Source organism: Bartonella sp. CM31XJBT (assembly GCF_028618555.1).
In the GTDB taxonomy this organism is placed as follows: domain Bacteria; phylum Pseudomonadota; class Alphaproteobacteria; order Rhizobiales; family Rhizobiaceae; genus Bartonella.
The window spans coordinates 1-47,261 of the sequence record NZ_JAQITD010000018.1; the positions used below are offsets into that span (position 1 = coordinate 1).

The 47,261-nt window shown below is 36.6% G+C and carries 40 protein-coding genes, 4 tRNA genes and 3 pseudogenes; 18 read left to right on the top strand and 29 right to left on the bottom strand.

The window, feature by feature from the left end; translation table 11 throughout:
* Nucleotides 1-1,118: 1,118 nt before the first annotated feature.
* A tRNA-Ser gene (locus PVV63_RS07690) sits at nucleotides 1,119-1,208 on the top strand.
* A 544-nt stretch (nucleotides 1,209-1,752) separates the two neighbouring features.
* Here the strand turns inward: PVV63_RS07690 and PVV63_RS07695 are convergent.
* The 10 genes and pseudogenes from PVV63_RS07695 to folE all read right to left on the bottom strand — a co-directional run bounded on the left by PVV63_RS07695 (nucleotide 1,753) and on the right by folE (nucleotide 8,170).
* A pseudogene (locus PVV63_RS07695) lies at nucleotides 1,753-2,743 on the bottom strand (phage late control D family protein).
* On the bottom strand, nucleotides 2,743-2,997 hold the full coding sequence (locus PVV63_RS07700; protein ID WP_273791366.1) for a tail protein X: 255 nt from the start codon (nucleotides 2,995-2,997) through the stop codon (nucleotides 2,743-2,745). Before PVV63_RS07700 ends, PVV63_RS07695 begins: the two are co-directional and overlap by 1 nt.
* Entirely contained in the window at nucleotides 2,994-3,470 is a 477-nt protein-coding gene (locus PVV63_RS07705) for a phage tail protein (protein WP_273791367.1), read from the bottom strand. The genes PVV63_RS07700 and PVV63_RS07705 overlap by 4 nt, the downstream gene beginning before the upstream one ends.
* 13 nt (nucleotides 3,471-3,483) lie before the next feature.
* The gene (locus PVV63_RS07710; RefSeq protein WP_273791368.1) at nucleotides 3,484-3,900 is read right to left on the bottom strand and encodes a hypothetical protein; all 417 of its coding nucleotides are present in this window, start codon (nucleotides 3,898-3,900) and stop codon (nucleotides 3,484-3,486) included.
* Between the two features lie 45 nt (nucleotides 3,901-3,945).
* Nucleotides 3,946-4,479 (bottom strand): annotated as a pseudogene (locus PVV63_RS10515) (hypothetical protein); the annotation flags it as partial.
* A pseudogene (locus PVV63_RS07720) lies at nucleotides 4,479-4,665 on the bottom strand (Arm DNA-binding domain-containing protein); the annotation flags it as partial. The pseudogenes PVV63_RS10515 and PVV63_RS07720, both read right to left, overlap by 1 nt.
* A gap of 659 nt (nucleotides 4,666-5,324) precedes the next feature.
* Nucleotides 5,325-5,831 carry a hypothetical protein gene (locus PVV63_RS07725; RefSeq protein ID WP_273791370.1) on the bottom strand — a complete coding sequence of 169 codons (507 nt, stop codon included), beginning with the start codon at nucleotides 5,829-5,831 and terminating at the stop codon, nucleotides 5,325-5,327.
* A 137-nt stretch (nucleotides 5,832-5,968) separates the two neighbouring features.
* On the bottom strand, nucleotides 5,969-7,141 hold the full coding sequence (locus PVV63_RS07730) for an alpha/beta hydrolase (RefSeq protein ID WP_273791371.1): 1,173 nt from the start codon (nucleotides 7,139-7,141) through the stop codon (nucleotides 5,969-5,971).
* Nucleotides 7,142-7,336: 195 nt separating this feature from the next.
* Nucleotides 7,337-7,421 (bottom strand) — tRNA-Leu (locus PVV63_RS07735).
* Between the two features lie 137 nt (nucleotides 7,422-7,558).
* Nucleotides 7,559-8,170: a GTP cyclohydrolase I FolE gene (folE, locus tag PVV63_RS07740; protein ID WP_273791372.1), complete on the bottom strand. Its 612-nt coding sequence runs from the start codon at nucleotides 8,168-8,170 to the stop codon at nucleotides 7,559-7,561.
* A 125-nt stretch (nucleotides 8,171-8,295) separates the two neighbouring features.
* Between folE and PVV63_RS07745 the strand changes: the two genes are divergently transcribed.
* From PVV63_RS07745 to thrS, 3 genes are all read left to right on the top strand, one after another.
* Nucleotides 8,296-8,724 (top strand): iron-sulfur cluster assembly scaffold protein, encoded by a 429-nt coding sequence (locus PVV63_RS07745; RefSeq protein WP_273791373.1) that lies wholly within the window; start codon nucleotides 8,296-8,298, stop codon nucleotides 8,722-8,724.
* Nucleotides 8,725-9,075: a membrane protein insertion efficiency factor YidD gene (gene yidD / locus PVV63_RS07750; RefSeq protein ID WP_273791374.1), complete on the top strand. Its 351-nt coding sequence runs from the start codon at nucleotides 8,725-8,727 to the stop codon at nucleotides 9,073-9,075.
* A 111-nt stretch (nucleotides 9,076-9,186) separates the two neighbouring features.
* The gene (gene thrS / locus PVV63_RS07755; protein WP_273791375.1) at nucleotides 9,187-11,163 is read left to right on the top strand and encodes a threonine--tRNA ligase; all 1,977 of its coding nucleotides are present in this window, start codon (nucleotides 9,187-9,189) and stop codon (nucleotides 11,161-11,163) included.
* Nucleotides 11,164-12,211: 1,048 nt separating this feature from the next.
* On the opposite strand, the gene PVV63_RS07760 is transcribed toward thrS, so the two are convergent.
* The 5 genes from PVV63_RS07760 to PVV63_RS07780 all read right to left on the bottom strand — a co-directional run bounded on the left by PVV63_RS07760 (nucleotide 12,212) and on the right by PVV63_RS07780 (nucleotide 16,101).
* Nucleotides 12,212-12,715 carry a MerR family transcriptional regulator gene (locus tag PVV63_RS07760; protein WP_273791376.1) on the bottom strand — a complete coding sequence of 168 codons (504 nt, stop codon included), beginning with the start codon at nucleotides 12,713-12,715 and terminating at the stop codon, nucleotides 12,212-12,214.
* Between the two features lie 196 nt (nucleotides 12,716-12,911).
* Entirely contained in the window at nucleotides 12,912-13,226 is a 315-nt protein-coding gene (locus PVV63_RS07765) for an integration host factor subunit alpha (protein ID WP_273791377.1), read from the bottom strand.
* Between the two features lie 77 nt (nucleotides 13,227-13,303).
* Nucleotides 13,304-14,278 carry a beta-ketoacyl-ACP synthase III gene (locus PVV63_RS07770; RefSeq protein ID WP_273791378.1) on the bottom strand — a complete coding sequence of 325 codons (975 nt, stop codon included), beginning with the start codon at nucleotides 14,276-14,278 and terminating at the stop codon, nucleotides 13,304-13,306.
* A gap of 49 nt (nucleotides 14,279-14,327) precedes the next feature.
* Nucleotides 14,328-15,398 carry a phosphate acyltransferase PlsX gene (plsX, locus tag PVV63_RS07775; protein ID WP_273791379.1) on the bottom strand — a complete coding sequence of 357 codons (1,071 nt, stop codon included), beginning with the start codon at nucleotides 15,396-15,398 and terminating at the stop codon, nucleotides 14,328-14,330.
* A gap of 145 nt (nucleotides 15,399-15,543) precedes the next feature.
* The gene (locus PVV63_RS07780) at nucleotides 15,544-16,101 is read right to left on the bottom strand and encodes a DUF177 domain-containing protein (protein ID WP_273791380.1); all 558 of its coding nucleotides are present in this window, start codon (nucleotides 16,099-16,101) and stop codon (nucleotides 15,544-15,546) included.
* Between the two features lie 221 nt (nucleotides 16,102-16,322).
* On the opposite strand from PVV63_RS07780, the gene PVV63_RS07785 reads away from it, so the two are divergent.
* Complete coding sequence (locus tag PVV63_RS07785) at nucleotides 16,323-16,802, top strand: outer membrane protein assembly factor BamE (protein WP_273791401.1); 480 nt, start codon at nucleotides 16,323-16,325, stop codon at nucleotides 16,800-16,802.
* A gap of 75 nt (nucleotides 16,803-16,877) precedes the next feature.
* Here the strand turns inward: PVV63_RS07785 and nusB are convergent, their stop codons facing one another.
* The 6 genes from nusB to glyA form a co-directional block, all read right to left on the bottom strand.
* On the bottom strand, nucleotides 16,878-17,348 hold the full coding sequence (nusB, locus tag PVV63_RS07790; RefSeq protein WP_273791381.1) for a transcription antitermination factor NusB: 471 nt from the start codon (nucleotides 17,346-17,348) through the stop codon (nucleotides 16,878-16,880).
* 2 nt (nucleotides 17,349-17,350) lie between these two features.
* Entirely contained in the window at nucleotides 17,351-17,806 is a 456-nt protein-coding gene (locus PVV63_RS07795) for a 6,7-dimethyl-8-ribityllumazine synthase (RefSeq protein WP_273791382.1), read from the bottom strand.
* Nucleotides 17,807-17,887: 81 nt separating this feature from the next.
* Complete coding sequence (locus PVV63_RS07800; protein WP_273791383.1) at nucleotides 17,888-18,505, bottom strand: riboflavin synthase; 618 nt, start codon at nucleotides 18,503-18,505, stop codon at nucleotides 17,888-17,890.
* Entirely contained in the window at nucleotides 18,487-19,614 is a 1,128-nt protein-coding gene (ribD, locus tag PVV63_RS07805; RefSeq protein ID WP_273791384.1) for a bifunctional diaminohydroxyphosphoribosylaminopyrimidine deaminase/5-amino-6-(5-phosphoribosylamino)uracil reductase RibD, read from the bottom strand. Before ribD ends, PVV63_RS07800 begins: the two co-directional genes overlap by 19 nt.
* On the bottom strand, nucleotides 19,607-20,089 hold the full coding sequence (gene nrdR, locus PVV63_RS07810; RefSeq protein ID WP_273791385.1) for a transcriptional regulator NrdR: 483 nt from the start codon (nucleotides 20,087-20,089) through the stop codon (nucleotides 19,607-19,609). The genes ribD and nrdR overlap by 8 nt, the downstream gene beginning before the upstream one ends.
* An 11-nt stretch (nucleotides 20,090-20,100) precedes the next feature.
* Nucleotides 20,101-21,414, bottom strand: coding sequence for a serine hydroxymethyltransferase (gene glyA / locus PVV63_RS07815; RefSeq protein ID WP_273791386.1), 1,314 nt, complete (start codon nucleotides 21,412-21,414; stop codon nucleotides 20,101-20,103).
* 324 nt (nucleotides 21,415-21,738) lie between these two features.
* Here glyA and argC point away from each other — a divergent pair, with 324 nt between their 5' ends.
* On the top strand, nucleotides 21,739-22,671 hold the full coding sequence (gene argC, locus PVV63_RS07820; protein WP_273791387.1) for an N-acetyl-gamma-glutamyl-phosphate reductase: 933 nt from the start codon (nucleotides 21,739-21,741) through the stop codon (nucleotides 22,669-22,671).
* 20 nt (nucleotides 22,672-22,691) lie between these two features.
* On the opposite strand, the gene PVV63_RS07825 is transcribed toward argC, so the two are convergent.
* The 4 genes from PVV63_RS07825 to hfq form a co-directional block, all read right to left on the bottom strand.
* Complete coding sequence (locus PVV63_RS07825; RefSeq protein ID WP_273791388.1) at nucleotides 22,692-23,783, bottom strand: COX15/CtaA family protein; 1,092 nt, start codon at nucleotides 23,781-23,783, stop codon at nucleotides 22,692-22,694.
* 132 nt (nucleotides 23,784-23,915) lie between these two features.
* Nucleotides 23,916-25,742: a hypothetical protein gene (locus PVV63_RS07830; RefSeq protein WP_273791389.1), complete on the bottom strand. Its 1,827-nt coding sequence runs from the start codon at nucleotides 25,740-25,742 to the stop codon at nucleotides 23,916-23,918.
* A gap of 144 nt (nucleotides 25,743-25,886) precedes the next feature.
* Nucleotides 25,887-27,230 carry a GTPase HflX gene (gene hflX, locus PVV63_RS07835; protein ID WP_273791390.1) on the bottom strand — a complete coding sequence of 448 codons (1,344 nt, stop codon included), beginning with the start codon at nucleotides 27,228-27,230 and terminating at the stop codon, nucleotides 25,887-25,889.
* A gap of 54 nt (nucleotides 27,231-27,284) precedes the next feature.
* Nucleotides 27,285-27,524, bottom strand: coding sequence for an RNA chaperone Hfq (gene hfq, locus PVV63_RS07840; protein ID WP_005773461.1), 240 nt, complete (start codon nucleotides 27,522-27,524; stop codon nucleotides 27,285-27,287).
* Between the two features lie 654 nt (nucleotides 27,525-28,178).
* On the opposite strand from hfq, the gene PVV63_RS07845 reads away from it, so the two are divergent.
* From PVV63_RS07845 to mazG, 8 genes are all read left to right on the top strand, one after another.
* A complete protein-coding gene (locus PVV63_RS07845) occupies nucleotides 28,179-32,738 on the top strand; it encodes a hypothetical protein (RefSeq protein WP_273791391.1) in 4,560 nt (1,519 codons plus the stop codon).
* Between the two features lie 1,119 nt (nucleotides 32,739-33,857).
* On the top strand, nucleotides 33,858-36,176 hold the full coding sequence (locus tag PVV63_RS07850) for an NADP-dependent malic enzyme (protein ID WP_273791392.1): 2,319 nt from the start codon (nucleotides 33,858-33,860) through the stop codon (nucleotides 36,174-36,176).
* Between the two features lie 189 nt (nucleotides 36,177-36,365).
* Entirely contained in the window at nucleotides 36,366-36,650 is a 285-nt protein-coding gene (locus tag PVV63_RS07855; protein WP_005773457.1) for an acyl carrier protein, read from the top strand.
* 10 nt (nucleotides 36,651-36,660) lie between these two features.
* Nucleotides 36,661-37,836 (top strand): beta-ketoacyl-ACP synthase, encoded by a 1,176-nt coding sequence (locus PVV63_RS07860; protein ID WP_273791393.1) that lies wholly within the window; start codon nucleotides 36,661-36,663, stop codon nucleotides 37,834-37,836.
* A gap of 15 nt (nucleotides 37,837-37,851) precedes the next feature.
* Nucleotides 37,852-39,126, top strand: a complete 1,275-nt coding sequence (locus PVV63_RS07865; protein WP_273791394.1) for a beta-ketoacyl-ACP synthase — start codon at nucleotides 37,852-37,854, stop codon at nucleotides 39,124-39,126.
* A 58-nt stretch (nucleotides 39,127-39,184) separates the two neighbouring features.
* Nucleotides 39,185-40,213, top strand: coding sequence for a zinc-binding dehydrogenase (locus tag PVV63_RS07870; protein ID WP_273791395.1), 1,029 nt, complete (start codon nucleotides 39,185-39,187; stop codon nucleotides 40,211-40,213).
* A gap of 6 nt (nucleotides 40,214-40,219) precedes the next feature.
* Nucleotides 40,220-41,149 (top strand): lipid A biosynthesis lauroyl acyltransferase, encoded by a 930-nt coding sequence (locus tag PVV63_RS07875; protein WP_273791402.1) that lies wholly within the window; start codon nucleotides 40,220-40,222, stop codon nucleotides 41,147-41,149.
* A gap of 33 nt (nucleotides 41,150-41,182) precedes the next feature.
* Nucleotides 41,183-41,998: a nucleoside triphosphate pyrophosphohydrolase gene (gene mazG, locus PVV63_RS07880; RefSeq protein ID WP_273791396.1), complete on the top strand. Its 816-nt coding sequence runs from the start codon at nucleotides 41,183-41,185 to the stop codon at nucleotides 41,996-41,998.
* Between the two features lie 70 nt (nucleotides 41,999-42,068).
* Here mazG and PVV63_RS07885 read toward each other — a convergent pair whose 3' ends face one another.
* Nucleotides 42,069-42,434, bottom strand: coding sequence for an iron-sulfur cluster assembly accessory protein (locus PVV63_RS07885; RefSeq protein ID WP_273791397.1), 366 nt, complete (start codon nucleotides 42,432-42,434; stop codon nucleotides 42,069-42,071).
* Between the two features lie 604 nt (nucleotides 42,435-43,038).
* Between PVV63_RS07885 and PVV63_RS07890 the strand changes: the two genes are divergently transcribed.
* Nucleotides 43,039-43,115: transfer RNA gene (locus tag PVV63_RS07890), tRNA-Pro, on the top strand.
* Between the two features lie 252 nt (nucleotides 43,116-43,367).
* Here the strand turns inward: PVV63_RS07890 and PVV63_RS07895 are convergent.
* On the bottom strand, nucleotides 43,368-43,835 hold the full coding sequence (locus PVV63_RS07895) for an Hsp20 family protein (protein ID WP_273791398.1): 468 nt from the start codon (nucleotides 43,833-43,835) through the stop codon (nucleotides 43,368-43,370).
* A gap of 258 nt (nucleotides 43,836-44,093) precedes the next feature.
* Here PVV63_RS07895 and PVV63_RS07900 point away from each other — a divergent pair, with 258 nt between their 5' ends.
* From PVV63_RS07900 to PVV63_RS07910, 3 genes are all read left to right on the top strand, one after another.
* Nucleotides 44,094-45,011: an alpha/beta hydrolase gene (locus PVV63_RS07900; protein WP_273791399.1), complete on the top strand. Its 918-nt coding sequence runs from the start codon at nucleotides 44,094-44,096 to the stop codon at nucleotides 45,009-45,011.
* A gap of 843 nt (nucleotides 45,012-45,854) precedes the next feature.
* On the top strand, nucleotides 45,855-46,217 hold the full coding sequence (gene cpdR / locus PVV63_RS07905) for a cell cycle two-component system response regulator CpdR (RefSeq protein WP_005773448.1): 363 nt from the start codon (nucleotides 45,855-45,857) through the stop codon (nucleotides 46,215-46,217).
* A gap of 96 nt (nucleotides 46,218-46,313) precedes the next feature.
* A tRNA-Val gene (locus PVV63_RS07910) sits at nucleotides 46,314-46,388 on the top strand.
* 89 nt (nucleotides 46,389-46,477) lie between these two features.
* Here the strand turns inward: PVV63_RS07910 and PVV63_RS07915 are convergent.
* Nucleotides 46,478-46,852 carry a helix-turn-helix transcriptional regulator gene (locus PVV63_RS07915; RefSeq protein WP_273791400.1) on the bottom strand — a complete coding sequence of 125 codons (375 nt, stop codon included), beginning with the start codon at nucleotides 46,850-46,852 and terminating at the stop codon, nucleotides 46,478-46,480.
* A 149-nt stretch (nucleotides 46,853-47,001) separates the two neighbouring features.
* Complete coding sequence (locus PVV63_RS07920; RefSeq protein WP_273791403.1) at nucleotides 47,002-47,232, bottom strand: hypothetical protein; 231 nt, start codon at nucleotides 47,230-47,232, stop codon at nucleotides 47,002-47,004.
* Nucleotides 47,233-47,261 lie beyond the last annotated feature (29 nt).

Sequence of the window (47,261 nt, forward strand, 5' to 3'; positions counted from 1 at the left end):
TTAACGTCCCCTCTCGTCCACCTTTTCAAGCATTGCTCGTCCACCTTTTTTGGTCCACCTTTTAGACCACCTTTAATTTCTGATTTGAGATTTTTTCTTTAATACTTACTTTTTTTATTGAATCATAGAAAGCTATAGACATCAATACGCCCTTACACATCTTTATATACTTTGAATCTTGTTGCTAAAGCCTGATTCGCTCTCTGGGGGCACCATTTTTTTGTAAATAAATTTTTTATTTTACACATGCTTGTAAATGAATCGGCTTTTAAAACCTTGTCTGTTAAAGTTTATGCTTTCTGATTCTGCATAATTTAGCGTTTTTAAGTTCTATTCTTGAAAAACTATGTAATACTTTAACAAATTATCTATTGATCTAAGTGTATTGCTCAATAATTTTTTCTTCCATTCAAATTAACTTTTTGCTTATCCCACAGAAAAAGCATTATAAATATACCTAATTTCCAGTCATATCTAGAAGAAATTTTAAACTATCGATGCAAATCTTACATAAAATTTTATTCAAATAGTGCAAATCAGCCATTCCCTCCAAGGTACTCTTTAGACGCACTAAATATCTGAATATTTTTGTTTAAAAAATTAAAATCTTTTAAAGAGATTTCTTATTGAATTATACTTAATTTAAACTCAATAAAAACTTTCCTTGAATATATATGTCATTCTTACAAATTTATCTCTCATAAACTGTTAGAGTAATAACATTTTCTTTTCGCCAATATGAACGATCTAAATAAAATAAATATCTGGAAAGGTAAAATAATTCAAAAATACACGACCGGAATTTAATATAATTTATCAAACATTTTCAACTAAACATTTCTTATTATTACGAAAACGATTGTTAGAACTTTAAAAAAATATTGCTTTATAAAAAACTTTTAAACAGGAAAAAAATGATAAATATCATAATGACCTTTCATTTTTTCAGAAAAAACTATCATGTTTAGAAATGAAACTCTTAGATAACACACTCAAAGAATTAACTTATGAAGAATTATTTTAATTGAAACTTAAATAGTTTTACAAAGAACGCTTTTAAATGCGTATTAAAATGATTGACCTTTTACAAGAAATTTGTCAGAAAGCATATCTAGTTTGGAGGGGTGGCCGAGCGGTTTAAGGCACCGGTCTTGAAAACCGGCGTGCAGGAGACTGTACCGTGGGTTCGAATCCCACCCCCTCCGCCACAGCACTTTTATGGTGCTATAACTTTTTGATTCTGTGTAATTGTATGTAGCTTGCCAGCGGGTTTTGTATATTTTGCCACTAGTTTTTGTACCAATTTATTTTTTCTCAAAGAGTTTTAAAGGTGTTCTCAAAGGGTCTTCAAATGCCTTTCAAAGGGTATTTAAAGCCCCTTTTTCTTTTCTACTCAAAATCGCAATTTGAGATGATCAATCAAATTGACTGATAATTTTTCTGTATCCTAAGCATACTATCAAAAAGAGAAAAAGCGTTTAAGCAATTCGGTCAACTTGACCGAATTCCTTTTCAGTATGCAATTGTGCAATGTTTTCATCATTACTCCTTTAAGGAATTGGGTAAACATTACCCTATTGCTGTACTCATGCAATTGGATCAACTTGATCCTATTGCTCTTTGAGCAATTGGTGCAAGTTGCACCTATTCCTTACCTCCACACCAAAGTGCGAACTTTTGATTTTGGTCTCAATACTCTTCAACACCGATCAAAGGTCAAGTTGACCCTTTGATTTTCTGTCTCTCCAAGGTTTATTTTTCCTCTGCCTCTTTTCCCTTGTCTGGTGCCTCAAAGGTGATTTCTGTGGTGTATCCACTTTGCTTCTCATAGCAGTGGGTGACGGTCGCGGCTTTCCATGGACCATTGATTTGCCCACGAAACCCTTGCAATAAAAGAGGTTGATCCGCCATGATTTCGGGACGTCCCTCAAGGGTCAAAGAACCACTGCCTACAGCACGACACAACCTGTCCGACTCGGAAGCAGCAGCAGCTCGTGCTTCCTCCTCACAAGTGTAACAAGTGCGAAGACGCCGCACGGGACCGCTAAACCCTGTCTGATGTTTGACTTGGCATTGCTGCCCTTTTGAGCGATCAAAATAAGAAGCTTCAATGGTGCCATATTGCGTACGTGGCTCTAACGTAAATTCCCAGTTGGAACAGTCGTACTTATGGATTGCTAATGCTGGTAAATTGTCACCGCTTAAAAATAAAAACTTATTGTCCTTGATCAAAAAACGTGCCCGCATGCGATCGGCAAGGCGGGTTAAAAAATCAACAGCCGATTGATCTGTACGAATCACATAAGGCAAAGTTTGTTGAGTGAACTGGGGACTGACCTTTGCTTGATAGCCATGGCGTTTGGCAAGTGTCTCAACAATCTCACCAATGGTTTGGTGGTCAAAATGTTCACTCACCTGTTCTTTGAGCTCTTTACGCATCGAGGCGCTTTTGCCACAAAGGCGCAAGATCTCTCCATCACTGCCCCCCACAACTTACAACCGATTCGACAACAAAACACCCCATAAATGCACTGATGCTGTTCTCATAGCCAAAGATCACCTGTAACGCACTATTGCTTGAGGGAACCTCTAAATCATTGCCACTATCGTCAAACTCTGCTTCAAATGTATCGGCTTCATTCCCGGCATGGTCCGTAATCGTTGCGGTTAAAAGACGCTGGTAAAAAACCTCATGAACAGGTTTGTCTCCCACCTTGACCACAATAAAAGGGTGTGTACGCATTAATCCCATAACCGCTTCACCATGCTGTTCTTTTCTTGGCTAACAAATTCAGGCAGAATGACCTTTAAGCCCCGTGGTAAAAACACACCATATTTGGCAATCTCTGGATTAGCTTCCAGTGTGGCTTCTAAATAGCCTTTGAGTAAACCAGCTTGCCTCCGGTCTCCTAACACAGCCATGACATGGTGAAAGCAAAGGAGATCGAGGCTCATATCCTCTAGCTCTACAATAACGCGCTTTTTGGGTATCTTCATGGGGTAGGTTCCTCTTGGTAATACCCCATTTGATATTGTCTCTCTTGGTATTGTCCTTGTGGTTTTCCGCCATTAAAAAAGGGCAAGAGCGTAATGGAATAGCGGATGCGTTGGGATTGACCAGAAAGACTGATATAGTCGTGGTCTTTATTGATCGTGGTGATTACTACGGGTCCATGGAGAAGGACACTATAGGTGGTATCATTAATCCAACGAAGCATCTGGACCGGCTTTGCTCTTCGAATAGTTGTAGTGATGGCATCAATGGCTACCCGGTCCCCAAATTCTTCTGGAAACCAAACCCCATGAATGTTTTTTGCATCATTGCCATAGCCGGTAAATTGCAAACTGGGTGCCTTGCCAAAACGCTCCATACAAACCCATGAGGCAGAAAACTCTTCTTCAAAAGATTGGAAATTCAGCCAATCCACATAAAATTGATGCGGTCCTAACATCATCAAAGGATCTCTCATAGGCTCCCTCCCCTCATTCTGTCCCGCCATGCAGCGCATTAGCGCGTGCCCGTTGCACAAAGCATGGGCAAACCGCACGACCAGTGGCCATGGGTTCACGCGCCCCATTAACATGCACTGTGACATTTTGATTGTGTGTGATGGGGGAACGGTCTTTGTCTCTTTGCTCTCTCGCAGATGAATTTACAGGAGGAGCCCCTGCAAATTGTGCAATCGGTTGAATGGCTGTTTTACCCCCCAAAAAACTTGGCAAAAACTCTCTTAAATTAATGGACCCAATCCACCCCTTAATGCGATAGGGCAAAGATTTACAAAAATCCGTCAATTGTGAGATGGTGCCCATAAAACCATCGACAATCCAACTTGCTAAATCTTCCCCAGCTTGTTCCATACCAGCCTTGGCACCCTCAGAGATGCTTTTCGCGGGCAAAAAAACTCTTCAACCATTGCCAAAAATTGGAAAGGCTTTGTTTAGCCCATCCCCAAAAGCTTCTAAATAAGCCGGCATTTCTTTGCCATACCAACTTTGCGACAATTGTACTTCCTTCACAAGCCCCCCCCATAATGCTGCGCCATCTTTTCGGCTAAATAAGCCCCATTGCCCCGTGCATCCAAAGCGCCCCCCAACAAACGCGGCAAACTATTCACCACATAAAATAAAATTTCTCTTTGTTGGTCAAACGGCGTATTGCGCAATTCCACCATAAACCGAACACGGCGCACCAATATCTTGTCCCACTTCCATCACCACAATCGACGTCGCATCGCCCGATCTGGCAAGATCAACACCAAAAACATGTTGGCGCCGTCGGTCAAGCCCAATATGAAGAGGTTTTAAGCGCCCCTCACACCAATTAAAAGCAGCTTGACTTCGTTGATAATCCGATTGATTTTTTAAATCATCCACACAAGCAAAACGCAACACTGCAATGTCAGGCGCACAACAATTTTCAATCTGTAAGCGTATTAAAGCAGCCGCTTCTTGATCGGCTGGTATGGCATCTAATTTTTTAAATAGAGTTTCGTAACAGGACCAAGTCCCATTTCACGGCGCTTATTGTGGTGCGTATAGCGAAAAAACCAAGAGCGTGTATTGTCTTTTCGAACATTCAACCATAGCCCTGCCTCATCTCAATAATTTACCCTGTGAAGATGACTTGACGAATGATGCTGATAACCGATGAATCGCCCTCACTTAACGCCTCTCTCGTCCACCTCTTAGATCACCTTTAATTTCTGATTTGAGATTTTTTCTTTAATACTTAATTTTTTATTGGAACATAAAAAATTATCTGCATCAATAGCTCTTGCACATATTTACATAACTTGAATCTTGTTGCAAAAGCCCGCTCCACCCTCTGGGGGTACCATATATTTTTTAATTACGTGTAGCTTATTCATTTTCCGAGTGTTTTTAAATCCAAGAGAAGGTAGAGATGAACGTGAATTTACAAAACATGTTATTTTTATCAAACTTCTTTTTTAATGCTTTAAATTCAGCTAATTTATACCAAGGAAAATATTAAAGTTTAAGTTTCTAATGAATATACTAACGACTTCATAACATTGGCAAAATTATCCGGCGAGCTATTATTAAAAGAATCAGAAAGTTTTTTGTAAAATTCTTTCCACAAACATTTTCTTCAATAAAGCCAACTGATTCATCAGCCTTAACTTTAGCAAAGATATAACCAAAGTCTTCTAAAGCTTTAATGCGATAAAGAGTGTGATTATAAAATACATGTGTTTCATTTATTAAAGCAAATTCTTTTCTTTAAAAAGGTTATCGCCTTCTATCTAACAGCGTTGTTTGCTGTAAAATTCAAATTATCTATCTGCTCAACTAAAGAACTTTTATTGTTTAGCTTTTGTGCTTTTTTCAAAGAGATGTGGGCTTTCAAGAATAAGCTTTTCTCGTGCTTTTTGTAACTGTTTAATGACCTCATCAATCTTTGACGGAGAACAAAAAGATTCTTGGCTATTCAACAAATGCAGCCTCTCCTTTCCCTCATATAAACATTGCATCTGAGATTGAAGTATTCTAACTTCTTGAAAAAAAAGACGCCCTGTTTCCTTAAAACCATTATTAAGTGCAAAAAGTTGATCAGAAATGGATAGCAGAATTTGTTTTAAAAAACGCTCATTTTCTTGGCGTTTACGATATTCTAAAATAAGAGCATGGCTTATCTCATCTAACTGTTTTTTTGTAGAATCAATTTGACGCAATAAATTTGGTTTTTCCCCCATATCACCTTTTCTCACCTTCACAAGCATAGCATGAATGTCTAACAACTTAATTGCGGAATGAGATAAATAATCAACAACTGTAGGCGTATTAACATAGCGTTTCCGTGTGATCATCACAAACTCACCTAATGACTGTTTTTTACATTCATCCCGCTATTTATTTTTCATTTTACAAAACCATTCTAAAGAAAGTGCTAAAAAACATTACCTCCAATACATTATTTGATGGAGCTCCTTCTCTCTTTTCACTATCAACGTGGAATCCGTGGAGAGAGAAAACGTACAGGTGTATAAAGGATAAGATGTGTTGTTTTCTCCAACACACTACTACCATCAGCAAGAAGGGCTTGACTAGGTGACAATTCTGTACCTTGCATAATTGTGGAAGCTAAAGAACCTTCTCGAGAAAGAGCCATCAACGTTGGTGAAGATGCAAAGACATTGTGTGCTCCCCCATCCACATGAGAGAAATCAAGAACAGCTATTCCATTTTTACGCAACATTTCAATATCTGAGCCATCGCCCACACGATGATGTCCACCCGTAAGACGTCCTGAAACCGCGAGAGCTTTATCCGTTCTGGATACTAAAATAGCTGTTGGCTGCGGGAGTTTTTTTATATCATTAAGTTGGCGCTCAAATACATCAACATCAATATCGGGTGCAGCCATTAATAAACTTGTAATACGACGAATAGGCCTATATTTTCCCTGTAAAGCTAATGTTCTAAATGCTTCCATTATAACAAAATTGCCCATAGAATGTGCAATAACCGAAATTTGATCAGCATTGGTTTCACTAATAAGCGTTAAAAGCTCTATCAATCCGTCACGGGCAAAATTAGCACTATCACGATCATAAATATAAAGAGGAACAGATCCGGCAGAAGGCCAAGAATAATGCACAGCGACAACATTTAAAGAATAATCGTGTGTAAACTGTGCTGTACGAAATGTACCATCTGCAAAATTATTATTATACCCATGGATAAAAAGAAAAATTTCTCTTTTTCCTTTTGGCTTTTTTGCTAAAGCAGCATTTAATTGCTGTTTAAACTGTTCTTTATTATCGTATTTTTGCAATGATACTGCTGCAAAATACTTATCATGTGTAGGTTTATACGCATTTATTTCAACAACTCCCTTTACATGTTGCTGAGGAATTCCTACGTCAACGCGATTATAATGAACTTTATTTGATCGCTCTGCACCATAAGGTTGAGCGTAATTATTTTGCATCATACGACTTGTTGCAACATACACTGGAACGATGGCTTTTGGAGAAACTGGTTTCCCTCCAACTTCCCTTTCTACGGCAGTCATAGAAGGTGTTGCATGCACCCCATGCCAAAGTACAGCACGTGAATCACTACATGCTGGCAATAAAGAAATACAAATAAGAAGTGTTAAATATCTCAGAATCATTATACTTCTCACTGCAATTTCACCCCACCTTATAAAAATATAACATTTCAAATGCATAGATAAAGTAATAAAAAACGAAACATTCTTAGAAACACACCAACAAATAACATACAAAAAAGATTTTTCTATAATACGTATAAATCCCCTCTCTCTAACATAACTTCATCTCATTATAAAGAGAGACTCACTGCTAACTGGTGCGGTCGAGAAGACTCGAACTTCCACGGGTTGCCCCACAGCGACCTCAACGCTGCGCGTCTACCAATTCCGCCACGACCGCACGTGGAAAGAAAAAACCTTGGTTTTTAGCCTTTAACAAATCATAAAGAAAGGTACAAGCCAATTTTCTTTTTCTCATAATTTATTTTATTCAGACGACTTATAACTTAATAGAGATTACGAGAAATATGGGCTCTACTATGACCTTTGAACCATCATCATAAAATGTGTTTGTGCCGCTTGATCTTTTTCATAATAACCATGAAAGTTTTTTGTAATTGTTGTAGAGCCCTGTTTTTGGATTCCTCTCATAGCCATACACATGTGCTCAGCCTCAATCAATACTGCTAAACCATGAGGCTTCAGATACGTTTTTAACGCGTGAGCCACTTGCGCTGTCATAGCTTCTTGAGTTTGTAAACGACGAGAAAAAATATCTACAACACGTACAATTTTTGAAAGACCAACAATTTTCTCATTAGGAAGATATGCTATATGTGCTTTCCCAATAATTGGAATCATATGATGCTCACAGTGTGAATAAAAAGGTATATTCTTTACGATTACGGATTCATTATATCCTGAAACCTCTTCAAAAACTGTACCTAAGGTTTCTTTAACAGATTGACTATAACCATTAAAAAGCTCGCGATATGCCTTGGCTATACGTTTTGGAGTATCTAAAAGCCCTTCTCTATTTGGATTTTCCCCTATCCATAAGAGTAATGTACGAATCGCTTCTTCCACCTCTTCAATACTCGGACGCTTTTCTTCAGATAAATTTGCGTCTTCTTTAACAACATTACGCATTCAAAAACTCCAAGCTTACTCTATACAAAGCATTTGCTCCATACCTATTTCATTTTGTATAATCTCTATATAAGCGAATTAAAAGTTTAAACAATCACGACTCTTAAAATTTCAGGCAATAGTGCATGATTGATAATATCTATAATGATAAAATACTTAAATATGCTGCACATATAGGCAAAATTGGGCGTCTTAATAATCCTGATGCAACATCAAGAAAACATGCACATCTTTGTGGCTCGACAATCACTGTAGATTTAAAAGTGGAAAATGGTATTATTACGGATTTTGCTCACGAAATACATGCATGTGTGCTAGGGCAAGCTTCGGCTTCACTTTTAGCATCTCATATCATCGGACAAACAACACAAGATCTTAAAATATTGCGTGAAGTTATCTACAAAATGCTAACGCAAAATGGTCCTTCTCCTCAAGCTCCATTTGAGGATTTTTCTTGCTTACAGCCCATTAAAGACTATAAAGTGCGCCATACAGCAACACTACTACCCTTTGATGCAACGATAGATTGCATTCAACAAATTGAAGAAAAATAAATGTTCAAATCACAATCTCAACAAAAAAAATTGACTCGAAATTACACAGGCACTTGGCAAAAAACACCCGGACGATTATTGGGAATTTTCTTAATACGTTTCTATCAAATAACACTTTCGAGCCTTATAGGCAATCAGTGTCGCCATGCCCCGACTTGTTCAGAATATATATATGAAGCGATTGCACGCCATGGGCTTTGGGCTGGTGCATGGATGGGACTCTTTCGTATCATGCGTTGTGGGCCCTTTGGAACAGATGGCTTTGATCCAGTACCTATTTCGCTTGGAAATTCTTGCTGTTTTTATAAACCTTGGCGTTACTGGAAAATTTCTGACAAACACAACAAATAATCCTTTTCTTTTTTCATATGTATTGATAAAAAATCAGTCTATAAGCTTTTTACTCAATTTTCACGAAACCATCCGCAATCGTTAGCGGAATTGGATTAAAAGGGTGTTTTTATGTCTTGCTCTATTTCTCTTTTTTTTCCCGATGGTTCAAAACGTAATTACCCCGCCGAAATGACAGGCTTGGAATTAGCAGAATCTATTTCTAAATCACTTGCAAAAAAAGCAGTCGCCTATAGTCTTGATGGTATCACGCGAGACTTATCGGATCCATTGGGACAATCTGGTCAAGTAGAGATTATTACCCGAGAAGATTCACGCGCTCTTGAGCTCATAAGGCATGATTGCGCCCATGTCCTTGCTGAAGCAGTACAAGAACTCTTTCCTGAAACGCAAGTAACAATAGGTCCTGTTATTGAGAATGGATTCTATTATGATTTTGCACACCAACAACCTTTTACATTAGATGATCTCACTGTTATTGAAAAGAAAATGCGTGAAATTATCCAACGCAATAAACCTATTAGAAAAGAAATTTGGTCTCGTGAAAAAGCGAGAAAAATTTTTTCTGAGAAAAAGGAATTTTATAAAGTTGAACTTATTGATAGCATTCCTGAAAATCAAGATTTAAAAGTTTATTATCAAGGGGAGTGGTTTGATCTTTGTCGCGGACCGCACATGCAATCTACAGGGCAAATTGGGAATGCTTTCAAATTAATGAAAGTTGCAGGAGCTTATTGGCGTGGCGATGCCAATAATCCAATGCTCACGAGAATTTATGGAACAGCATTTGCAAATGAAAATGACTTAAAAGCCTACCTCCATATGCTAGAAGAAGCTGAAAAACGTGATCATCGCCGCTTGGGACGTGAGATGGACTTATTTCACTTTCAAGAAGAAGGGCCAGGAATGATTTTTTGGCACAAAAAAGGTTGGAAAATGTTCCAAAATTTAATCAGCTATATGCGTAGACGCCTTGATGATCATCAATATGCTGAAGTTAATGCACCACAAGTTCTCGATAGGTCACTCTGGGAAATATCTGGTCATTGGGGCTGGTATAAGGAGAATATGTTCAAAGTAATTCCAGCAGCAGAAGATTCAGATCATGGGAATGTTTATGCCCTTAAACCAATGAATTGCCCTGGTCATGTTCAAATTTTTAAACATGGTTTAAAATCTTATCGTGATTTGCCTATTAGACTTGCTGAATTTGGACTTGTTCATCGTTATGAGCCTTCAGGCTCTTTACATGGTCTTATGCGTGTGCGTGGTTTTACACAAGATGATGCGCATATTTTTTGTACTGATGAACAATTAGCCGATGAATGTCTCAGTATTAATGATCTTATTTTATCAACTTATGCTGATTTTGGTTTTAAAGAAATTAGTCTTAAGCTTTCAACACGTCCAGAAAAACGAGTTGGATCTGATGCATTATGGGATCATGCAGAAAGTATCATGGAATCTGTCCTTAAAACGATTGAAACAAAATTTGCAGGACAAATCAAAACAAGCATCCTTCCGGGTGAAGGAGCATTTTATGGTCCAAAATTTGAATATACATTAAAGGATGCTATCGGTCGTGAATGGCAATGTGGAACAACACAAATAGACTTTAATCTTCCTGAACGTTTTGGTGCATTCTATATTGATAAAGATTCAGAAAAACGTCAACCTGTTATGATCCACCGTGCTATTTTTGGATCAATGGAGCGTTTTCTTGGTATATTAATCGAAAATTTTGCTGGACATATGCCACTTTGGCTTTCTCCTGAACAAATTGTTGTTGCAACAATTACATCCGAAGCAAATGAATATGCCAAAAAAATAACAGCAAAACTTAAAGCTATTGGGCTTTCCGCAACAATAGATCTCCGCAATGAAAAAATTAACTATAAAATACGAGAACATTCTTTACAAAAAGTCCCCGTAATTTTGGTATGTGGCAAACGTGAAGCTGAAACAAACAGCGTAAATATGCGCCGCTTAGGAAGTACAAATCAAACCCTTTTATCTGTAGAAGATGCAATTAAACAACTCTCAAATGAGGCAACACCTCCAGATTTGCAACGTGTAATAAATGCATAATATCACAGAAGATGGTAATACGTTAATTTTTTTACTATAAATCTTCAATTTTTGTACAAAATGAAATAATTTGATATTGTAGTGTTTTTGTTTCATGCACAACTACCTATCACCAGAAAGAATCGCGTGCTCTCTCTACAAGGTGGTTTGGTGAAAAAGTTGAATGTAAGCTATGAGCTGTTTAAATGCAAACAACATAGACAATTGAATATTAATAATAACATTAATCTTTTACTTTTATAATGAAAAGATGCTGCTACTATCATGGATAGATCATTACGATAATTATAGCAACATCAAGCAAGAAGGCTGAAAACAAGATTATATTTATTAATAAAAAATATGTAAAATTAGCTGAACAATGATATGTCTTATTCGTAAGATAAGCTCTTATAAAAAGACAAGATATTGATTTATAATGGTAATATATCGTTATTCATATTAAATAAGGTTTCGAATATCATAAGCTTCTCTCGTTTTAAATATGTTTATGTTGAATCTATCAAAATCATTTGCTTGCACGAAACAAGCAGAATGAGTGTGTGGATAAAAGTTATTGAGAAAGAACTTTTAAAATGCCCACAATGAACCGCCTAAAGTGCTAAGGATTGTTGCAATCATTGAGGACCGACTATAACTATAATGATGATGCTGACTTGCTTCTTTATAAATGTAAAAATAGCAGTACTCAACGAGTTTACCATTAATCATTCACAAGGCATTATAGTAAAATAAGATTAAGAAGCCTTAAGAAACATCTCTTTAAAACAAGCACATGAATTGGTAAGCCAATGGCATTATACATCCCGCAATCTACACTGATGAGATATTGCCTTAATTTTTATAAAGCTAAATCAAAGAAAAATGGCAAAACTCAGCGTTTATTCTTTCTCCTCTTCATATTTTACCAAATTAAAAACTCTTATAAAAAACTCGTTAAATATACATATACGATACATGACCACTCGTTGAACGTATTAAACTCTGAGCATATCCATAAAACGTCTAAATATCTACGAAACACATATAAAATAAAAAAATATTATTATTATCGTGCTCTATCAAGAACACGCTTACATTCAATGAGTTCAAACAGAATCTCTTGTAACAATGCTTTATCAGTTTTATCTTTGTAAAGATTCACAGAACCGACAGATGTTTCTCCTTCATTCCTCATGAAACTCAAAAGCCCAAAAGAAGATTTCTTAGGCTTATTACTAGCATTTTCAGAAGTTTGTCCTGCATGTTTCTTTTCTATGACCACATTCATAGCATCAAGATCACCATTACCAAATGCAGTCACAAAAGCAACACCATTTTCTTTCAAAAGGCGTTGCACACCTTTTATCGTATAACCCTGATCATATAGTAACTGCTTAATACCATTGAGCAAATCAACATCGACAGGGCGATAATAGCGCCTTCCTCCCCCACGTTTCATTGGTTTAATCTGCCTAAAACGTGTTTCCCAGAATCTTAAGACATGCTGCGGAAGCTCCAATAACTCCGCTACTTCGCTAATTGTGCGAAAAGCATCAGAGCTTTTATCCATTTTGCAACACCTTATTTAAAACAAAATAAATTACTTCACAATGACTCATTCTGTCTCAATTTCTCAACAAGATTAGTCAAAAATAAGACCATCATTGATACCTTACTCAACAGTCTTTTTCTAAAAAACAAAGACCCTTATTTTATACATTTTTTTAACAAATACCAAACATACCATGGCATTTATTTATGAGATATCATTTTTTCTGTTTTGCACGATGCGAATCTAAAATTCTCTGTTTAAGGACATTGGCAGCCTTAAACGTCACAACACGTCGCGGCGGAATAGGTGCTTCAACACCTGTTTTTGGATTGCGTCCAACACGTTCATTTTTACTGCGAACCTGAAAAGTTGCAAAAGAAGATAATTTAACCGCTTCACCTCTTACAAGTGAGTTGCAAATCTCATCCAAAACCAATTCGACTAAAGCTGCTGATTCAGTATGTGACAAGCCCACTCTTTTACAAACTACGCTCGCTAAATCTGCACGCGTTACTGTCTTACTTGTCATTATAACCACCTATTAAAATATTTAAAATTACAAAATGACTTATACGTTTTCTTGAAATATGGTCAAGTAGCCATAATTTACCAACGAATAAGAATTGCTCCCCATGTAAATCCACCTCCCATGGCTTCTAACATGATAAGATCTCCTTCTTTTATTTTTCCATCGCAAACAGCTGTTGTTAAAGCCAACGGAACTGATGCGGCAGACGTATTACCATGTTGATCAACGGTAATCACAACTTTATCTAGTGAAATTCCCAACTTTTTAGCAGATGCTTCAATAATGCGCTTATTAGCCTGATGAGGTACAAACCAATCTAGTTGTGAAGAATCCATACCTGCAGCTGCAAAACAATCATCAACCACATCCGTTATCATACCAACAGCATATTTAAAAACTTCTCGTCCTTCCATACGCAAATAGCCTGTCGTTTGTGTTGTTGAAGGTCCACCATCAACATATAGCTTATCTATATAAGCACCATTAGAGCGCAGTTTTGCAGACAATATACCACGCTCAAAAGCAATAGTCCCCTCAATTTCTTGAGCTTCCAAAATAGCGGCACCCGCACCATCACCAAACAAAACACATGTCGTACGATCTTCCCAATCTAAAATTCGAGAAAATGTATCGGATCCAATAACTAAAATTCTTTTAGCCGCTCCACATCGTAAATAAGAATCTCCTGTTGTTAAAGCAAAAATAAAACCAGAACAAACAGCTTGAATATCAAAAGCAAATCCATGGCTCATTCCCAAAGCATGCTGAATTTCAACAGCAGAAGCAGGAAAAGTACGATTCGGGGTGGACGTTGCTAAAATAATACAATCAATGTCTTTTATTGTAAGACCAGCATTTATAAGGGCGGCTTGCGCAGCCTCAACTCCTAAAGAAACAGTTGTTTCATTTTCACTGGCAATATAACGTTGGCGTATTCCTGTACGCTGAACAATCCATGAATCTGACGTTTCAACAAACTTTGCAATCTCATCATTTGATAAACTTCTTTTTGGCAAAGCACTTCCTACACCACGTATAATTGAGCGAATCATTCAGCTCTTACCTTTTCTTCAAATTTTTCATTTCTATTATAAGAGCTTATCATAAGGACTCTCCATTCATCACCGCTTCATCTTCTTGGTCAAGAAGTGTTTCTTTATTCTCATGAAACCGCCGTAAATCAGCCGTTATTTTTTTTAAAAGTCCATTATTAACCATTTCATAACCAACGCGGATAGCAGAAGCAAAACCATTAGCATTGGCACTGCCATGACTTTTTATAACAACACCATTCAAACCTAAAAGCACTCCTCCATTCACCCTATCGGGATCCATTTTATGTTTCAGTATACGAAAAGCACCTCGCGATAAAAAATAACCAAGAGATGTTAAAAAAGAACTGCGCAGTGCAGAGTTTAAAATCTCCCCTATCTGTCGCGCAGTTCCTTCTGCGGTTTTTAAAGCAATATTACCAGAAAACCCCTCTGTCACAACAACATCGACCGTTCCTTTTCCAATGTCATTGCCCTCAACAAATCCTTTATATTCCAATCCTTCTAATTGCACTTCACGCAATATCATTCCTGCTTTTTTTATTTCATAAAGTCCTTTAACCTCTTCCACCCCCACATTTAAAAGCCCAACACTTGGTCTTTCAGTGTGATATAAAGCGCGAAACATACCCGCTCCCATAACCGCCAAATCAACCAACTGACTAGCCGAGGCACCTATTGTTGCTCCAATATCTAAAACGATACTCTCACTGCGCAGTGTTGGCCAGATACCCGCAATACCAGGACGCTCAGCCTCTGCAAGCATTTTCAAACAAAAATACGACATGGCCATAAGTGCACCCGTATTACCAGCAGAAATGCAAGCATCAGCTTCACCATTTTTTACCGCTTCAATGGCGTACCACATTGATGATTTACCACGTCCATTACGAAGTGCTTGGCTTGGCTTTTCATCCATGCGTGTATAACTTTCTGTAGGGCAAAAGCGCGATACAGAATCCAAACAGGGATATTTTTTTAAAACCGGACGAACAGCCTCCTCTACTCCATAAAACAGAAAATAAATATTTGATAAATATTTTTGTACAATTGCTGCTCCTGCAATAGCTGCTTCTGGACCGTAATCACCGCCCATGACATCCACAGAAATTCTAATCACGCTTGCATATCCCACATCTTTTCATTTTTAAATACATATTATGATTTTTGGCTCCTGAACACTCACACAGCACATCTTGCGAAAATATCGCTCCGCAGAAATGCCGTTTAGCATACAAATAGATATTTTTTGTATGTTTTTACAATCACTTCCAATTTTTCAAAACAGAAAATGGAGAGAATTTTTGCTCTGCTTCTTCTAAATTTTCAACCATATTCATCTGTATCCCCTCTTTACGTGGATAATGATTAATAGACAACTCAAAAAACTCTTCCATGATTGCACCAATATCAATTTTATCATCATAAAACACTTCAGGAGTATCAAGCCCCTCCACATCTAAAAACAATTCTCCTGTATCCTCTGATATTTTAGGCTTCATCAAATTTGAATCTTCAGGAACAAAAACAACCTCAATATTTTCACAAAGGATATTTTCTAATGGTTCTAATGTAACAACACATAACTGCAGTATACGCGCTTGCAATAGACCTTTTATACGCACTCCGCGTTTTTTCCACGGGAAAATATGGAATTTTCCCTCACAAGATTTTACTTCAATTAAATTATGGTTCTGGGCTAAATGTGTACATTCTTTTTTATTTGCACAAAGATGAACCCTTATACCTTTAGCAGGTAGAGAACGTACGGATATTGGATAAGCCAAAGCAAATGTCATTTGAGGAACATTTTGAACATTCATTGACAACTCCCAAACATAAAAACGCATAAAGCACTGTGTTTTTATTTATCTCAAGTATTTATGCATTTTTTTCTTTTCTAAAGAAATTCTATATGGCATAATTTTCTTTATAACAGGGAAACTCAGTGTAAGCTACGGTAGATTAAGTTAAAATTAGAAAAAACTTGAGGTTGCCTTCTTGTCCTACATCTCAGTATAAAAAGGAGATATCATTGTTTCAAATGCCTCACATAATAGCCTTAATCAAACGTAAATTATTAATTGGTCTATCAATAGCAAGCATAGGAATGCTTGCTGGGTGTAGTCTTCTTGATTCTTCAGGTTCGAGCCAAATTTATAGAGAGGGCTATGTTCTTGATAAAAATGCTTTAAGTTCTATCTCTATTGGCTCAAGTCAAGAGCAAGTTCTTTTAACTTTAGGGACCCCTTCATTAAAAACAAAATATGATAATGAAGTTTTTTATTACATCTCACAGACACGTTATCGTGGGATGCAGTTTATGAAAACAAAGATTATTGATCGCAAAGTTTTAGCCATTTACTTCAATAAAAATAATCAGGTTGCAAAAGTTGCAAATTACGGATTACAAGACGGTCAAGTGTTTGATTTTATTACACAAACAACGCCAACTGTAACAAAAGAACATCCTTTCTTAATTCAAATTATAAAAGGCCCTGCGAATTTGCCACGCCATAACTAAATCATATAGTCTACATACCGTTTCAATATTATAGGTCTGATACTATCAGACCTATAATAGGGGAATTTGTAGCTCTTAGAGGCGAACTTTTTTTGCCATACTGTCGAGAACTGCATTAACAAGTTTCGGTTCATCACCTTCAAAAAACGCCTTTGCTATGTCAACATATTCATTCATGACAACCGCAACGGGGACATCTTTACGGTTGATCAACTCCCATAAACCTGCTCGTAAAATTGCTCGCAATATAGAATCAAGACGTGAAAGAGACCACTCTGCTGAAAGCTGTTGATGAAGCAGAGGATCAAGCTGCTTTTGATCTTTTACAACACCCGTTATAATCGCCAAAAACCATTGAAAATCAGCTTCAAGATACTGCTCTCCATCAATATCTTTTCCCAAGCGATAAGCCTCATACTCAGCTGCCGTTTCCAACACCCCCGAACCCACGATATCCATTTGATAGAGTGCTTGAACTGCAGCGAGTCTTGCTGCTCCACGTTTATTGGCTGAACGCGGAAAATGTCTGCTTTTTATATCAGCCATATTTAACGATTATCTCCAAATCTCTTTTTTAGAGCGATCATACATAAAGCAGCTTCAGCCGCAAAACCACCTTTATTTTTATCATCTAGTTTTGCACGCACCCATGCTTGTTCTTCATTTTCAACAGTCAAAATACCATTTCCAATAGCCAAGTGCTGATGAACAGTTAAATCCATCAATGCACGACAAGAATCATTAGCAACAATTTCAAAATGATATGTTTCACCCCGAATAACACAACCAAGAGCAACATAACCATCATACGATATCTTATTTTTTTCAGCAAAAGCTATTGCACTTGGTATTTCTAATGCTCCAGGAACCGTTACAACATCATAACTTGCTTCAGCTTTTTGCAAAGTATTCACTGCACCTCTCAAAAGCGCATCAGAAATCCCCTCATAAAAACGTGCTTCAACAATCAATACGTGAGGCTTTTTACGTATCTCTTTCATCATAATGGAATTCCACAAAAAACGAATCAAAAAAATCAGGGTTATAAAGCATAAAATTCTGAAAACGATCAAGAAAGTTTTGGCTTATTCATCTTCTCTTTTTAAAGCTAAAATTTTTGCAGCATAACGAGCAAGTTGATCAATTTCCAAATTGACCCGATCTCCAATTTTAGCTTGTCCCCACGTTGTCATTTCGAGTGTATGGCGAATAATAAGAACATCAAAAACACAGTCCTCAACACCATTAACAGTTAAAGATGTCCCATTAAGAGCAATAGATCCCTTATTAACAATGAACGGCATAAATTGTCTTGAAACTTTTAAATAAAAACGAATTGCATCCCCTTCATTTTTTTGATCAATGATTTCAGCCAAACCATCAATATGACCAGAAACCAAATGTCCTCCCATTTCATCACCCAATCGAAGCGAACGTTCCAAATTAACAAAAGTTCCTTTTATCCATTGTGCAAGATTCGTTAAACGTAATGTTTCTTCCCACGCCTCGACAACAAACCAATTGGAATCTTCTTGTTTTAATCCTCGTTCTACAATTGTCAGACAAATTCCTGAACAAGCAATTGACGCGCCAATTGCTAAGCTTTCTATAGCATAGCGGGTAGAAATCTTTAAACGCATCCCCTGCTTTAAAGGTTGAACATCTTCAACACAACCAATATCCGTTATAATTCCTGTGAACATAATGTCTTACGTCTCCACTTATAAAAACGGTCATTTCCAAACATTCTTGTCTCAATCTCATGAAACTGCGAGAGATAATTTCCAAAATGAGGGGCTTCAATACGATTTTTGCCTAAAACAATGGGGGTATGAAAACATATCAAATGATCAACACAACCAGCATTCAAAAATTTTTCCCCTGTCTTGACGCCCCCTTCCAATAAAACACTATTAATCCCATGTTTATAAAGCATCTGTAAAAGAGCAAAGGGTTCTACACAACCATTGTTCATCTCGACCGAATAAACAGACACACCATATTGCTCCAATGCATTTTTTTTGCTTTTCTTTGAAAGATCCACATCACAAATAACCCATGTAGGAATTTTTATGGCTGTTTGGACAACTTTTGCATCAAGGGGGATAGATAAATCTGCATCCAAAATAATACGAATTGGTGAGCGCATCTCCATCCCTGGCAAGCGGCAATTGAGTTGTGGATCATCTGCTAATATAGTACCAATACCAACGAGGATAGCATTATTTTGAGCACGTAGAATATGCGTATGGGCATGAGAAAGTGTTCCACTAATTTTTACGCTGCCCTTCTCTCTTTTTCCAACACCATTATCGGCAGAAATTGCCATTTTAAAAGTAACCGCACAGCGTTGTATCTTCCTTATGCACCAATGCGTCCATAAGGATTCAAAAGCCTCTTCAGCTAAAATGCCCTCAACCACTTCAATACCCGCCGCTCGTAAAAGAGCAATACCATGACCATCAACACGCTTGTCACAATCAGTCAGCGCAACAACAACTCGAGAAACACCTGAATCAATAAGTGCATTCACACATGGCGAAGTTTTTCCATAATGCGCACAAGGTTCTAAAGTAACGTAAGCAGTCGCTCCTTGAGCCAAAGAACCTGCCATGTGTAAAGCTTGCACTTCCGCATGAGGACTCCCATGAATAGCTGTTACGCCATAGCCAACAATAAAAGCTCCCGCACCATTATCGTTTTGCACAATTAACGTACCAACAGAAGGATTCCCACCTGTAAGACCGACATGACGTTCTGCTAAACGAATAGCTGCAGCCATAAACCGTTCATCTTGCACTTTTTTATTCATCAAAACGAGATTCTGTATCCGCGATACCCTTTGACAATTCATCTATAACATCGTGAAAATCGCTTGCATTACGAAAATCTCGATACACAGAAGCAAAACGAATATAAGCAATATCATCAATTCTCTTCAATGCTTCCATCACAAGACGTCCAATTTTTTCTGAAGAAATCTCTGGTTCTCCCAAACTTTCAAGCTGACGTACAATGCCAGAAATTGCTCGTTCAATATGATCAGGATCAATATTGCGCTTACGTACAGCCACATCAACTGATCGCATTAACTTATCACGATCGAAGGGTTCACATCGTCCACTTTTTTTAGCAACCAAGAGCTCACGCAACTGAACACGTTCAAAAGTTGTAAAACGACCACCACAAACGGAACACACACGGCGGCGACGAATCACTGCGCCCTCTTCTGCTGGACGTGAGTCTTTAACCTGTGTATCCTCATATTGGCAGTAAGGACAGCGCATCCTTTGTATCCTTAACAAGTGCTAAGATAAGAGTAAAGAGGAAATTGATTCGTTATATCTTTTACCTTTTTCTCAACAGCCATTTCAACAGCATGATTATCTTCATCACTTTTTGCGCTCCGAAGACCATCAAGAACTTCTGAAATCAGATGACCAACTTGAATAAACTCTTTTTCTAAAAAACCACGCGTTGTGGTAGCAGGTGATCCCAAACGAATTCCCGATGTTATAGATGGCGTTTCAGAATCAAAAGGAATACCATTTTTATTGCAGGTAATATGAGCGCGTCCCAAAGCCAATTCAGCACGTTTACCTGTTAGATTTTTGGAACGTAAATCAACCAACAACAAATGATTATCTGTACCACCAGAAACAATATTAAAACCATTACTCTGTAATGTTTTTGCTAAAGTTTTCGCATTAGCGACAACATTGGCACTGTAACTCTTGAAAGAGGGACGCAAAGCCTCCTCAAACGCAACAGCCTTTGCAGCAATCACATGCATTAAAGGACCACCCTGAAGACCAGGAAAAATTGCAGAATTAATTTTTTTGGATAAAGCCTCATCATTTGTCAATATTAAACCACCACGAGGACCTCGAAGCGACTTATGTGTTGTTGTTGTTACAATATGCGCATGTGGAACAGGTGAAGGATGCACGCCACCAGCAACAAGACCAGCAATATGAGACATATCAACGAGTAGATGAGCACCAATCTCATCTGCAATTTCACGGAATCGCTTCCAGTCCCATAGCCGTGGATAAGATGAACCACCCGCTATAATAAGTTTGGGCTTACGCTCTTTTGCCAGCTGCTCAACTTCATCCATATCAATAATCTGATCTTCTCTACGTACACCATAGGAAACAACATCAAACCATTTTCCTGACATATTAACAGATGAACCATGCGTAAGGTGACCACCAGCATTTAAATCTAATCCCATAAATGTGTCATTAGGCTTCAGTAAAGCTAAAAAGACAGCTTGATTCATTTGGCTACCAGAATTAGGCTGTACATTCGCAAAAGCAGCACCGAAAAGCTGTTTTGCCCTTTCAATGGCTAAATCTTCAACGACATCAACAAATTGACATCCACCATAGTAGCGGTTTCTTGGATAACCTTCTGCATACTTATTAGTTAAAACAGACCCCTGCGCTTCAAGAACCGCTCTTGAAACAATGTTCTCTGAAGCAATCAGTTCAATTTCATGTTGTTGACGCTCAAACTCCCCTCTAATTGCATCAAAAATTGCACCATCAACAGTTTGTAAACTATCATTAAAAAAGCGCTTTTGTGCGTCATTTTCTTGCTGAGTCATAAAACACATTCCTAACATAAAAAAATAAAGTCAAGAAACGATAACACAGCAAACCATGCAAACCAAACATTTTAAACCACTTACACTCAAAAATAATGAAGCAAATATTTATCTTATTCTTTGTTATAAAAACAGCGAAAAACTTCCCTCTCAAGAATGGTAAAAAATGAGATTACATTTCTTTTTTTTACACTCTTAATTTGTTTACACCTTTTACAAAAAATATCTATAATCTAAAGAAATTCAATAATTTAATGATTAGAAATAATTTATAATGTGAAAAGCTGAATATAATAGGCAAAGTTAATACGAAGGCAAATAAAAATGCTAACCAAAGTTTTTATTGATGGTGAACATGGCACAACCGGACTACAAATACAAAAACGCTTAGAAAGGCGTACAGATTTAAAACTACTCTCTCTTGCTCATAAAGATCGCCATAATGTTCATCTGCGACAAGACTATCTTAATCAAGCCGATATTGCTATTTTGTGTCTTCCAGATGATGCTGCACGCGAAACAGTTCATTGGCTTAAAAAAAATAAAAACATTAGGATTATTGATAGCTCGACAGCCCACCGTGTTGCACCAGACTGGGTTTACGGTTTTCCTGAAATGACAGCAGGACAAAGAAAGCGCATCCAAGCTGCACATTATGTAACCAATCCCGGATGCTACCCTACCGGGGCCATTAGTTTGATTCGCCCCCTCCGTGAAGCAGGACTACTAGACGCCTATTATCCCATCTCGATTAATGCAATCTCCGGCTATACTGGTGGTGGGAAACAGTTGATTTTACAAATGGAAAATCAATCTCAACAAAATATTCAGGACAATTATTTTATCTATGGTCTTAATCTTGAACACAAACATGTGCCAGAAATCAAAATCTATGGACAAATCAATCAAACCCCACTTTTTATACCAAGTGTGGGTCGTTTTTCTCAGGGAATGATTGTGAATCTTCCTCTGCACCGCCATTTATTCACAAAATCAGCAAACTGTTCTGATTTGCGCGAAATTCTCGCAAACCATTACGATGGACAAAATACCATTTTAGTTGCATCACAAGAAGAAACTGCTTCACTTCAAAGACTTAATCCAGAGTGTTTAGCCAATAAAGATGATATGAAACTGTTCGTATTTGGAAATGATCGTGAAGGTATTTTTAATCTCAGCGCCATATTCGATAATTTAGGAAAAGGCGCATCAGCTGCGGCTATACAAAACCTCGATTTAATGCTTTCAAGCGACTAAACCTCCTTAAACACAAACTTTTATTCAACAACGCGATATGCCCCTTTTGTTGCTCGCCAGTGCGCAACCGCAAAACATAACACTGCTAGTGCCATACTTTGATGAATGAGCCCTAAACTTATCGGAACCTCATGTAACAGTGTTAAGATACCCAAGAGTGCTTGGATAATAATCATAACACAGATAAGAAATGCACGACGAGAATGGGTTGAATGTGGAACATTTTTTTGTACATAGAAAGCATGAACAACTGAGACAATAAATAAAAAATAAGAAAAAAACCGATGAATAAATTGAACCATTAAGGAATTTTCGAATAAATTGAGCCAAACAGGATGATGCTGCAACAATCCATCAGGAATAATCTGCCCATCCATAAGCGGCCATGTATTATAGACTTTTCCAGCATGAAGCCCTGCAACCAAAGCTCCGAAATAAATCTCTATCAAGACGAGAATAACAAGCCAAGCCGCAAAATATTGCACCTTTTGATTTGCTGGCTTTTCTGAGTATTCTGCAAGTCCTCGAGATAAATAAGTAACAAAAACAATAACAAAACATGCCGTTATAAGATGAAATGCCAAACGATATTGGCTCACACTTGTTAAATTACTTTGCCCAATCCCTGAAGCAACCATCCACCAACCAATAAAGCCTTGAAAGGCGATAAGAATAGGCACGACAATAAGCGGAAGTAAGATATTTTTTTCAACACGCTTAGTCGCCCAAAACCAAATGAGCCCCAATAAAGCAACAAGACCAACAAGACGCCCAAGAACACGATGCGCCCATTCCCACCAAAAAATGACCTTAAAAGCACTTAAAGTCATATCAGGATTAAGCAGCTTATACTGTGCTATCTGTTGATATTTTAAAAATTCCTCTTGCCATTGATCCACACCAATCGGTGGAATAACGCCATGTATTGGCTTCCATTCCGTTATAGATAATCCTGATCCCGTCAAACGAGTAGCGCCACCCACTAAGACAATTGCCAAACAAAGCAATAAAATAGAGTAAAGCCACACCTGTATTTGTTTTCTATTTTTCTTTTGCACAGGTGTTAAAATGCTATTGTTTAATCTCTTTACTGCCATCTCTGATTGCCCCACGCTTCTCTCCAACTAAAATGCATTTTAAAATTTAAACATTAACTCTTTGTCTATTTTAGTATGTACTACAACTTTAGCAAAAAACAAGCGTACCACTATAACATGCGGTACATATTTCTTTTTTTACGAAGCTTATGATGCAACAATGCGATAAACAGTCTTTGGAAAGCTGTCTACCATCCGCATCATCCATTCTTGTTCATTAAGAACAGTATTACAAATATAATAGTCTGTTAGCTCTGCAAATTGCTCAAATCCATATTTTGGTTCACTTGCCATCTCTAGGATGATAAAATCATATTCTTTTTTAAATTCTTGTAATATATGAGAAATATCATTTGAAAAATCTTGTGCAGAAATAGCACTTGTTAACCCCTGAGGAAGAATATCAACCCCCGTATCATAATCACGGTAAATAACATCATGCAACTTGGCATTGCCCGTTAAAATATCACTCAGTCCGCGATGTGGGCCAATGACTTTTTCTATTTGTTGACCAGAAATATCGACCAACAAAATTGTTTTATTCTCTTTTGTGAGATGAAGTGAAAGCTTTGCCGCTGTCCGTGCAGCCTCTGGTCCAATGATTGAAACAATGGTTGAAGCACGCCATTTCAAAACATCAGATAATCCCTCTATCGTAATAAAAGCTTCAAAATTTTTCATTTCTTGAGAGACTAAAATACTCTCATTCTTCTTAAGAGCATTTTCTTTTGATCTCAAATCCTCTTCTGAGAGTTGGTCTTTTTTGCTTTTAAAGCACGGATAAAATAACAATATTCCTAGCAAAAGAGTAAGGAAGCTGGCCAATGCACTCACAAGAATATTTTTTCCATAAAGAGCCATAAAAGAAATTGGTGCTAACGTTGTTGGCATAACCACGTGGATATTTGTATTTTGTAAGAGAAGAGGATCATCACTCAATCTCCGATATGAATCAATAATTTTTTCTCTTCGTTGAGCAGACTTGCTCATCGCTTCATTCTGTGCATCGACTGCTGCTTTTATTTTATTTTCAAACTCGTTAAATATTTCATTCAAAGATTGGGATTGATCTTTTACAAAAAAGTTCATTCTTTTTTTGAGCTGTTTTTCTAATTCCGTTGCAATAACCTCATCTGAATGAACTTGATAAACGATTTGTAAAATTTTATTTTTTAATTGATGAGAAACTGTCTCTAATTCTGCAGTCATCGCTTTAATTTGAGGATGTGTCCACCCCAATTGCGCAGCCATATGTGCTCTTTGTGTTTCCAAGAGGTCACGTTTAGATTCCAGAGAAACAATTGCTGAATTGCCTGCAATAAACGATAAAGACAGTAAAGACTGCCCATTTTCACGCATCATATTAATTGTTGAATTCAAACTTGTTAAATGAATACGCTTTAAAGTTGCTTGCGTTAATTGCATCGAAAGATCATGAAGCTCTGTTTGTTTTACACCATGCTGAATAAAAGAATCAACAGATTTACGAAATTCCTGCACGATATTAACGATTGCAGTATTATCATATTGTTTGTCTTCTAATTTATCATTTAACAAAAATTGTTTCTGTTTTATGATTGCTTGTGAAAATGCGGAAAACCAAGTTTCCAACCCACGTTGAGCTGCTTCAAGTGTCTCGGCTTCAAAAGTAAGATCGATAAAATCACCATGACGCGATAAATGGATATTTTCATGATTTTTTTTCTTATAAGAAGCACTTAAAGAAAAATTCGAATCATTGAAGAACATAGGCTGTGAAAACAAAAAAGCGATAACATCGTCTTGCTTTTTAATTGGTAATGGTTTTCCTACAGAATCAGATAATGAAAATACTAAAGTTGCTTGGTAACCACGGGGCTGGACAAAATAATACAACCAAATCAAAGATACACATAGCATTTGTAATAGCAAAACAATCAAAATGCTTCGCCATACGGTACGTACGAATAGTCTTTTATTACACTTAAGACTCATCTTTATTTTAACCAGCAAAATACTTCTTCATATTGTTTTATTAAGAGAAAGTAGTAACTATCCTCTTAATTTGCTGTCATATTATTTTGAGATAAGAAAAACATAAAATTTAAGCATAAATGTTCAACAATAGCTTTAAAGAACTTAATTCATATTTTTTTTGATATTCTCTAATTGCTTTTTTGCTTCAGAAGTAATAACGGCTCTAATGGTAATAGACCCATCATCATGTCCTTCTTGCACTATTTCCGCAGAGTTTTCATAAAACCAATCGATAAGCGACATTTCATGAGGCTGTAAAAGATATTCAATGCTTTGCACCTCTCCAAAAATTCGCATTTCAATGGCTCTTAATAATTGATCAAGTCCATCCCCTTTAAGTGCTGATACCATGAGAGCAGGATTTAATCGTGTTTTTGCGCTTGTTTGTAAAACACTCAATGCTTGCCCATCCAACATATCAATCTTGTTCCAAACTTCTATGATATGCTCCATATCATCAATATCGATATCAAGACTTGAAAGCACTTCTAAAACATCTTGGGCATGTGCTCGATGATCAAGATCTGACATATCTCTTACATGAAGAATGAGATCCGCTTCAACCACTTCTTCAAGGGTTGCTCTAAAAGCTGCAATCAAATTTGTTGGCAAATTAGAAATAAACCCTACAGTATCAGACAAAAGAATAGTTTTTCCATGGGGAAGGACAACTTTGCGCAAAGTCGGATCAAGCGTTGCAAATAACATATTTTTTGCTAAAACATCTGCACCGCTTAAACGGTTAAAGAGAGTTGACTTTCCTGTATTCGTATATCCTACCAGTGCCACAACAGGATAAGATGTTTTTTTCCTTTTTGCTCTATGAAGTGCACGTGTTTTAATAACCGTTTCTAATTCGCGGCGAATACGAATAATTTTCTCTTGTAAAAGACGCCTATCTGCTTCAATTTGCGTCTCACCAGGTCCACCTAGGAAGCCACGCCCTCCCCGTTGCCTTTCCAAGTGTGTCCAACTACGCACAAGCCTCCCTTTTTGATAGGACAAACGCGCTAACTCTACTTGCAAAACTCCTTCTTTTGTTCGTGCACGATCCCCAAAAATTTCAAGAATCAAAGCCGTTCTATCGATAACTTTACAATTCCATAATTTTTCTAAATTACGCTGCTGTACTGGCGTTAAAAAGTGATCTACAATCGCAAGCTCAATAGAATATTCATCTATATAACAGGTTAACGCATCTACTTTACCTTTTCCAAAGAGAGTCGCAGAGCGAGGCGTTGCAATATTAATCGTTTCATAATTAACAACTTCTAACCCTATAGCACGCGCTAACCCTAATGACTCTTTAACACGAGAAGATACAGAACACTCTCTCAAAGAGCTTTCACTTCTATTTTCTTGAAAAAACGGTATCAAAACAAGTGCGCGCACCTGTCCTGTGTTCTGCGCAAATACCCCTCCTAATCTCTCATTTTCATTTATCATAGCAATCTAAGTACTTTTAAAATGGGATAAGAGGTCTATCTTAAAATGATATGTTTACTCAGGACTTTCACCCTCAAACATCTGTACAGGCTGCCCAGGCATAATCGTAGAAATAGCATGCTTATAAACCAATTGCGCGTGTCCATCTCGGCGTAAAAGAACACAAAAATTATCAAATGAAGTTACAATACCCGTGAGTTTAACGCCATTGACAAGAAAAATTGTAAGGGAAATTTTTTGCTTACGCACCGTATTTAAAAACACATCTTGTAGGTGTTGTGATCGCTCTGCCATTATTCTTACACCTTTATCTAGATTGCATAAAATATTCGTGCATGCATATCGACTGAAAAATATCCAATTGTCAACGTAGAAGCTTCAAAATTCAGCAACAAACAACTGAAATTAGAGAAAAAACGGCTCTTTAAGGCAATAATAAAGTACAGCTTACGAAAAGCTATATTAAATTAAAAATTTTTCCACGTTTACTTTTTTATGAGCTTACAATTCAAAGGCATACTTTTATACGTCCTAAGCTATTACAGACTATATGTGATGATGAAACTGCTTCGTTTAGAATCAATAAAAGTAAGCGGACAACAACATTTATTAACGATTATCGGTATTAAAGAGAGGCGTTCGCACCTTACTGTATATATAACTGCTATTAAATTGTCCTTATTTCAAAGACTGCCGGCTTATAAAGCTTTTTATAAACACAAGTTGTAAACAGTGTTTTTGTTTTTGTTAGATTTAAATAATAAATTGTTTTTACTATATTTTATAACATTTTTAAACAGGGTATAAGAAACTGCGTTAACTTTATCTTGATAAGTTTTTAAAATTTTTCCCTAAGCATATTCCTTTCTAAATAATTAACAGCTAGTATATAGAAATTATGTGGAAGAGGACGTATCCCTTTTCCGACTGTAAGAGTACGAGGCGAGTATGGCACGCAGAACCAAATTGCAAACATTTGAAGTTGAAGTTGAAGAAGCCCTCACAAAAGCTATGAACTTTGATTTCGATGACACAGGATTTGAAACGATATCATCCAATAATTCTGAAAATGTTGTTAATGTCGATGATCTGATTCAAAAAATTGCAATGGCAGAAGAAGAATTTTTTGCTGAAAACGGTACGTCAACTTTTGTTTCTAATATTCATGATGAAGCTGTTATTGATAAATCCGTTGTTGAACAGCTTTTTGCTCCAAAACCTTCACCTGATATTTCAGGTGGAACTGTTCATAATACATTATTGCCTACAAAACTTCTTCCTGCAAATGATGATATAACAACCCCTGTAAATTTTGGACCATTCAAGCAGCGTTCTTCCTCTCGAGTCTACTGGTATACAACAGCGCTTAGTGCTTTATGGGCAACGGGAGGAGCTTTTATTGCGCATAAGCTCGCACCTACCGGACTCAGCTCCTTATCCAATATCAGCACTTTTGTTACATCCCCAACAGGACTTGCTGTAGCAGCCGGAACAGCAATTCCTATCCTTATATCTTGGGGCGTTGCTCAATTAACAAAACGTTCAAACGACTTGCATAATATTGCGCTTCTTATGACCAATGCTGCACAGCGCCTTAGTGAACCACAACATCTATCTGAAAAACAAGCTATTGCTATAGGGCAAACCATTCGTGAAGAAGTAGCGGCAATGAACGAAGGTATTGAACGTACCCTCGGACGTGCTGTTGAACTTGAAGCAATCATACAAGGTGAAGTTCACAATCTAGAACAAGCCTATGCTGAGAATGAATCACGCATTCACACATTAATCAAAGAATTGAGTAATGAACGCATAGCCATTTTGAATCACGCAGATCGCGTACAATCAACAATTAAAGGAACCCAAGAACAACTGAGTGATGAATTTGGTTTGGTTACCTCTAACATTGTAACCAATGTTGAAAAGCTTGCACAAACCCTTTCTCAAACTTTACAAAAACAAGGTGAAGACCTTGTTGAAAAACTTTCCTATGCCGGTGATGGCGTAACAAATCAACTTGTTGAAAAATTTAACAAAACAACAACACAAATTCAGCAGAAAAACACGGAATTTTTTCATGAATTAGGAAAAAACTTTGATGGTTTTGCAAAACGATTTGATCATAATGAAAAACAAATAGAAAAAACCTTTAATGAAACAGCTGAAAAAGCGGAAGTACATGTTGCTAAAATTGCAACACATATACAAGCAGTAACAGATCAAACTTTGCACGCTGTCGATGAAAAGTTTAAAGCCTTGGATAAAGCTCTTATTGATCGTAATAATCAATCTCTACAGAATTTTGATGAGAAGATCTTAAAGCTCGACGACCAAGCACATAAACTCTCTTCTAAATTTGATAACGTAACCTCGCAAGCAATTGGAGCCTTTGAACAACGTTTAGCAACTGTTGATCTTTCTCTTAAAGAACATAGTGATTCCATCATTGATTCCTTTATAGAACGCAGTCAGGCTTTAGAGGATAATGCTGAAAAGCTTGGTAACTTCTTGGAAGCTCATGTCTTGAAAATAAATGAGAACCTCCAAGAAAAAACAGCAGACATTACCCATGCATTTACAAATGGACGTGAAGCCATTCTTTCTGCAATTGATAAAAGTAAAGAAAGTCTGAGAGAAGAAATTCAATATGTCGACAATGCCATTGTTGATATCATACAAGAACGTTCACAAGATTTTAAAGTACAACTTTCTGATCAACGAGCTCTTATGGCAGACATGCTCGATAACGAGAAAAATAAAATTGCGGATACTTTAAGAAATCAAATTGATGTTTTGTCCCAAAATACTTCTCATATTGAAAAAGTTTTGGCTGATAATGTTCAAGTCGTTGATAAACAAGCTGAAAATCATATTACAAACATCATTCAATGCACTGAAAAGCTACAAGATGTCATTGTACAAAGCTGCAATACAACCCAAGATGCTTTAGAAGCACAGGCGAGAAATATTGATATCCGTGCCGATGCTCTGCGCGACTCTTTAGCAATTAATAGTTTTTCTCTCAATGAAGTTCTTGCCGATCAAGCACGCACACTTGAGCAACGCATGGAAACAATCCATAACCTCATTGCAAAAAGTGATATACGTGTCGATGTTGCATTGAAACAACAAATAGATTTAGTTGAGAGTGCAATTGTCGCCAATAATAAAAACATTACTGAAACGGTTCAAGATCATATCAGAAACCTTGAAAACCATGCCGAAATTTTAAAGAATACTCTTTCTCAATCGAGTGGTGTTTTCTTTGAAACCCTTGAAACACGTATGGAATCATTTGATACAGATCTAGAAGATCGTGCACACAAAATTTTTGAAAGAACAACAACGCTAGAGGAAACATTATCTGAAAAATTCAGCCAAATCTGTGAAGCCATTGATATGCAAACATCTGTTATTGAGGAACGTTCTGACACGTTAAAAACGTCTCTCATTCTTAATAATGAGCAAAGTCAGATAATTCAACAAGCGCTGGAAAGCAGTGTTGACAATATGCGTGTAACCTTAGAAGACTCTGTTAATACAGTTACAGATAACCTGCATAATAAGATTATAAAAGCTTCTGATATTCTTTCTTCTACGAGTGAACAAATTCTTTCATCTGTTACAAATGTTACTGCACAAGCAGAAAATATTCTCTCAGAATCAGGCAATCGCATTGTATCAAATGTCAAAAAAACTGTTTATGATACCAGTGAAAAAGTTCTGTCCGTTCTGTCTGAACAAACAGCGCATACTGTTGAAGCTTTCGCAACAGCCAGTCATAATGCACAAGCATTATTGAATGAAACTATTCACACATCAACAACAGCAATAGAGCAAGTCCTTAATGAACGCTGTGATGTTCTTCATCACTCTATGCAAAATCTTAAAAATAATTTAGGATATCAGCTCTCTGATGTCACGAGCCGTCTGGAAGATGCTGGAAATCAAACAACAACACAAATTTCACAACATGTTGGAAAAATAACAGAGCTTACAAATCACTTAAATCAAGCAGCGCAAAATACGACAGAATCAATTGATTCTTTAACACAGCATATCGGTGAACAACTCTCTCTTTCCACACAAGATGCTGAACAAAGAATTTATGCACATAATGAATCTTTAGTGAATAGCTTAACCAAAGCCAACTCTGAAACACTTCAAACAATAACGATTATGAAGGAAGAACTTGTTAATAATGTCTCATCCATCTTAACACAGTTGAATCAATCAATTCACAATTTTCACGAAAATAGTAATGTTTTATTATCGGCTGTTCAAAATATTGATGGGCAGTTTAATGAGAGTACGAATAATTTTTTCCGCAACACGGACCAAGTAGCAGAGCGTTTGTCAGCCTCAAATCAAGCGCTCAATACTAATGTTGAAATTCTGCAAGGACTTTCAAAGAGTACCTTTGAACAAATTAATCATATAACGAGCAGTTTTGGTGAACATGCAAAGACACTTTCCCAAACTATTCATGTTCTTGAACAGTCTGAAAATTCACTTAGTGCAACACTTGAAGAAAAACATAATACGCTTTCTGTATTAAGCGATGCTCTTGTTTCAAAGTCTCATGAAATTAATCAAATGATTGGGCATTATGAAAAAATCTTCAACTTAGCACTTGAACGCTCTGATAAGAATGCGCGTAACTCCACAAATTCATTCCAACAATCACTTAATAAGCTTGTTAGTGAAGCATCAACGCGTTTTTCAGAAGCAGCAGAAGATATACGTCGCTCCGCTGATGAAGTTCGTTTAGAGCTTTCAAAGATTAATAATGATATCAATGAAAATGTAAAAAAACTTCCAGAAAAAACAAAAGAAACAACGCAAACAATTCGCACAGCTTTGAATGAACAGATTACAGCGTTACAAGATTTAGTCAGTGTTATACAAAATGATCAAAAGAGCGTACAAAAACAGCTAATATCAGCATTTCCTACATCATCAATATTTAATCAAAAAAGTGACAGTTCCACTGAGTCTGTTAAAAAGATTGTGCCACCTAAGCCTATCTTGCAACAAGATCAAAGCAAAAAAAGACCAAATAAATGGGTATCAAATCTCTTAGAAAGAGCTTCACGTGAAGAAACATTTTATGATGCTCCCCCTAGTGATGATGTTTTAACATCAGTGCAAACAAAACCATCTCCTGCAAACTGCTCTCTTAATTCATTAGCTTCTGGTATAGTGCAAGCTATTAATCACAATGCCATTGTTGAGCTATGGGATCATTATCAACGTGGACAAAAAAACATCGTAACAGAACGCCTTTACACCTTAAATGGACAAAAAATATTTGAAATGATTAAGAAAAAATATATGAGCGATTTTGGGTTTAAACGTTCAGTGAATCAATATGTTACAGATTTCGAAAAGCTCTTACGTGATATATCGCGCAGTTCTGGCTCTTCCAACTCAGTTCGCAAGTACTTGATATCAGATACCGGAAAAGTTTACACTATGCTTGCTCATGCAAGTGGTCGAATCCAATAACAAATAAGAAAAGTGGAAAAAATATTTTTTCCACTTTCTCTCTCCAGTTGTTTTAATGGCTTATCATAGAGTACTTTTCTTTCAACTGTAGCTTTGTACTTCAAAGGTTGGGATAATTGGCATGCGAGTTTTCTTTGATATCCTAAGCAATAACCCTAAAGAAGCGTAATGGCTTATCAAACAACATATCATTCTAAGAATGATAAAGCATGTTTTCTATTTCCTTATCTTTTTCTTAACTTCTTTATTTTTCATAGTTTCATAAAGGTACAAAATCGGTAATAATTATTTTTATTAATTGTGAAAAAAATTCATGCTTTTGTATTAAAATAGCTTATAGAAACACTTCTATTTATTTTTTTAATGTTTTTATCCACATATTACTCTCGTTTGAATTATGTAAGTAAATGTTTTTTTATTATATTAGGTGAATTTGAAATAAAAGAAGCTTATTGTATTCAAATTTTCTATTCAATATACGAGATGATTCATTATAAATTATAAAGTAACGCATTATACGGAATATATGAACTTTAGGTATAAAACATGCAATTACAGCTGTTTCGGATATACTTTTCGTTTATTAAAACACAGATTTGTAAGTATATTAAAAATATACAGCTCGCATTATTAAGAGTTCAATTGAATAATAAACAAAATGACTTCCATTTTTAAAGTTCCAGTTTCCTTTTAAATAGCTGCAAAAACAATTTATAAATTGCAAATTGTTATTTAAAATTTCTTCTATCTCCCTATAGAAATTTAAATAAAGAAGATGACGTTAATAGAAAACACTCTTCTTTTTTTTCCTTAATTTGTAAGCATTGCAAAAAAAATAATGGCTTGGTAATGTAATCATTAGTAATATTTTATTTGTTTGTAGACTAATCAATTTTTACGCGTTTTATTAAGGAAAGAAAAAGCTAATCGTGCTGCTATCAATGAAATTATTCATTGTGCACAAACAAAAAGAATCATCAAACTGGTTTTACGATCCAGAAGAGTTTTCTCATACTCATGCATTTTGATATTCAGAGAAATGAGGATCTATTAGTGGACAAAACCTTATCGTAGATGGAACATCTCATATACACATACGCTAACTTGGATATCATAAAAATGTCTAGAGAACGAAATAGTGATTTCAGTTCACCAAAAGCTGAACTTGACAGTGCCGCACTTTTTTATCACCAACACCCAAAACCTGGAAAATTGGAAATACAAGCAACAAAACCTCTTGATAATCAACGTGATTTAGCTCTTGCTTATTCTCCAGGCGTTGCAGCACCATGTCTTGCGATTCATGAAGATCCCAATCTTGCTGCTCAATATACCTCCCGTGCTAATTTAGTCGCTGTTATATCCAATGGAACTGCTGTTCTTGGTTTAGGAAACATTGGTCCACTCGCTTCCAAGCCAGTTATGGAAGGCAAGGCCGTTTTATTTAAAAAATTTGCGAATATTGATGTTTTTGATATTGAAATTGATGCATCCGATATAGAACAAATGGTACAAACAATATCGACCTTAGAACCTACATTTGGTGGTATTAATCTTGAAGACATTAAGGCTCCTGAATGTTTTGAAATCGAAGAAAAGCTTCGTGCTAAAATGAAAATTCCAGTTTTTCATGATGACCAACATGGAACTGCCATTATTGTTTCTGCTGCTGTATTAAATGCCTTAAATCTTTCAGGAAAAAAAATTGAAAATGCAAAAATAGTTACCTCAGGTGCAGGTGCTGCTGCCCTCGCTTGCCTTAATCTTTTGGTTCGTCTTGGGGCAAAAGTTGAAAATATTTGGCTTAGTGACTTAGAGGGAGTTGTTTATGAAGGTCGCAAGACCCTTATGGATCGTTGGAAAATCAATTACGCACAAAAAACGGACGCACGAACTTTATCTGATATTATTGATGATGCGGATATTTTTCTAGGCCTATCTGCGGGTGGTGTTTTAAAGCCTGAATATCTTAAAAGAATGGCTCAAAATCCACTCATTTTAGCGCTAGCTAATCCAGTACCAGAAATTATGCCTGAAGAAGCACGCTCTATACGACCAGATGCAATGATCTGCACAGGACGCTCTGATTATCCCAATCAAGTTAATAATGTCCTTTGTTTTCCCTATATCTTCCGTGGTGCATTAGACGTAGGTGCTAGTGCAATTAATGAAGAAATGAAAATGGCCGCTGTTCATGCGATTGCTGCCCTTGCACGTGAAGAAACTTCAGATGTTGTAGCACGTGCATACTCAAAAGAACCACCCAATTTTGGACCAGACTATCTGATCCCCTCTCCTTTTGATCCGCGTTTAATACTGCGTATTGCCCCCGCTGTTGCTAAAGCAGCAATGACAACTGGTGTCGCCATTCGTCCCATTGAAGATATGGAGGCCTACTATGATATCCTCAATCGATTTGTCTTTCTTTCTGGTTTAACAATGAAACCTGTTTTTGCTGCAGCAAAAACAGCAAAACGTAAACGCGTCATCTATGCCAATGGTGAAGATGAACGCGTCCTTCGTGCAGCACAAGTTGTCATTGAAGAACAAACAGCAACGCCCCTCCTTATCGGCCGTCCACATGTCGTAGAAGCAAGATTAAAACGCTTTGGTTTAAGAATTCGTCCCGGTATAGATTTTGAATTAACAAACCCTGAAGATGATCCACGTTTTCGTGATTATGTTAATTTATTTTTTCATTATACAGGAAGGCGTGGTGTTACGCCTGAAATGGCAAAAACAGTAGTAAGAACATCAACAACGGCTATTGCTGCCCTTGCCGTTATGCGTGAAGAAGCAGATGCAATGATTTGCGGCTTAGAAGGACGCTTTGAACGCCAACTTGAATTGATTGAACAAATTATCGGTCTTGATCCTAATGTTCACCGTTTTTCTGCTATGAGTTTGCTTATCTCTCAACAACGTACTCTTTTCCTTACAGATACTTACGTCAATGAAAATCCTTCTGCAGAAGAAATCGCTGAAATGACTGTGTTGGCAGCTCAAGAAGTTGAAGCATTTGGAATAACACCAAAAGCAGCCTTATTATCACACTCAAACTTTGGTTCTAAAAACACAGAAAGTGCGCGTAAAATGCGACGTGCAACAGAAATTCTTGCCAAATTACACCCTGATTTAGAAGCAGATGGTGAAATGCATGCTGATGCTGCCCTTTCCAAAGTTTTTCGTGATCGTGTTTTTCCTAATTCTCGTCTTAAAAGTGAAGCTAATTTGCTTGTCTTTCCAACACTTGATTCAGCCAATATCACGCTCAACACTGTTAAAAGCCTCACAAATGCACTCCATGTTGGTCCTATTCTAATCGGGGCAGCACGTCCCGCCCATATCTTAACACCTTCAGTAACTTCCCGGGGAGTTGTTAATATAACAGCCCTTGCTGTCCTTGCTGCCAATAGAAAAAATAGTCTCGTAAAATAAATGCGTAATAAAATTTCAAAGTTTTTTAAATATTGAGATATAGTATTTCATGTACTGTAAACCTCTTTTCTCTATAGATAAAGACAGCTATATTTTGGATTAAGTCTTTTTTTAAAAGAGAAAAAAGGCTAGAAGAACAATATTAAATGTATTTTGAATTTACTAACTCTATAATAAGGAATCCGTACATTGCCTTCCACGTTTGATAAAGTTGCTGATATCATTGCAGAAATCAGTGAAATTGATCGCAATACAATTACACCTGAAAGTCATACAATTGACGATCTAGGAATCGACAGTCTTGATTTTCTTGATATTGTTTTCGCTATTGATAAAGCTTTCGGAATAAAAGTCCCTCTAGAACAATGGACACAAGAAGTCAACGAAGGTACCGTTGCAACAGAAGAATACTTTGTTCTTAAAAACCTTTGTGCAAAAATTGATGATCTCGTTGCCTTAAAACAGGCGGAGTAGTTTTTTCGCCATGCATGATCAATCTGTATTCATCACTGGTATAGGTCTCATAAGCTCTCTGGGTGAAGGAACTGATCAACATTGGAATCTCTTAAATGATCCAATCCGTACACCAAACCTAGATTATACAACTTTTCCACCCTACACGGTTCATAAATTGCCCGAAATTGATTGGAGTTTACAAATTCCTAAAAAAAGTGATCAACGACAAATGGGAACATGGCAGCGTCTTGGTACCTATGCGGCTGGTCTTGCTCTTGATGATGCCGGCATGAAAAATAATGAACAACTCACTTCAACAATGGATATGATCGTAGCTGCAAGTGGGGGAGAACGTGATATTACTGTTGATACACAAATTCTTTCTAAAGCGCGCACAGTTGCCGATCATACCTCTATGTTAAATGTTGCTCTTTCAACTGAACTTCGCCCAACATTATTTTTGGCACAACTTTCAAACCTTTTGGCAGGAAACATTTCAATTGTTCATAAAGTCACTGGATCATCTCGTACATTTATGGGAGAAGAAGGCAGTGGTCTTTCTGCACTTCAAATTGCTGTAGCTCGTATTAAATCAGGTCAAAGCACCCATGCTCTTGTAGGAAGTTCCTATAATGCACAAAGTTATGATATGTTGTTGGCGCATGAGCTTGGTGGTCTTTTAACCCATAATGGATGGAGCCCAGTGTGGGATCGTGAAATCCACCCCGGCGGCGGTATCATAGCCGGTTCTGGTGGTATCTTCCTAGTTATTGAAAGTGGAGAACATGCCAAAAAACGCAATGCACGTGCTTATGCTGAAATTAACCAAATTATTACAGACCAAACAGATAGAACCAAAATTCCACTTAGAGAGTCAATTGCAACAATGTTGAAAACTGCTGGCGCTAAATCTGCCTTAGCCATTTCAGCAGCCTCAGGAGCTCACGAAGCAACAAAAGCAGAACAAAATGCTCTTGATAATGCTGATCTATCTTATCGTGGCATTACAACATTATTTGGTTATATGAGGGAAGCACAATTTCCTCTAGCTCTAGCTCTTGCAGCACTTTCAATTGAAAAAAAACATTGTTTTCCAGCGTTAAGTCCTCATGAAAAACCTTTTTCTAAAGAAGTACGTGAAATATTTGTTACAACTATTGGTATAAAAAGAGCTGAAGGTATTGTGCGTCTTACAGCTGTTTGAAGGGGAATTTCTATAGTGAAATATCATGATCATTTTGGGCGTCCACTTGTAGCAATAACTGGTGCAGGCATTGTCACATCACTGGGACAAGGGAAACATGAAAATTGGCAAAAATTAACAAGTGGTGTAAGTGGTATCCACAAAATAACACGTTTTCCCGTTGAGGGATTAAATACATATATTGCTGGAACAATTGATTTTCTTAAAGAAAGTACACTTGGTGCTTCAGCTCTCTCTGAGAAGCTTGCACATCTTTCTGCTGAAGAAGCTTTAGAAGAAGCTGCTATTGATAAAAAAAATTTTAATGGACCACTCTTTCTAGCTGCTCCTCCTGTTGAACTTGAATGGAAAGCACGTTTTAGTCTTGATCAAGAGGAAGAATTCAATAATGAGCCTTCTTATGCACATCTTCTTAAAGTCTGTAAGGATAAACTCCATGAGACGCTTTTTGAAGCCACACAATTTGGTGCAATTGCAGAAAAACTTCAAAAAACATTTGGCACAAAAGGACTTCCTGTTACACTTTCCACTGCCTGTGCATCTGGTGCAACAGCAATTCAATTAGGTGTTGAGTCTATTAGACGGGGAGAAACAAATCGAGCTCTTATAATTGCGACAGATGGATCAGTTTCAGCAGAATCTCTCATCCGTTTTTCGTTACTATCTGCTCTTTCAACTCAGAATGAGCCTCCAGAAAAAGCAGCAAAACCCTTTAGCCGTGATCGAGATGGTTTTGTTATGGCAGAAGGCTCAGGCGCTCTTGTTCTTGAATCTCTTCAAAGCGCATTAAACCGTAATGCTACAGTTTTAGGAATTTTAGCTGGCTGTGGAGAAACCGCCGATGACTTTCACCGTACACGTTCAAAACCCGATGCATCACCAGCAATTGAATCCGTTCGCAAAGCTTTAGACGATGCAAAAATAACCATCAATGAAATTGACTATATTAATGCCCACGGAACTTCAACACCTGAAAATGAGAAAATGGAATATCTTGCATTATCAACAGTATTCGGTGATCTTTTAAAGCATATTCCAGTCTCTTCTAATAAATCAATGATTGGGCATACATTAACTGCTGCTGGTGCAATAGAAGCGGTTTTTTCGCTTTTAACCATTCAATCGGGGATACTTCCACCGACAATAAATTATGATAATCCTGACCCTGCGATCCCTTTAGATGTTGTTCCTCATCATAGCCGTAAGGCCTGTGTCAATGCGGTTTTGTCAAACTCATTTGGATTTGGTGGTCAAAATATGAGTCTTGTTATCACTGCATATAAAGGATAATCCTTTAATAATAAAATTTTATAACGCTAACCTAATAATATATTTAAGGGGGATGATAATGCGTGCACTGCAACTCTTCGATGATCGTCGGCTTGAAATCACCAATATTTCCCCGCCATCTTTACCTAGTATAGGTGAAGTAACTGTGCGGATAAAAGCCGTTGCTCTTAATCATATTGATGTATGGGGATGGCGTGGCATGGCTTTTGCGAAAAGAAAAATGCCACTCATCATTGGTGCAGAAGCCTCTGGTGAGGTTATACAAATAGGAGATGGCGTTGAACATCTCCAACTTGGACAGATTGTCTCAATTTATGGTGCACAAACCTGCGGAGTATGCCAAGCTTGTCATGAAGGACGGGATAATCTTTGCAGTCAGGTAAAGGGAGTCTACGGTTTTCACCTTGATGGATTTGCGTGTGAGCTTGTCAATTTGCCAGCACGTTTATTAGTTCCAGCCCCTCTCCAATGTGATGAATTGCAAGCAGCAGTTGCTCCAATTACTTTTGGTACCGTAGAACATATGCTTTTCGATAACGCAAAACTACAAGCAGGAGAAACAATCCTGATACAGGCTGGTGGCTCAGGTATTGGTTCTGCAGCCATTCAACTTGCAAAACACATGGGCTGTACAGTTATCACAACTGTAGGTTCAGATGAAAAAATTGCAAAAGCACACTCTCTTGGGGCAGATCATGTGATTAATTATCGTAAAGATCGTTTTGAAGGTGTAGTGCGTAAATTAACCCAAAAAAAAGGTGTTGACGTTGTTTTTGAGCATGTTGGTGTAGATACATGGAACGGTTCTCTGTTATGTATGAAAAAAGGAGCACGTTTAGTGACTTGCGGTTCTACCTCTGGTGTTTCAGCACCAATAAATCTCATGCAATTATTCCAGCAACAGCTTAAGATATTTGGTTCATTTGGCTGCCGTATGGAAAATATGAAAAATGCCATGCAAAAAATGGCACAAAAAGCCGTACACCCTGTCATTGATACAATTGTTGGGCTGGATGAAATTGATACAGCTTTAAAACGAATGGAGAGCCGTGATGTTTTTGGTAAAATTATCCTTAAAATCGATTAAATCATGATGAAGCTTTCTCTTAAAAATCTCATATATCGTATTAAAATTATAGCTAAAAAAATATCCTACTTGTTATGGGCATATCTGCTCTTTGGTTCTTTATTTATTCTAAAATGTTTTCCAGCCAAAATGGGAATTTCTTTTTTTGCTTGGTTAGCAAAAAAAATTGGTCCCCTTGTACATCGTCATCAAATCACACTTGCAAACCTTAGGAGTGCATATCCAGAAAAAACAGAGCAAGAACTCCGTGCGATTGCAATAGAAATGTGGGAAAATATAGGACGTTTCCTAGCCGAATATATTTTTCTTGATAAAATTTTTGATTTTGATCCTCATGCAGACGAGCCAGGTTTCATTGAGGTTAAAGGTATTGAAATATTTGAGCGATTAAAAAATGAAAAAAAACCACATATTTTTTTCACCGCACATACTGGAAATTTTGAACTTCTGCCTATTTGTGCACAAAGTTTTGATCTTAATGTTACGGTATTATTTAGACCACCCAATAATCCCTATGTTGCCAAACGAATCCTTAAAGCACGACAAACTTCTATGGGACACCTTGTTCCCTCCAAGGCCGGAGCAGCATGGGCATTAGCAGCCAAATTAGAAGAAGGTGAAAATGTTGGTATGCTCGTTGATCAAAAATTTCGCCGCGGTATCATGGGAACATTTTTTAACAGACCTCTTAAAACAAACCCCTTAATTATAAAACTTGCTCGACAATATGACTGTGATATTTATCCAGCACGTTGTATTCGTTTGCCTAGTGGACGTCATCGTTTAGAGTTATATGAACATGTAGAACTTCCACGTGATGAAAAAAATGATATCGATATAGCTGCTTCTACGCAAAAATTAAATGATATTGTTGAATCTTGGGTCCGTGAATATCCTGGACAATGGATGTGGTTACATAGGCGTTGGGACATCTAACATAAGCTCTATTGCTTACAAAGGAAGTGCAAAATGTTAGCCTCAAAAGATATCAAAGATCTCACAGCAATTATCACTGCATTACGAAACTCTGATAATGGTTGTATCTGGCATAAAAAACAAACTTTTGAATCCCTCATATCCTATATGCTCGAAGAAGTTTACGAAGTCATCGATGCCATTGAACGAAAGAATCGAAAGGATCTCTGTGAAGAACTTGGGGATCTTCTTTTACAAGTTGTCTATCATGCTACCATAGCACAAGAAGAAGGCAGCTTTACTTTTGAAGATGTTGTTTATGCAATCACGGAAAAAATGATTCGACGCCATCCTCATGTTTTTGGAAATGCCGAGCAAAAAAAACGAGGATTTATAAAAGAGGAGTGGGAATATATAAAAAAAAGAGAACAGGTTGAACAAAAAAGAATGTGCGAAGAAAAAAACAACAATTCCTCCACAAGCATACTCGCAAAAGTAAAACAAATCCAGCCAGCAAACCAAGAGGCACTTGCTTTACAAGAAGCAGCAGCTAAAGTAGGTTTTGATTGGCAAAAAAGTGATAAAGTTTTTGAAAAAATAGAAGAAGAACTCGAAGAGCTCAAAGAAGCCATCAAAAATAAACAAAACTCAGAGATAGAAGCAGAGTTTGGAGATCTCTACTTTATACTCCTTAACCTCGCGCGCCACTTAGCGATTGATTCACAAAAAGCATTAAAAAAAACGAATATAAAATTTCGAAATCGTTTCGCCTATATTGAAGAAAAGCTATCCACTCAATCTAAAACACTCACTGACGCATCCTTGAATGAAATGGAAGCACTTTGGAAGCAAGCTAAAAATGAACAATAAAAAATAGTAGATTTCTTCTACCTAAAAGAACAAGCCCCTCTAAAATTACTAAATTATAATTTAGCTCAGCTCAATTTGTTTTATATTGATCCTGCGTAGCAGGACGAAGTTCCACCGATTCTCCACACCCGCATGCTGAAACTTGATTAGGATTTTTAAAGATAAAACCAGACCGCAGCGTTGTCACTTCATAATCCATCTGCGTCCCTAATAAAAATAATACCGCATCATGTGCTACAAAAACACGGGCACCATTCACTTCAACAACATCCGCATCTATCCCCTTTTCTTTGACAAGAGTAATTGTATACTCCATCCCTGCACAACCACCTTTTTTGATACCAACAAGAATACCCTGTGCATCTTTTGCATCCATAATCGCTTTAACACGATCCACTGCTGCTTGCGTCAAATTTATTACCGAAAAACGGCTCATAGTTTACTCTTTTCTTAGTTCAATAGACACTTTGAAAGTTTTTCCTCTATAATATTTTATCTGATATTTCAGAAAAAAAACAAAACATAAATTAAAGCATTCTGACCTTGTTTATTTGGATAAAAATACATACCCGTAAAATGAGATTTGTGATTATATAATCCAGAACTTACAATTTTTTGTCCACATAAAATGCAAAATACCTCATCTATAAAAACTCTAAAAAAACGAAAACTTTTCAAAACCATACATTCACTCCTCTTCTTTTGAAAATCTTTATCTTTTTAGAAAAGTAACGATTAGGTAAGAAAAAAAATATACCTTCCGCACTCATTTGCTCCAATTCATACCCCTAAAGTCACCAATCTTACCCCCTCACAATCTCAAAAGTAATTAAATGCATACATCTATTAACTATAGTGCTAAAAATTTAATGATCACAAAGAATTTTACAAATTCGTTATTTATCTTGAATTAACAACAAAATATTGATGTCCAAAATTTTTACTTTCAAAAGCTCTAAGTGCAAGAGCATTTTAGATTATTCTGTTTATTTTTTCTCTTGCCTTTAAAGAAACAGTCATTTAATCGTTTTACACAAACTCGGAGCGTAGCGCAGCTTGGTAGCGCACTTGACTGGGGGTCAAGGGGTCGTGGGTTCAAATCCCGCCGCTCCGACCATTTTTAAAATGCTATAAAATAAGCTTACTTAAAAAGTGAATTATTATGCATTTCAATTGCACACACATGAAATTTTTCTTCAACATAGAATAATGTGCAATGATATTTTATCATAAATTCGAGATAAGCTGTTTTATTTAAATGCGCTTCGTTCTTAGGAAAACACATACGAAACGCGAGACCTTTTGTCTCGCGTTTTTTATTCTTCAGAAAAATTTATAATTATTCGATCTCATATTTTCTAAATTTTCTTTACACGATAATGTCGCTGTTATCATTTTTTGTAATGGATGGTGACATCTGTACGGTTATCTTTTTAGGTTTTAATTCAGCTGGCATTTCCCTTTTAAGCTGAATATGAAGAAGTCCATCTCCAAGTTCTGCCCCAATAACCTTAACATGATCAGCTAAATGAAAACGCCGTTCAAAAGCACGCGAAGCAATACCTCGATAAAGGAATTCTCGCTCTTCATCATCATTTTTAGACTTTCTGTCTCCCTTAACGATCAGCTGGTTACAATGCGTTTCAATATCAATTTCATCTTGAGAAAAACCAGCAACAGCCATAGAAATTCTATAAGAATCTTCAGTTAAACGCTCGATATTATAAGGGGGATAAGAAGAAACTTCGTCTGGTTGTGTTCTAGAATCAAACCAGTTAAAAAGATGATCAAAACCTACTGTGGAACGATAAAATGGTGAAAAATCTACTTGACGCATAATATTGCCCTCCTCTAGAGCGACTATAATTTATAACTAATTCACAAAGTTCCCACATGGCAAACTTACTTGTGAACCTGCGGCCCCATCATGGCAACCGCACTATATTATCTAGTAATCGTTTTTCTTTATTTCAACTCTTTGGGACCTAAATTGATAAAAACTATCTAAAAAGCAATATACCCCTTTTTAAATCCTTTTTCTTCATTACATAAATGTCAAAGCACTAAGCAGCAAATACACTGTAAAGGATTTCAATTGGAAACACCTCTTTATCCCATAGACTGGGGGGCCACTCCTCTTAATGTCCATCATGGTACTCTTAAAATAGCAATAGATCATGAAATTCGTTTTGCTATAACATATCCTGAGGTGGAAAAATCTAAGGGAACAATTGTTATTCTCAAAAGCTACGCAAATGCTTTAGAAAAATATTTTTTATTAATAAATGAAATTTCTAAACGCGGTTTTCATACAGCAATATTTGACTGGTTTGATCAAGAAAAAACATCCCTCAAGATAAGAAAACAAAACAGACATCATTATTTTGATATAAATAACGATATTAATGACTTATATAAATTTCTTAAAAATATTGTTTATCCTAATTGTCCGCCACCTTACTCTATGCTTGCCTACGGCATAGGTGGATTGATAGCACTTAGCGGATTAGATCTCATTAATCATCAGTTTAATAGATTGCTTTGTGTTTCTCCCCTTTTTGCTCCATTCGGCAATAAAACAAATGGTTTTCAACATAAATTAACACAATTTCTTTCTGATATAGGTCTTGGCTTTATACCAGCGAAAGATGGTAAAAAATTAAACAAAACAAAACAAAAAAATATACAATTGGGACACATACATAAAGTGCCGCTCTCTTCCATTAAGCCCCCAACATCCCAATGGATAGCATCAGTATTTAATGCGATTGATTCTGTGAAGAGAAATGTACTTCATGGAGATTTACGAATCCCAACACTCTTTATTCTTGCCAATCAAAATAATATTGCAAACAACATTGAAGTGCAGCAATTATGCCAACACACACGTCTGACAGAAAGTATTACTATTACAGGCGCTGAACTGGATACAATTATGGTTAACGAAGATTATAAAAAGCAATTTTGGGCTGCATTTGATGCATTTATTCCCGATAATATATCTGTAAAATAACACTAAACCTTAATTTCCGCTCTGCCCTATCAAAAAAGAAATTTTCTACGAGCATTGGATCTACAAACACTTTTTAATATAATGGATTTTACTTTCCAACCACTCATATGATTCGTTTTCTAGCCTCTACAGACAAGCCATGACCTAAATATTCACCACGCATTCTAATAAAAAAACTAATATACAAAGTATATCATTACATTAAACAATATTATTTTATATCATAAAAAATAACTTAATAAAAAACTACTTATATAAATAAAAATAATAAATCTATCTTAATATAACATGATACATATTTATAAATAAAGCATCAAAATACTATTTTTGATTTGTTATAAAATGCTCATTTAATATTATATCTAGAAAAATAATATTTTTCATCTATTTAAGGAAAAAAACTGGAAATAAAGCGCATTTATAATATTTATTACAAATCTCTATAAAAACAAATAACTATAAAATTTCTATTTCTTAGGAGAACTTTTTAAAAACAATAAATTAACATAATATTCTTTTAATTTCTCGATATAGGAAGTCCCTACAATAATGGTTTTCATAAGTTTTTTAATGGAATTCTGATAATAATCAGCAAATTTAAAAGAAAAGATAGCAATGAATCATCTTAGAAGTTTTAGAGCCCCCCTGCTTTTTTCAAAATCACATATATTTCGAATTTAACCAACTCACAACGAATATGCTGTATTCTGAATAAGAATGTAAGAATTAACCATTTTGCCATTCATTTCAATTATGAGCATTTTACCATCTTTTTTCTAAATACTCTATATTGTATAATTGATGCGGCAAAACTCTGACAAATGGAGCCATTGGAACATAATCATGAAACGAATCCTGCTCGCAGAAGATGATAACGATATGCGTCGCTTTCTCGTAAAGGCCTTAGAACGTGCAGGCTACGAAGTCGCCGATTTCGATAATGGTATTAGCGCATATGAACGTTTACAAGAAGAGCCATTTTCCCTTCTCCTGACTGATATTGTGATGCCAGAGATGGACGGAATCGAACTTGCACGACGTGCTACTGAGATTGACCCTGATTTACGAGTAATGTTCATTACAGGTTTTGCAGCAGTAGCACTCAATTCAAATAGTGATGCCCCTCCTGATGCAAAGGTTCTCTCTAAGCCATTTCACTTACGTGAACTCGTCAATGAAGTTGAAAAGATCCTTATCGCTGCTTAAAAAGTATTTTTAAAGTTATTTGCATCTGTTGAGAGAGAAAATGAAATTAGGCATTGACGTTTGGCATTCTATATGGTGTATGCAACATCAATGAATGGGCGTGTAGCTCAGCGGGAGAGCACTACGTTGACATCGTAGGGGTCACAGGTTCAATCCCTGTCACGCCCACCATTGCATTTTATATCAACAATAACTTATTGGTTTTCCAAGTGTTTTTTTCTATGAGGGATACCTTAATAAAGTTAAGGGAATAGGATTTTCTAACATTTGTCTATAAAGCACGCTTCGCACAATGTTTCTAATATTTCTTTGAAGTCTACTAACGCTTCTTGATGTAAGCCATCTAAAAGTCTCATAAATGCAACAACAATTTCACGTTGCAACGGAGTAGAAGGCTTTATTATGATGCTTTTTCGATAAGAATAGGCTTCTTTTTTTAAGAGAGAAGCCATAGCTTTATCTAAACCATAAAGCTCTATTATCTTTTCCTCCAGTCCTACAGGAACAGATTTTTTGCCAATTTCTACAGAAGATAAAAATGATACAGATATGTATAATTTCTTAGCCATATCTAAAAGGCGTTCTGAATGATCAACCCGAAGTTTCCGTAAAATTTTACCAAAAGATGTAACCATATAAAAAGTCCTATTAGAGAAGAAATATTTTCTTCTGATTCTAACAAATCTTTTTATGATTTTCCTCAATTGTTGCAAATCAAGAGTTCTTTTCGGAGTGGTTTTTTAGCCGTACCTGCTGTCCAAAGAGTCTCTAATTCTAAGATGTTCTAACTTTTTGTTATCCACTTTTTGAGGTGTGAGAATCTATTCTCTACGGCGTCCACAAAACGGGAAAAATCTATTACAAACATAAAGACAATAAAGGCTATCAATTTCATGATGCGTGACATCATCTTTAAGCCTTGATAGGTCTCTATCATCTCGTGAAGGAGCTGTTGTTCTTTTTCTGTAAGATCTTTATCTTTGCTGCTTCGTTTCTTGACCATCTTTCCAACCACATAAATGGGCTCCCTGCTTGTTATGCTTC

Excerpts from the sequence above, each read along its gene's own strand:
- PVV63_RS07700 (WP_273791366.1), bottom strand. The coding sequence starts at position 2,997 with ATGAAGATACCCAAAAAGCGCGTTATTGTAGAGCTAGAGGATATGAGC.
- PVV63_RS07705 (WP_273791367.1), bottom strand. The coding sequence starts at position 3,470 with ATGAGAGATCCTTTGATGATGTTAGGACCGCATCAATTTTATGTGGAT.
- PVV63_RS07725 (WP_273791370.1), bottom strand. The coding sequence starts at position 5,831 with ATGATCACACGGAAACGCTATGTTAATACGCCTACAGTTGTTGATTAT.
- PVV63_RS07730 (WP_273791371.1), bottom strand. The coding sequence starts at position 7,141 with ATGATTCTGAGATATTTAACACTTCTTATTTGTATTTCTTTATTGCCA.
- folE (WP_273791372.1), bottom strand. The coding sequence starts at position 8,170 with ATGCGTAATGTTGTTAAAGAAGACGCAAATTTATCTGAAGAAAAGCGT.
- PVV63_RS07745 (WP_273791373.1), top strand. The coding sequence starts at position 8,296 with ATGATTGATAATATCTATAATGATAAAATACTTAAATATGCTGCACAT.
- yidD (WP_273791374.1), top strand. The coding sequence starts at position 8,725 with ATGTTCAAATCACAATCTCAACAAAAAAAATTGACTCGAAATTACACA.
- thrS (WP_273791375.1), top strand. The coding sequence starts at position 9,187 with ATGTCTTGCTCTATTTCTCTTTTTTTTCCCGATGGTTCAAAACGTAAT.
- PVV63_RS07760 (WP_273791376.1), bottom strand. The coding sequence starts at position 12,715 with ATGGATAAAAGCTCTGATGCTTTTCGCACAATTAGCGAAGTAGCGGAG.
- PVV63_RS07765 (WP_273791377.1), bottom strand. The coding sequence starts at position 13,226 with ATGACAAGTAAGACAGTAACGCGTGCAGATTTAGCGAGCGTAGTTTGT.
- PVV63_RS07770 (WP_273791378.1), bottom strand. The coding sequence starts at position 14,278 with ATGATTCGCTCAATTATACGTGGTGTAGGAAGTGCTTTGCCAAAAAGA.
- PVV63_RS07780 (WP_273791380.1), bottom strand. The coding sequence starts at position 16,101 with ATGAATGTTCAAAATGTTCCTCAAATGACATTTGCTTTGGCTTATCCA.
- PVV63_RS07785 (WP_273791401.1), top strand. The coding sequence starts at position 16,323 with ATGCCTCACATAATAGCCTTAATCAAACGTAAATTATTAATTGGTCTA.
- nusB (WP_273791381.1), bottom strand. The coding sequence starts at position 17,348 with ATGGCTGATATAAAAAGCAGACATTTTCCGCGTTCAGCCAATAAACGT.
- PVV63_RS07795 (WP_273791382.1), bottom strand. The coding sequence starts at position 17,806 with ATGATGAAAGAGATACGTAAAAAGCCTCACGTATTGATTGTTGAAGCA.
- PVV63_RS07800 (WP_273791383.1), bottom strand. The coding sequence starts at position 18,505 with ATGTTCACAGGAATTATAACGGATATTGGTTGTGTTGAAGATGTTCAA.
- ribD (WP_273791384.1), bottom strand. The coding sequence starts at position 19,614 with ATGAATAAAAAAGTGCAAGATGAACGGTTTATGGCTGCAGCTATTCGT.
- nrdR (WP_273791385.1), bottom strand. The coding sequence starts at position 20,089 with ATGCGCTGTCCTTACTGCCAATATGAGGATACACAGGTTAAAGACTCA.
- glyA (WP_273791386.1), bottom strand. The coding sequence starts at position 21,414 with ATGACTCAGCAAGAAAATGACGCACAAAAGCGCTTTTTTAATGATAGT.
- argC (WP_273791387.1), top strand. The coding sequence starts at position 21,739 with ATGCTAACCAAAGTTTTTATTGATGGTGAACATGGCACAACCGGACTA.
- PVV63_RS07830 (WP_273791389.1), bottom strand. The coding sequence starts at position 25,742 with ATGAGTCTTAAGTGTAATAAAAGACTATTCGTACGTACCGTATGGCGA.
- hflX (WP_273791390.1), bottom strand. The coding sequence starts at position 27,230 with ATGATAAATGAAAATGAGAGATTAGGAGGGGTATTTGCGCAGAACACA.
- hfq (WP_005773461.1), bottom strand. The coding sequence starts at position 27,524 with ATGGCAGAGCGATCACAACACCTACAAGATGTGTTTTTAAATACGGTG.
- PVV63_RS07845 (WP_273791391.1), top strand. The coding sequence starts at position 28,179 with ATGGCACGCAGAACCAAATTGCAAACATTTGAAGTTGAAGTTGAAGAA.
- PVV63_RS07850 (WP_273791392.1), top strand. The coding sequence starts at position 33,858 with ATGTCTAGAGAACGAAATAGTGATTTCAGTTCACCAAAAGCTGAACTT.
- PVV63_RS07860 (WP_273791393.1), top strand. The coding sequence starts at position 36,661 with ATGCATGATCAATCTGTATTCATCACTGGTATAGGTCTCATAAGCTCT.
- PVV63_RS07870 (WP_273791395.1), top strand. The coding sequence starts at position 39,185 with ATGCGTGCACTGCAACTCTTCGATGATCGTCGGCTTGAAATCACCAAT.
- PVV63_RS07875 (WP_273791402.1), top strand. The coding sequence starts at position 40,220 with ATGAAGCTTTCTCTTAAAAATCTCATATATCGTATTAAAATTATAGCT.
- mazG (WP_273791396.1), top strand. The coding sequence starts at position 41,183 with ATGTTAGCCTCAAAAGATATCAAAGATCTCACAGCAATTATCACTGCA.
- PVV63_RS07885 (WP_273791397.1), bottom strand. The coding sequence starts at position 42,434 with ATGAGCCGTTTTTCGGTAATAAATTTGACGCAAGCAGCAGTGGATCGT.
- PVV63_RS07895 (WP_273791398.1), bottom strand. The coding sequence starts at position 43,835 with ATGCGTCAAGTAGATTTTTCACCATTTTATCGTTCCACAGTAGGTTTT.
- cpdR (WP_005773448.1), top strand. The coding sequence starts at position 45,855 with ATGAAACGAATCCTGCTCGCAGAAGATGATAACGATATGCGTCGCTTT.
- PVV63_RS07915 (WP_273791400.1), bottom strand. The coding sequence starts at position 46,852 with ATGGTTACATCTTTTGGTAAAATTTTACGGAAACTTCGGGTTGATCAT.